Source organism: Nonomuraea sp. bgisy101 (genome assembly GCF_057708945.1).
On sequence record NZ_JBYITD010000059.1, the window covers coordinates 1 to 43,761 of the forward strand.

Consider the following 43,761-nt stretch of genomic DNA (forward strand, 5'->3'; position numbering starts at 1 on the left):
CGACGACACCCGAGGCCAGCAGCTCGCGCCGGCCGGTCTCTTCCTCGACCCTGGTGTGCCTGATCATCAGCAGGATGCTGATCAGCCCGCCGATCAGCGCGAGGGACGAACCGAGCGTCCAGGCGGTCAGACCGCCGACGCTCGCGTCGTAGACGGGGCCGCGCATGGCCAGCTGCGCGGGGTTGCTCGCCGAGGCCGCCGCGAAGGCGTCGCGGGCAGCCTGGTCGGCATACAGGTCCGTGGTGGCGGAGGCGACGCTCGCCGGCAGCAGCGCGCTGATCACGATCCACGCCGGCAGTAGCACGCGGTCCCTGCGCACGATGAGCCGGATCAACGTCCAGGTGCCGGTCATCTGGCGGCTCCCTCGTAGTGGCGCAGGAACAGCTCCTCCAGCGTCGGCGGCTGCGTGGTCAACGTGCGTACGCCCGCCCTGGCCAGCTCGGCGAGCACCGCGGTGAGCGCGTCGCCGTCCACCTGGCAGCGCAGCCGGGCGCCGTCCAAGGTCAGGTCGTGTACGCCGGGCAGGGTGGCCAGGCCGGGCGCGAGCCCGACCAGCTCGGCCGTCACCGAGGTGCGGGTGAGGTGGCGCAGGTCGGCCAGGCTGCCGGACTCGACGGTACGGCCGGCGCGGACGATGCTGACACGATCGCACAGCGTCTCGACCTCCGACAGGATGTGGCTGGACAGCAGCACGGTGCGGCCGTTGCGCTTCTCCTGCAGGACGCACTCGTTGAAGGCTGCCTCCATCAGCGGGTCCAGGCCCGAGGTCGGCTCGTCCAGCATCAGTAGTTCCACATCGGAGGCGAAGGCGGCCACCAGCGCCACCTTCTGCCGGTTGCCCTTGGAGTAGGTGCGGCATTTCTTGCGCGGGTCGAGCTCGAAGCGCTCGAGCAGTTCGGCGCGTCGCCGGGGGTCGAGGCCGCCGCGGGCCCTGCCCAGCAGGTCGATCACCTCGCCGCCGGTCAGCGAGGGCCACAGGGTGACGTCGCCGGGCACGTAGGCGAGCCTTCGGTGCAGCTCGGTGGCGTCCTGCCAGGGGTCGCCGCCGAGTAAGGCGACCCGGCCGCCGTCGGCGCGCATCTGGCCCAGCAGGATGCGGATGGTGGTGGTCTTGCCCGCGCCGTTGGGACCGAGGAAGCCGTGGACCTCGCCCGTCTCGACGGTGAGGTCGAGCCCGTCGAGGGCCCTGGCCTGGCCGAAGGTCTTGACCAGGCCGTCAGCAAGCACTGCGGCGTTCATTGTTGTCCCTCGACCTTCTCCAGGCCCGTCCGCGCCTGTTCGAACAGCTCGCGTCCGAGGAATTCCGGTCTGATCAGGTCGAGCTGTGCCTTGCCGACGCGCAGCGCACCCTGTGTGGCGTAGAGGTCGGTGCCGAGTGCACGGGAGACGTGCTCGTGCAGCACCGTGATGCCCAGCTTCATCGCGGTCAGCACGGCCGCGCGGGCGCGGTGGTCGGCCTTGGAGAGCTGGTCGTCGTTGGCGAGATGCTCCTCCGTCACGCTGACGAGTTCGTCGAACAGGGCGGCGGCCGCGGGGGAGCGGTCCACGAGCGCGCGTCCGAGGTACTTCATCAAGGGCGGCGCGGTCCGGTGGACGTTCTCGATGAATTCCGGCTTGTCCAGGTTGCGGTCAGTGATGCCTGCGTTGACCTGCTCGCGCATGTAGCTGAGGACGTACTCGTCGCAAGCCTGTCTCAGCGCTTCCTTGTTGCCGAAGTGGTGTTGCACCAGGCCGGGCGAGACTCTGGCGGCCTCGGCGATTCCGCGGATCGTGGTGGCCGTGACCCCCTGCTCGGCGAACATCGCCATCGCGGCGTCGCGGATGCGGGCGCGCGTCGTCAGGTCCTCTTCAGATATTGGTCGCACGTCCAAGAGTCTATACAGATGTATTGGCCGCCATGCAAGTGTTCAATGCATGGGCGACCAAGCTTGCTCGAAGTGCTTGGCCGGGGTCGCTGGCAGAGCTCGAAGGACGCGGAGCTCCTCACCTTGCGTCTGGTTTGTACCTTTTGCCGTGCCGGATCCGCCTGACCGATACCCGATCAGGTCCAGCAAGCCGAGCGCGGCGTCCGCGATCACGGTGCCCGGGCCGAAGATCGCAGCCGTGCCGGCCTCCTTCAGCGCCCGATGGTCCTGTGGCGGGAAGACAAGGCCTTCTCCGTCACCTTGGCATCGAACCTGCTCGCGCCGTTGAGTGCGGCGACGGGCACGTCAGGCACCTTGTCCAGCATGGTCTCCACATGGGCATAGTCGAGTACTTTGTCCAGGTTGGCGAAACCGTCATTGCGCACCTCTGGACGCCCCATGAGCATTCCCTGTCCCAAGGCTGGGCGTCGTGTCGACGGCGGGTGGGCAGACACGCCCAAGGGGTGGTGTGCTGACGCCGTACGGTCCGCCGCACTGGCCCTCGGGGATGCCGCACACGTGGCCTGTCCGCCTGGTGAGGTCGGCGGCTGGACGGGAGTGGGGCTGGAACGACGAGCCGATGACGGGGGCACGGGTGAGGCAGTCGGTTGCGGGGCAGCATGCTGGCCGGGCGGTGGGTTCGACTGCATCAGGCCGGGCCGTGGTGGTGGTCGGCGCGGGGCCGTATGGGTTGTCGCTTGCGGCTCATCTGCGCGCGGCCGGGCTCGAGGTCCGGGTGTTCGGTGAGGTCATGGACAGCTGGCGGCATGAGATGGCCACCGGCATGTTCCTCAAATCGACGCCGAAGGCGACCGACCTGTCGGCCCCGGTGCCAGGGGGCCGGCTGTCGGACTTCTGCCGAGAGACCGGCCGCCCGCCGTTGACTGAGCTGACACCGATTCCGTGCGAGGTATTCGCGCGGTACGGGATATGGTTCGCCCGCCGGTTCGCCGGTGAGGTCGAGTCAAGACGGGTGTCGAGCATCCAGCAGGCGACTGAGGGCTTCACAGTGTGCCTGGAGGACGGCGAGAGGATCGAGGCGGCGGCGGTGGTACTCGCCACCGGGCTGAGCGCGCTGTGCCACATCCCGCGCGAGTTGCTGCCGTTGGCTCCGGAGGGGCCGGGAGTCGATGCCGTGCTGTCGCATTCCAGTCAGCAGCGTGATCTGTCCCGCTATGCCGGGAGGCGCGTCGTGGTCGTCGGCGGTGGCCAGTCTGCGCTGGAGAGCGCCGCGTTGTTGCACGAGGCCGGCGCCGGGGTGAACGTGCTGGTGCGGGCTGACCGGGTGCGCTGGGGCGCGCCTGCTGTGGTGCGGCGGCCGTTGCGTCAGCGTCTGGCCCATCCCGATTCCCCGCTGGGAGCGGGCTGGGCGTTGACAGCCGTCTGTCTGGCCCCGAGCTGGGTACGCCTGCTGCCCGCCCGCAAACGGCTATGGCTGCATCGACGTGCGTTGGGCCCCTCCGGAAGCTGGTGGCTCCGTGATCGCGTTGAGAACATCGTCCCGCTTCACCTGCAGCGCCGCGTCACCCACGCCCGCCGTGACGGCGCCACCGCGCACCTGACCGTGGGGGGCGGTGAGGGGCCGGCCGAGCTGAGGGCCGACCACGTTGTGGCCGCCACCGGCTACCGCATCGACGTGGATGCCCTGCACATCCTCGCGCCCGACCTGCGCCGCACCATCGCACGCGTTCCGGGCTCCGCGGCCCCGCATCTGTCGGCCAGCTTGCAGTCGACGGTACCCGGCCTGTACTTCGCCGGAACGATGGCAGCACCCACGTTCGGGCCCATGCTGCGCTTCGTCGCCGGGACCAGGTTCGCCGCTGAACGGATCACCAGGAGTCTTCGCCACCTGGCCACGCTGCCGAGGCGCTGATCGCCGCCTTCCTTCTCAGGTGAGAAGGGCGTGCGGCAGACCGATGACGGCGCCGCCGGCGATCAGCCAGGCGTTGTTGAGCTTGGTCTTCCACAGCAGGACCAGGGCGAGCACGGCGACGGCCGCGGTGAGGGGGTCGATGATGGCGGTGCGGGCCGGCTGGGCTCACCATCCACCGCCGGCCGCCAGGGGTGTGCCGCACCCGGGTCGGTGGAGGTCAGCCGCAGGGCCGGGCCGGGCCCGGGTGCGTTCGCAGGTGACGGACTCGCCGTCGGCATGCGGGTGGTGGCGCCCCGCGTTCCACGGGCAGAGCGTGTCCTGGACCTCCAGGACCAGGTCCAGCGAGGTCGAGCAGCGGCGTACACGCGCACGGCGAGCACCAGCGTGACTGCGGCGAACAGCCGGTCTCGGGGCCGGGGCGGGAGGGTGTTCGGTTCGTTCATGGCGACTACGATTGGCGCCGAATGTGCGTGCGTTGTCCGTCGTATGTCACCGCTTCTCGACGGCGCGACCGTGACACAACCATGACACGGCGCGGACGAGGCGGGGACACGGCCGGCCGACAGTGGATGCGTTGACCGGCGAGCGAAGTACGGAGCGTGCTGTGAAACTCGGCGGTGTGTCGCGAGTGTTGTTGATCGAGGATGACCCGGCCGTACGGGAAGGTCTTGAGCTGGCCCTGACCCGGCATGGGCACCGGGTGGGCGCGGTGGAGTCCGGCGAGCAGGGGCTGGATCGGCTCCGTATGGACCTTCCCGACGTCGTCGTGCTCGACCTGATGTTGCCCGGCATGGACGGGTTCGAGGTCTGCCGCCGCATCCGGGCCGTCGGCGACGTACCGATCATCATGCTGACCGCGCGCGGCGACGACATCGACGTCGTGGCCGGGCTGGAGGCGGGCGCCGACGACTACGTGGTCAAGCCGGTGCAGCCCAGGGTGCTCGAGGCACGCATTCGCGCGGTGCTCCGGCGGATCGGCCGGGACCAGGCGGAGCTGGAGCGGCACGGGGACCTGACCATCGATCGGGCCGGGCTGGTGGTCGCCAACCGCGGCGTGCCGGTCAGCCTCACTCCGACCGAGCTGCGCCTGCTGCTCGAGCTCTCCGGCACGCCGGGCCGGGTGCACAGCCGCCAGCAACTGCTGGAGTCGGTGTGGGAGCACGGGTATTTCGGCGACTCGCGTCTTGTGGACGCGTGCGTGCAGCGGTTGCGTGCGAAGGTCGAGGACGACTCGGCGGCGCCCGTCTACGTGCAGACGGTGCGTGGGTTCGGGTACCGGTTCGGGCCGGTGTGAGCCGCTGGTGACGCCTCGGCCGAGCCTGGGGCTGCGTGCCCGGCTGTTGTTCGCGTTCGCACTGCTGTGTGTGGTCACCGCGGCGTCGGTGGCCGGCGGGAGCTACGTCCAGGCCCGCAACGCCATCCTCCAGCGGACCCAGGACGCCGCGGTGCAGGCGATGACGAACCGCCTGCAGGCGCACTACCCGTTGCCGAGTGCGGAGCCGGGCCTGGCCGAGCTCGACGAGATCGCCGGCGCCGCGACCGACCAGAACAGCATTGCGGTCGCCGTCTACCGCGAGATGCACGCGCCGCTCGCTCCCCCGCTCGCCCCGTCGCTCGCCTCGCCGCTCGCCCCGTCGCCGGGGCGCTGGAGGCCGGGCGAGAGGGTGCCGATCCTGGATCTCGGGATGATTTCACCGGAGTTGCGGCAGGTGGTGGCCAGCGGCCAGACCGCGTGGCAACGTGTGGTGTGGCAGGGCGAGCCCTTCCTGATCATCGGCACGCCGTTGCTGATCGTCGAGCGGGCCCGGACGCGGATGTCCGGCATCGAGGTCTACACCGCGCGCAGCCTGCTTCCCGAACAGCGAAGCATCGACGGGCTCGCCACATCCGCCTGGCTCACCGGCGGGGCGGCCCTGGCGTTCGCGGTCATCCTCGCGTTGCTGGCCACCCGTGGCGTGCTGCGCCCGGTGCGCGAGCTCGGTTGGGCGGCACGCCTGCTGGGCGAGGGCGAGATGCGGACCAGGATCGTGGTACGCGGCTCCGATGAGCTGGCCGACGTGGCACACACGTTCAACAACACAGCCGCGGAGCTGGAACGGCACGTCAAACAGCTTCGGGACATGGAGGCCGACGCCCGCCGGTTCGTGGCCGACGTGTCTCACGAGTTGCGCACCCCGCTGGCCGCGCTCGCCGCGGTCGCCGACATCCTCGACGAGGAGGCGGCCGCGCTGCCCGAGCCCGTCGGCAGGGCCGCCAGGCTGGTCAGCCAGGAGACGCTCAACCTCACCGGGCTGGTGAACGACCTCATCGAGATCAGCAGGTTCGACTCCGGAGTCGCGGCCCTCGCGCTGAACGAGATAGACGTGGCCGAGCTGGTGCGCGCGACCCTACGGACCCGGGGCTGGTCGGAGTCGGTGCATACCGAGCTTCCCTCCTCGGTGACGGTACGGCTGGACCCGCGCCGAGTGGACGTCATCCTCGCGAATCTGGTCGGCAACGCCCTGCGGCACGGCGAGCCACCGGTGTCGGTACGGCTTCGCGTCGACCCTGACTGGATCGCTCTCGAGGTCCTCGACCATGGACCGGGGCTGGACGAAGCGGTGCTGCCGCACGTGTTCGACCGGTTCTACAAGGCCAGCGCGGCCAGGGCCAGGTCCGAGGGCAGCGGCCTCGGCCTCGCCATCGCGCGCGAGAACGCGCGCCTGCACCGGGGCGACCTCACCGTCACCAACGCCCCGGACGGCGGCGCCAAGTTCACGCTGCGCCTGCCACGCCGGGCACACGATCCGGACGGAGACGCCGAACGATGACCGGGCTCGCCCGCCGCGCGCTCGCCGCGTGCCTCGTATCGCTCGTCGCCGTGGCCGGCTGCGGCGTACGCCCCAGCGACGTCATCCCCGCCGGCGACCCGCCGAGCGGACCCGTCGTACCGACCACGACGATCACCCTCTATCTGGTCAAGAACGGCCGGCTCAGCGCGGTAACGCGGCCTTCCGGTGGTCGGCCGCTGTTCCGAGCGGACACACTCGCGCTGCTGGCCGCCGGACCCACCGCGAGGGAACAGGCGCTCGGATTCACCACCGACGTCCCGCCCGAAGCCGGCCCGTTCTCGGTGATCGTCAAGACGGCCGGCCACGTGGTGGTGACCCTGTCCGCTCCCGCCGGCGAACTGTCCCCACTGGCCGTCGGGCAGATCGTGTGCACGGTCGCCGCCGCCACACCGCCGGAAAGCCCTGCCCACGTCACCGTCGTCGGTGCCGGGCAGGGCGTCGACCCGCGGAAGTGCCCAGGGTAACGGTCGCGGCCATCCTCTATTCGGGCAGATCGCCGTGGTCCTGGTCAGATGGAGTGAAGCGTGCGGCTGGCGGTGGTGGCGACGTCGATGACATACCCCTACCCGTTCTCCGAACGCCAGGTCGATACCGCTGTCGAATGCCCGGGCCCGTCAACGTCCTGGCTTACGTGGCCCACGCCGGGGTGGGGTCGTCGTCGTGGTGGCGTGCCGCCGCTGCCGGGGCGGTGCTCGAAGTGCCACCACTCGTTGTCGTAGATGCGGTAGAGGTCGTAGCGGGCGCCGTGTTCCTCGAGCCAGCGCGCGCCTTCGTGCGGGCGAACGTCCAGAGCGACGCCCTGGACGTGGCGGGATTCCGCCGGCGGCAGCACGAGCATGCGTGCCAAGGCCGGGGAGCCGCAGCGGCGTACCTCGTCGTCGAACATCCGTTGCTGGACAACGGGATCGCGGTATCCCGAGGTGAGGCCGATGAGCTGGCCGTAACGCCAGAGCGCCTCGGTTCGCGCCGCGGTGAACGCCGCCATGGCGCCGTCGGTGAGCCCGGTGAGGTCCTCGGCGGGGAATCGCATCCGTAACGCCCATTGGCAGGCCACTTCGCGGGCGCGGCCGGGACGGCGGGCGAGCGCCGCGGGCAGCAGGAGCACGGCGAGCACCAGCGTGACCGCGGCGAACAACCGGTCACGGGGCCGGGGTGGGAGGGTGCGTGGTTCGTCCATGACGAACCACGATTGGTGCCGAATGTGCGTGCGTTGTCTGCCGCATGTCACCGTTTCTCGACGGCGGCCACCGTCGGCGCGACCGTGACACAACCATGACACGGCGCGAACGAGGCGGGGACAGGGCCGGCCGACAGTGGATGGGGTTGACCGGCGGACGAGTTGCGGGCGAGCTACGGGGGCGTGCTGTGAATCTCGGCGGCGTGTCGCGAGTGTCGTTGATCTCCGGTAGTCAATGGGCCCCACCGGGCCTTGGTGAAGGCGCGGCAGGAGATGCCACTGCGCGAACCGGCGCTCAATTTCGGGAAGCCGGTGCCGGCACCAGCGTCATCTGGCGGGTGTCGCCATCGCCTCGCTCCTGCATTGGCTCCGGCACGCCGAATTGTCAGATCCTTCCTAGACGGCCACGGCGGGGGCCACTCGTGCGGATCCGATGCCGCGATCGGGCTTGCCGAGGCGGAAGCGTACCTTGCCCTTGAGCACGGTCCCGGACTCGGCCTGCCCGTCCGTGAGACCTTCGCCGGGGAACAGCGTGAACGTCCACCTCTGGTTGGTCTCGCAGTCGGGCAGGTCACATCCACCCTGCAGAACTCGCGCTCCCCAGAGCTGCCGGATCATCAACGTCCTGGTGTCGACACCGGCCACGGTGAACGCCTCTGACGACGCGCCCACGACCTGGTGATGGCTCCCCAGGGACGGCCCGTAGGCGCCGACGACCGTGGCCACCATGTTCCACGGCGACGCCTCACCTCGGATGCCCCGAACCCCGGCCGGCAGCCGCCGGTCGAACACATCCTCAACCGGTGCGCCCAACTGGTCCGCCCGTACGGCCGGGTCCATCGGACGTCGCGTGTCCAGCTTGTCGGGGTCCGGCACGAGCAGGATCCCGTACGTCGTCTCTTCCGCGAACCGGGCGCCGGCGAAGTGGTCGCGCAAGGCGAGCACCGCCCGCTCGGCTGCCTCCCACGCACCCTCCGAGAAGGCCGTCGCCAGGTAATCGGGCGTCACCGCCGGCAGCCCGGCCCGCGCTACCGCTTCCGCCACCGAGCCGCACTGAGCCCAGCCGGAGTCGGCCAACCTCGCGATCTGCCTTTCCATGAACGACGTCACGTGCCACACGGTAGCCGAGCACTGATCGCCAAGACCGCTATTCCATCGCGAACAGCTCGAGCGCGATGCCGTCCGGGTCACGGAACGACAGCACGGCGCCGAACGGCGAGTCGACCACGGGCGAGCACGTGACGCCGAACTGCTCGAACCTGCGCGCCCATGCGTCGAGCGCCGCGCGCGAGGGCACCGCGAACGAGAGGTGGTCGATGCCCACCCTGCGGTGGTCGAAGCCGTCCTCGCGCACATCAAGGTGCTGGGTGAAGCCGACGATCGTGAGACTGTCGTGCAGGCAGATGGTGCGCAGCCAGCGCTCGTCATCCATCGTGGCGTACTCCTTGAAGTCGAGGACCTCGGTGTACCAGCGCACGCTGGCGTCTCTGTCCTTCACCGACAGCGAGATGTGCGACACGCCCGTGAGCTCGGACATAGACCTTGCCTCCTTGACCTTGCCGGACAGAACGGTCTCTCTGGACACCGCACTTTCTCAGAGCGAGACTCAACCAAGCAAGCATTCGGTCAATGAGAGGCTCGCCACGGTCCGGGTTTTCGGCCGGCTGATGTCGCTGGGTCGCATCCAAGCCGCGGGCTCATGGCCATGCCGAGCGGTGACCGTACGGCGCGCTGAATGCGCCGACCGCATGCTCATCCACGGTGAACGTCGCCTGCGCGTGGTCCTGGATGAGTACATCGCGTCTTGCCGCGGTAAACGCCGGTCCGCACGGCTCGCTCTACGCCCTCGTCGGTATCGGCGGGCGCAGATGTCTCCGCGGCCATGACCTTCCAGGTCTGGATCAGTGGCTCAGGGAATCGTGGAAGGGGTTGAGGGCTCGATCGGCTGATCGCTACTTGCCTCGTCAGAGGAAAACGCGAGCAATGTCAAGCCACTTCTGCGCGTCCTCGCCGACTGCCGTGAGGCCGGTCTGGGCTCGGGACCTGCGTTGGGTGACTCGAAGGCAGAAGTCGAGGGCACTGCCCTGAACCCGTTGCACGGCATCTTCCGGGCCCCATGCCCAGCTTTGGCCGTCGGGACCTGTCAGCTCGACACGGAACGGCTCTGACGGAGGAGGCAATTGGGCGGCATAGAACGACAGCTCTCGCCCTACCACTCCCAATGAGGCCACATGCTGGAGCCGGCTCGTCGGACGGCGTGCGACACCCGACGCATCGAATACGTCCTGCCCGTGAGCCCACGTTTCCATCAGTCGAAGCGGCACCATGAGCGCTGCGGTCAGCTGCGAGCCGTACCACGGAAACCCATGGTCCAGTGGAACGTCACGTAGCTCCGCCGCCACCTCGGTTCGACCAGCGCGCCATTGTTCCAGCAGCACCGATCGCGGTTTGGCTGCTCCCGCGGCGGCGTCGAGATCAGCGTATTGGCTGCCTGCGGCTTCCGCCTGCTTCAGCACAGCGTCGAACGCCTCCGGGGTCCGAAGAGCGATGAGAACGTTCGCATCAGCTGAAGCAAGATGAGCGATCTGGTGGGCGATCGTCCACCCCGCTGCAGGCGTAGGCTTCGACCAGTCGGCCTGCGCTGATACCAGGGCGTCAAGCTCATCCCCTTCAGCCACCAAGTCGGACAGAGCCCGATCGAGCTCTACACCGGACATGTCAAGGCCGTAATCCAACATCGGTGTCACCTCCACGCATTGACCGCAACAGGCTTGTCCTCTTTGGAGGGGTAAAGTTGATCTGGTCTGATCAGGCTAGCTGAAGTTGATCTCGGCAAGCCGAACTGGTTCTGGTTCACGCTTCGCCGACACCGCCCCTGACAGGTTGGGAAGCGGGCAGCCGCGGTTTACGCCGCCCGCCGCCGCGACCGAGCCACGCGTTGACCTGCTACTCAACCCGGAGGGCGGGGGCGTAGTCCCTCGCGCACACGTCAGCGCCGCCATGACCGGGACCGGGTCGGACGGCCGGCCGACGAGGTGCTGGAGCGTGGGCACGCTCACCAGTTGGTGAAGGCGCCGTCGCGGGTGCGCAGGTGGGGGCGTTCGGCGGCCATGGCCTGGTATTTCCGGGCCTGGGCGCGGTCGATGTCGACACCCAGGCCGGGAAGGCCGGGGACTTCGAAACGGCCGCCGCGGACCACCGGCCGTGCGGTGAACACGTCAGGCAGCTCGGGCAGGGCCTGGTGCTCCTGCACCCCGATGTACGGCGAAGCCAGGTTCAGGTGCAGTGACGAGGCGGCGGTCACCGGGCCGAGCGGGTTGTGGGTGGCCAGTTTGACGTAGTGCGCCTCGCACATCGCGGCGATCTTCCTGGCCTCGGTGAGCCCGGCCGCCACGGCGATGTCCACCCTGGCGTAGTCGATGAGGTCCTGCTCGATGAGCCGCTGGAACTCCCATTTCGACCCGAGTTGCTCGCCCGCCGCCAGCGGCACCGCCGTACGGGATCGCAACGATCGATACACCTCGAGGCTCTCGCAGCGCAGCGGGTCCTCCACGAAGTACGGCTTGGCCGATTCGATCTCGCGGCACAACGTCACGGCCTCGGGCAGGTCGAGCCGCGTGTGCACGTCGAGGATCAACTCCACGTCGTCGCCCACGGCCTGCCGTACGGCGTGGAACAGGTCGATGCCCCAGCGCATCGAGGCCCGCTGGTCCAGCGTGCCGTCACTGTCGTGGGGTACGGCGAAGCGCAGGTGCCGCCAGCCGTCCCCGGCGAGCGCCCTGGCCCGGTCCAGGAACGCGTCGAGGTCGTGGTAGTCGTCCCCCAGGTGCGCGTAGGCGGGGACGTGATCACGGACCCGCCCCCCGAACAGCTCGTAGACCGGCACGCCCAGCGTCTTGCCCCGGATGTCCCACAACGCCACGTCGATCGCGGCGATGGCGGACGACAGGATCCGGTCGGCGGGGAAGAAGCCGCGGCGGAACATCACCTGCCACAGGTGCTCGATCCTGGCGGGATCCTCGCCGAGCAGCAGCTCGCCCAGGTGGTCGATCGCCCCCGCGACCGCCTTCTGCCGCGATCGGATGCCCACCTCGCCGATGCCGTGCACGCCCTCGTCGGTGTCGACGACGACCAGCATCATGCTGTCGCCGTGCTCGGGCAGGGTGAGCACTTCCCAACCAGTGATCTTCACAGGCGAACTCCAATGAGAACGTTACCGGGATTTTCAGCAACAAAATCATGCAACATCCCGGCGAGGTTGGCCAGAGGCGGATTTAACAGGGTGGTGATGGCGATGAAACGCTCTTGACGCTTCCGGGAACGTTTGCAACCATCCTCCGTACCGATGGCAAGGAGGGCAGCGTGGCAGTGACGATCAGGCAGGTGGCGCAGGCGGCGGGGGTGTCGGTCTCGACCGTCTCCCGCGCGTTCACCGCCCCCGATCAGGTGCAGCCGCAGACCCTGCAGCGCATCAGGGACACGGCCGCGCAGCTGGGCTACGCGCCCAATCCGGCGGCCCGCTCGCTGCGCGGTGGGAAGACCGAGTCGCTCGGGCTGATCATCCCGGACATCGCCAACCCGTTCTTCCCGCCGATCATGAAGGCGATGCAGGCCCGCGCCAGGAGGCTCGGCTACACCGTGCTGGCCGCCGACACGGACGAGCGGGAGTCCGACGAGCTGGAGACCATCGCCGCGGTCTCCAAGCGGGTCGACGGCATGATCCTGTGGGCCTCCACCCTCGCGGAGGACCGGCTCGCCGAGCTGGCCGAGACCATGCCGGTGGTCCTGGTGAACCGGCACGTGCCCGGCATCCCGGAGATCCACATCTCGCTGACCGCCGGCATCTCCCAGGCGGCCGAGCACCTGAAGGCCTACGGCCACACCAGGTGCGTCTTCGTCAACGGCTCGCGGCCCGAGCTCAGCCGCGGCAAGTCGATAAGGGAGGCGTTCGAGGCGCACGGCCTGTCCCTCGTCGAGTTCGGTCCCTACGAGCCGCGCTTCGAAACGGGCGTGCACGCCGCCACCCTGGTCACCTCCTCCGAGGCCACCGCGGTGCTCGCCCACAACGACCTGGTCGCGCTCGGCGTGCTGCACCAGCTCGCCAAGCTCGGCGTCGACGTGCCGCGCGACGTCAGCGTGATCGGCATAGACGACACGCTGCTCGCCGAGACCTCCACCCCGTCGCTGACCACCATCCGCATCTCGGCCGAGGAGCTCGCCACCCAGGCCACCGACCTGCTGCTCGACACCATCGCCGGGCGGGGTGGCGGGCGAGTCGTGGAGATCGGCTCCCGGCTCATCCCCAGATCCTCGACCGGGCCCGTGCACCGCTGACCGGAAGGTCCCGCGGTACGGCGCGCCGTACCGCTATCCCGTCATGCCATCTTTAACACCATTAATCCTGCTATGACCTGAATGCGGGAGTTCAGATGAAGAAGATCACCGCCTCCCTCGGCATCGCCGTTCTGGCCACGGCCGCCGCCGCGTGCGGCTCGTCCTCCGGTTCCGGGCAGGAGTCCGGCACCATCACCCTCAGGGTCCAGGGCATGCCCCCGGCGACCGACAAGCCGGGCCTGGCCGCGTTCGAGAAGATGGTCGCCGACTTCGAGAAGCAGAACCCCGGCATCGCCGTCGAAGGCTCATCGGCCGCCTACGACCCGCTGACGTTCTCCGCCAAGCTGGCCGGCGGCAAGGTCGAAGACGTGATCAAGGTGCCGCTCACCGAGCCGCAGGGGCTGATCGCCCGCAAGCAGGTCAAGCCGCTGACCGCGGAGCTGGCCAAGTGGCCGCACTACAAGGAGTTCAACCCGCAGGTGCTGCGGCCGCTGAGCGACACCGCCGACCAGGTGTACGGCGTGCCCCAGTCGCCCTTCGCGATGGGGCTCGTCTACAACCGGGAGCTGTTCGAGAAGGCCGGCCTCGATCCCGACCGGCCGCCGGCGACCTGGGACGAGGTCCGGGCCCACGCCAAGCGCATCGCCGAGAAGACCGGCAAGGCCGGGTTCGTGCACGAGTCCAAGAACAACCAGGGCGGCTGGCAGCTCACGAAGCTGACCTACACCTTCGGCGGCGACATGGAGAAGCAGGACGGCGGCGCCTGGGTGGCGGCCTTCAACGCCGAGCCGACCCGGCAGGCGCTGACCCTGCTCAAGGAGATGCGCTGGACCGACGACTCCATGGGCGCCAACCAGCTCAACGACCAGAACGACGTGATCAAACGGTTCGCCGCCGGCGAGATCGGCATGTACCTGGGCACGCCCGGCACCTACCGGCTGGCCAAGATGACCTACGGCATGAAGAACACCGACGCGTTCGGCATCGGCCCGCTGCCCCAGGCGGGTGGGAACGCCACGCTGACCGGCGGTGACGTCTACATGGTGCCCAAGTCGGCCTCCGCGGAGAAGACGGCCGCGGCCGTGAAGTGGCTGCTGTTCGCCTACGCCCAGCCGCAGTACGACACCGGCGCCGCCGCCGAGCGGGCCAAGGCGCTGGCGGCCGACCCGAACGCCGCCGTGGGCGTGCCGACGCTGCCGATGTTCGACGCGGCCCAGCAAGCCAAGATCGACGAGGCTGTCAAGCCCTACGTGAACGTCAAGCTCGAGCACTTCAAGCCGTGGATCGAGGGCACACCCAAGCTCCAGCTCCGCGCCGAACCCGCGGTGCAGGCCCAGGCCGTGTACGCCGTGCTCGACAGCGTGGTGCAGGCCGTACTGACCGACAAGGAGGCCGACGTCAGCGCCCTCCTCGCCGAGGCGGAAGCCGACGTGAACACCAAGCTCGCCGCGAGCCGGCAGTGACCGTCGCGACGCGCGCCAGGAGGCGGGGGAACCCCGTCATGGCGTTCCTCTTCCTCATCCCGGCCTTCGTCGCCTTCGGGGTGTTCTCCTACTGGCCGATGATCAGGGGACTGCTGATCTCCTTCCAGGAGACGAACCTGGTCGACCCCGCCACGTGGGTGGGGCTGGACAACTTCACCGCGCTCCTCCGGGACCCGCTGCTCTCCACGGCGATCGCGAACACCCTGCTGTTCGTCGGGCTCGGCCTGCTGATCGGGTTTCCTGCGCCGCTGATCCTGGCCACCGTCATGTCGACGGTGCGGAAGGGCGCGGGGATCTACCGCTTCCTCGTCTACCTCCCGGTGGTGGTCCCGCCGGTGGTGGCGATCCTGCTGTGGAAGTGGTTCTACGACCCCGGGCACGGCCTGTTCAACGAGCTGCTCGGCCTGGTCGGCCTGGGCCCCTTCCCCTGGCTGGAGTCGCCCAGGACCGCGATGCTCAGCCTGGTCATCCAGTCCACCTGGGCCTGGATGGGCAGCACGGTCCTCATCTACCTCGCCGCCCTCGTCACCATCCCCGCCGAACTCTACGAGGCGGCGCAGATGGACGGCGCGTCGATCGGGCGCAGGCTGTGGCACATCACCTTGCCCCAGCTTCGCCCCACCATCGGGCTGCTGCTGCTCCTGCAGCTGGTCAGCACCACCCAGGTGTTCACCGAGCCCTACGTGTTCACCGACGGCGGCCCGGAGAACAGCACTCTCACGATCCTCCTGCTGATCTTCAGGTACGCCTTCCGCGACGGCGACTACGGCCAGGCCGCCGCGCTCGCCTTCCTCCTGGCGATCTTCCTCGGCCTGATGTCCACGATCTACCTGCGGGCCACCCGTAGCTGGAGCTCCGCATGAGCCTGATCTCCCACGTCGAGGAGCGCCGCCCGGCGGTCAGAGCGGCAGTGCGCACGATCCAGTGGCTCACCCTGGCCGTTCTCCTGGTGATCGGCATCGGCCCGCTCTACATGACCGTCAAGGGCGCGGTCTCGCCGGCCACCGACCTGATCGCCGAGCCGCTCCAGCTCTGGCCCGGCGACCCCCGGCCGGAGAACTTCGGCACCGCATGGAACGACCTGGGCATCGGCCACTACCTGCTCAACACGCTCCAGGTCGTCGGCGGCTCCTGGGCCGTCCAGCTCCTCGTCGCGATCACCGCCGGCTACTCCCTGTCGGTACTGAAACCCAGGCTCGGCACGCTGATCTACGGCGCGATCCTGGCCACGATGTTCGTCCCCTACACGGTCTCCATGGCCAGCCTCTTCCTGACCATCATCGACCTGGGCCTCGTCGACTCCTACTGGTCGATCTGGCTGCCCGCGGGAGCCAGCGCGTTCAACGTCCTGCTGGCCAAACGCTTCTTCGACGCGCTGCCGCCTGAGCTCTTCGCCGCCGCCAGGGTCGACGGCGCCAACTCCTGGCAGCTCCTGACCAGGATCGTGCTGCCGATGAGCCGGCCGATCCTGGCCGTCATCAGCCTGATCGCGATCATGCACAGCTGGAAGGACTTCATCTGGCCGCTCGTGGCCATCACCGACCCGGACAAGCAGCCCATCAGCGTGGCCCTGGCCACGCTGGCCGACCAGGCACCGCAGGACATCCTGATCGCCAGCATGGCGATGGCCCTGGCCCCGCCGGTCCTGCTGTTCCTGGTCTTCCAGAAATACGTCGTCGCCGGACTCGGCTTCACCGGCGTCAAAGGCTGACCCAGAAGGCCAATCACGAAAGGCAGACCCCCATGCCTGAAGTCTCCCGCCGCACCCTCATCCAGGCCGCCGCGATCACCGGCGCGGCCTCCGCGCTCACCGTCACCCCCGCCCACGCGGACGCACTCTCGATCGCGGCCGACGGCATCACGCTCGTCGCCGAGGCCGACGGCTCGATCCTGGTCCGCGACGGCTCCGGGACCGATCGCCTCAGGATCGGCCACTTCATGATCAAGGACAGCGTGCTCGGGCAGCAGCGCACGTTCGGCGGCACGCCGAGCCTGACCACCGTGGACGGCCGGCCCGCACTCCAGGTCGCCTACAAGATGTCGGCGAGCGCCTCGGCGGTGACCGTGCGCGGCACGTTCACCGTGGCCGCCCGCCGGGCGAGCCTGAGATGGGAGGTGACCGGCAGCGCCACGCTGACGCCCACCGGCTACATGTTCTCCCGCACCCTGATCGGCAACACGGCGCCGGAGAAGTACGTGCCCGCCACGGTCTGGACGAAGGACGCCCGCGGCGGCGTGCCGTACGAGATCAACGCGGGCTCGCTCTACCAGGAGACGTGGGCCGGCACGAGCGCCTACTTCCGGCTGGCGGCCTCCAGGCCGTCGTTCACCAACGCCACCTGGATCCACGCGCCGGCGGACGCGGACGGGGCGACCCGGGTGGAGCTGGTACTCGGCGACATGCGGCCCGGCGCCGCCAACGCCGTGGCGACCGCCGCGCCGCTCGGCGTGGACCTGTGGAGCGACCAGCCCTTCGGCCTCTACGAGCCCGGCGCGACCCTGGCGGTCAACGCCCAGGTGGTCAACGGCGGCGCGGCCGCCAAGCCGGTCACCCTGACCTGGTGGGCCCGCGACTTCGACGGCGCCGTGCTCGGCACCGGCACGCTCAGCAGGACCGTCGAACCCGGCGGTGCGTGGCGGGAGACGTTCACCGTGCGGGGCCCCGCGCAGGGCATCGTGTTCACCGAGGTCACGGCCACCTCGGGGAACGAGGAGGCGTTCGCGCGGACGAACCTGGCCACGCTGAAGCCGTACACCTACCGGAGCGACGGCAGGTTCGGCATCGCGAACTACACCTGGCTGCTCGTCCCGGACAAGCAGCAGGTCGGCCGCCTGATGCAGAAGCTCGGCGTCAACTGGGTGCGCATCGCCTACGACGGCGCGCCGGGCATCCCACCCGCGGAGCTCGACGCGCTGGGCATCAAGCACAACGTCCAGCTCGGCGGGGTGATCTTCAACGGTACGGCGGAGCAGATCGCCGCCTGGGCCGACGACCGGGCGCGGATCGCCACGCAGTCGGGCGCCGCCTACTTCGAGGTGGCCAACGAGCTGAACCAGCCCTGGATGTCCGGGCAGAAGGCGGCAGAGTACGTGCGCGACGGCCTGAAGCCGATCCACGACCGGCTCAAGGACTCCGGCATCAAGTTGATGAACTGCGGGCTGGGCGGCATGGACCACCGCTGGACGACCAACTTCCACGCCGCCGGCGGCTGGGACCTGATCGACGCCTTCGCCTTCCATCCGGGCCGGGGCAACTTCACCGCCGACTACGCACCTCCGCCGGAGGAGTGGGAACAGGGCTCGAACGGCTCCTACTGGAACTTCCTCGGCGCGCTGCGCAAGGCCAGACAGACCCTCGACGAGTACGGCGGCGACAAGGAGCTCTGGCTGACCGAGGCGTACGCCTGCACCCGGCCCAACCACTGGTGGAACGACACCCACCGGCAGGCCGCCGAGAACACGCTGCTGCAGCTCGCGCTCTGCCTGTCGGAAGGCGTGGACGGCGTCAACTGGTACCAGCCCCATGACAGCACCATCCATCACCCGCAAGAAGCCGACCCGAACAACCCCGAATACCATTTCGGGCTGCTGAACCGCGACACCAGCGCCAAGCCCGCGCTGCTCGCGTTCGCGACGGCCACGCGCCACCTGGAGGGCGCGACCTTCAAGCGCTGGCTCACCTTCGCCGATCCCGACCTGAAGGGGCTGCTGTTCGGCACGCCTCGCGGCAAGCTGGCGATCCTGTGGAGCCGCAAGGACGGCTACATCCTGAACCGGGACCACGGCGCCGACCAGTGGTACCCGCACCCCGAGGGCTGGGTGGACCACTGGCCGACCAAGACCACCGTGTCGCTGAAGACCTCAGGGCCGACGGTCCGGGAGATCGACTGCATCGGGCAGGAGCGCACGATCACCGCCACGGGCCGCCGCGCGCAGGTCACGCTGGACGGCGCCCCACGTCTCTACTACGGGCTGGAGCTATGAGATCGGAAACCCTTTCGCACGACGTGACCGTGGTCGGCGGCGGTCTGGCCGGTGTCAGCGCCGCCGTCGCCGCCGCCCGGCTCGGCCGTACGGTCGCCCTGGTCACCAACCGGCCCGTCCTCGGCGGCAACTCCAGCAGCGAGGTGCGGGTCTGGGTGGTCGGCGCGACCGGGCACGGCAAGAACCACCACGCCCGCGAGGGCGGCATCATGGGCGAGCTCTTCCTGGAGAACCAGTACAGGAACCCGCAGGGCAATCCCTACTTCTGGGACACGACCGTGCTCGACCTCGTACGGCAGGAGCCGAACATCGCGCTCTTCCTCAATACCGACGTGCGTGAGGTGTCGTGCTCGGAGGGCCGGATCAGCTCGGTGACCGGCTGGATGATGGGTTCGGAACGGCTGATCACCTTCGCGTCGCCGATCTTCCTGGACTGCACCGGCGATGGGCTGGTCGGCCACCTGGCCGGCGCGAGCCACCGGATCGGCCGCGAGGGGCGCGCGGAGTACGGCGAGCCGTGGGCGCCCGAGGTGCCTGACGACATCACGCTCGGCAGCACGCTGCTCTTCTACACCAAGGACGCGGGCGAGCCGGTCCGCTACGTCCCGCCGAGCTTCGCCAAGGACATCACCACGACGTCGATCCCCGAGCGGCGGATCATCAGGGCGGGCGACAACGGCTGCGCCTACTGGTGGATCGAGTTCGGCGGCGAGCTGGACACCGTGCACGACAACGACCGCATCCGCGACGAGCTGTGGTCGGTCATCTACGGCATCTGGGACTACATCAAGAACTCGGGGAAGTTCGACGCGGAGACCATGACCCTGGAGTGGGTGGGGTCGCTGCCCGGCAAGCGGGAGTACCGCCGGTTCCTCGGCGACCACGTGCTCACCCAGCACGACGTGCTGGGCCAGACCCCGTTCGACGACCGGGTCGCCTTCGGCGGGTGGTCGATCGACCTGCACCCGCCGCAGGGCATGTACGCGAAGGAGGACGGCGCGAAGCAGCGCTACGCCGACGGGATCTATCACATCCCCTACCGGTGCCTCTATTCGCGGAACGTCCCCAACCTGCTCATGGCCGGGCGCAACATCTCGGCGTCGCACGTGGCGTTCGGCTCGACCAGGGTGATGGCCACCTGCGCCACGATCGGCCAGGCGGCCGGCACGGCGGCCGCCCTGTGCGTGGCCGGCGGTGTCCCGCCGAGTGAGCTGGACGTGCGCGACCTGCAGACGACGCTCCTGCGGGAGGACGGCTCGGTCATCGGCGTGCCGTACGAGGACTCCGCGGATCTCGCCCGTACGGCCGCCGCCGCCGCGTCGAGCACGTTGTCCCTGCTCGAGGTGGAGACGTCGGCCGAGACCTGGCCGCTGGCGGCGGACGCCGGGTTGATCCTGCCGGTGGACCCGGCGCTGGACGCGGTCGAGCTCATGCTCGACGCGGCCGCCGCGACCGAGCTGGTCGTGGATCTCTACGACCCGGTGCTGGGCCAGAACTACGTGCCGCGGCGCCTGATCTCCTCGCATGGCGTCGCGGTGGAGCCGGGGAAGAACCAGTGGGTCCGTGTGGAGCTGTCCTTCCAGCCGGGTCAGGCGCAGAACGCGTTCCTGCGGATCCGCGCGAACCCCGATGTCTCCCTTCACGTCGCCGACCGGCCGACCCCCGGCGTGCTCTGCCTCACCCGGGTTCCGCTGCGCCCCCAGGACGAGACGCCGCAGCTGCTGCGGGAGTGGTCCGACGCCGGTCTGCTACGCCGTACCTTCTGCTTCCGCGCCGGCCCGACCGACGCGTTCGCGCCGTCCAGGGCGCTCGACGGCTTCCAGCGCCCGCACGCCGGACCCCACATGTGGGTGTCGGACACGCTGCCCGCCACCCTCGAACTGTCCTGGCCCTCGCCGGTGCCGATCGGCCGCGTCGACCTGCTGGCCGACGACGACGTGAACGAGGACCTGATCAACCTGCACCACCACCGCACGCCGTTCGAGGTCATGCCGACGCTGATCCGCGACTACCGGCTGGAGGTACGGCAGGGCGGCGGCTGGCGGACGGTGGCCGAGGTGCGCGGCAACCGGCGGCGCCGCAACGTCCACGACATCGAGGCGGTCACCACCGACGCGCTGAGGATCGTGGTCGACTCCGGCAACGGGACACCGCACGCCCATGTCGTGGCGGTGCGCGTGTATGAGTAGACGCATGAAGCGTGTCCTGGTCACCGGTGCCGCAGGCCGTATCGGCCGGGCCGTCCTCGACCTGCTCGACCGGCAGGGGATCGCGGCCAACGCCCTCGTGCTGGACGATCCAGGTGACCTGAAGGCCGACCTGGTCGTCGAGGGCACCGCGACGGATCCGCAGGCCGTACGGCGAGCTCTCGAAGGGGCCGACGCGGTCGTCCATCTCGCGGCGATCCCCACCCCCGAGCGGCATCCGGCCGAGGTGGTCTTCGCCACCAACACGCAGGCCACCTACACCGTGCTCGAACAGGCGGGCCGGGCCGGGATCAGGCAGGTGTGCACGGCCAGCAGCACGGCGATCTCGGGGCTGCCGTTCGCCGCGCGCACCCTCCACCCGCCGTACGTTCCGGTGGACGAGGAGCAGCCGTCCCAGTCCGCGGATCCCTACGCGCTGTCGAAGCAGGTCGACGAGCTGACCGCGCAGACGATGGCGCGACGCTACGGCATGTCGGTGGTCGCGCTGCGCCTGCCGTACGTCGGCGGCTTCGACGAGCGCCTCCTCGACTTCGCGGAAAGGTGCGAGCGGGACCCCGGCCTGCACGCGGCCGGCCTGTGGGCCTACCTCGAAACCCGCGACGCGGCCCGGGCGTGCCTGCTCGGCCTCAACCCCGACGGCTTTCACGTCATCACCGTGGCCGCTCCGGAGACCCTGGTCTCCCACCCCACCGAGGAGCTGCTCCGCCGGTTTCACCCCACGACCGAGCTCCGCCGTCCGCTGCCCGGACGCACGGTCCCGCTGAACCTGACCAAGGCCACCGCCGTTCTCGGCTTCAGTGCGGAGCTTCACGTGTGACGCGAGGCACGGAACGCCATCTGATCCTCGTGCTCCGTGAGTAGCTGAACCACTGCAACGGGCATCGGCCGCACCAGTAGCTGGCAGCGGGCGTGGAGATCAAGGTGGTTCAGGAGACGCTGGGGCACACCTCCAGTGCCTCCGCCGCCGATACCTGCGCTTCGGTCTTTCCCCAGGTGGCGATGGCGGCGGCGGAGAAGACCGCAGCGCTGTTGCTGGGCGACGATCAGGAAGGACGGAGTGCACTGAGGCATCTCCGCGCCCAACCGGAGTTGGAGAACGGCCTCGTCTCGCCCGAATCGCTGCAGAATTGGGCTGTTCATCTTGACGCTGGCCCGGTGGGCGCCGCCGGTGCTGCGCCGTCAGGGGCAGTCCTCGGCATCGCCGTGGCTTCGCGGACAGCGGGGGTCCCAGTGAACGCCGTAGTGCATTAGCGAGGTGGTCAGATCGGGGTGAGCGGCGGCCCAGACGTCGTCGAAGAAGAACCACTGCCGGTAGCCGAAGACGTCATCCATATGGATCGACATCTGCGCCATGTGCTCACCCTGCCGGATGAGGGTGCGGTCCGGATCACGGCCACTGGAGGGTTCGAACCCTTCCAGCAGACGCAGAGCGGTCTCGTGCGCCTGCGGGTGAGCGCCATATGTCTCGGGTATCTCCTCTTCGAAGCTCGGCCACCGGTTGCAGCGCTCCAGGGCAGGCCTGATCTCACTCTCGTCCGGGGCCACCAGCGCACGCAGGTGAAGCAACTCACGTGGCCACTCGCCGAGCCTTACATCGGTCGCCCGCAGAGCCTCGGCAAGCTGCGGCAGCCGTACACCGGGAAACGACTTCGGCGGGCAGTATCCGATGCTGTCAATGCTCGCGTAGAAGGTCAGCACGACCGCGTAGGTCACTCCCTCGCCACCCTGCGGTGTGGATATGAGAGCCTCGACCGGCACTGGGGGGATGAACACCTGGTCGGCGGAGGCGGTGCGAAGGGTCTCGGGTAACTCCCAGCCCTCGTGCAGGAGGTAGGCCCAGCGGTCAGGCTCGGACGCCACGAGAGCATCGTCGACAAAGAAATAGGCCAGGTCGACCTCGTCATCATCGGTGAGCACCCGCACGCTGTGCTCGTCGACCCGCAGCTCCTGCTCGACATAGAGATGCTTCTCCAGCAGCTCGCGCAGCTCCCGCATGCTCTCGGGAGCGGGCAGGCCGGTCTCGAAGATCGTGTTGAGGCCGTAGACGTCTGCTCCGAGTTCACGCTCGATCCACTCGTAGGCGTCACCTGCTCCGGCGCCATCCCACACCCTGCGGAACCAATCGAGGACCCTGGCATCGGGAAAGTGCCGCACCAGCTTGCCGAGCGGCCCTTCGTAGAAGCTGCGGTAGACGAAGAAGACCATGGCGCCAACCATCTCAAGTGCCGCCGACAAAACATGCTGAGGGTCGCGGATCGCTTGCGCGCAGACCATGGTTCCTGCGCACGTCCCTGCGTGGCCGAATCGTCCCATCGTCGTTTCACCTGGCGTCCGTGGCGTCGGCCGGCCCTCTTGGCAGGGGCGCAGTGGGCTTGTCCCTACCCAAACCGCATTAGCAGCTCGGATTTTGCCCGTCCCAAGGCGTTCCATATGGATCGATGCGGTTGGGCGGTCCCCCTGGAACGAGGTGATACGGCGGGGAACTGCAACCCACTTTGATCTTTCCTCGTACGACACCTCGCCTCTTGATCATCCCGGAGTCGGAGCCCCATCGGAGAAGGCACGAAGAGGACTATGTGGGTGGCGGCCGATTGCCCCGAGAAGTCCCAAACGGCGGCATCCGGCACAATCACTGGATGTTCGACTTCGGAATCCCCGGGTACCGGGCGGAGTGGCTGAGCGGACGCTCGGCAATCGCCGCCGCTCATGGGAATAGGCTGGCCCGCCTCACCGGCCGGCGACTGACTCGAGCGCTGCTGGTGTGGGACATCGACGAGGACGAGTGGTTCGCAGACTGCCCGGTCATCCTGGACTTCGAGGGCGAACAGGTCGAGATCGAGCACCGGAAGTTCGACAAGCTCTCTATCACCTGGAACACCATCGATCCGGCGGGTTCGCCGGACTGGCCGGACTTTCCCAGTATCGCTCAGAACTGTTCGCCCCGCTGGTCGCTGGTGCCGTCAACGCCGCCGTCAGCCCTTGGCAGCATCGGGCGTGTCATGATCTACACCGTGCCTGCCGCCATGCCCTGAGACGACTGGGCACGAACCGGCCGATCTTCCAAATCAGATAGCAGTTACCGGCGATGACCGCAGCCTTGAAAGCGACTCGGTCCCAGGTCCCGCCGTGGAAGAGCTGGATGGTGTTCCCGATCAAGAGCACAACAAGGACCGCCAGAACCAGGACGTTGACCCACAGACGTTCGGACATCCGTGGCTTCGAGGGGGTGCGGTGGGGCATTTGAGAAATGTATCCAGCGCGAACGCACACTCTTCTCCCTGCCCATTCCTCCCCGCTCCCCGATAGGTGCCAAAGATCGGCGACTCGCGCGCGGGTTCTGTCAAAGGTGGCGCTCGCGCCATCGCGAGCGACTCACCCTTGGGGTTCGCGGGGGTCGATGCTGGCGGCCATGTTCGCCTGCATGTACTTCGGTGGTCTCCGCCCGGCTGCGGCCGCGGGCTCCGTAAAAAGGACTGTCACCTTCCGGCGACTGGATGGGGCCTGCTCACGCTGGAGAAGACCAAGCCGCAGAGCAATGAGCGGTTCACCGATTCGGGGGAGACCTATGACGATCGTGGCCTCAAGCACCGGAACATGAAGGAGGCCCGAGAGGTTCCGATCCCGCCGGAGCTGGTGACCATCCTCCGTGATCACATCGACAAGCACGGCATCGGCGCGGATGGCCGGCTGTTCCGGACCCGCACGGGCGGCCTGATCTCAGGGTCGGCGTACGCCAAGGTCTGGAAGGAGGCCCGGACCTATGCCTTCACTCCCGATCAGGTCGCCTCACCCCTGGCGGCCCGGCCGTACGACCTGCGGCACGCGGCGGTCTCTCTCTGGCTCAATGCCGGAGTGCACGCGCCGGAAGCGGCCGAACGGGCGGGGCGCGGTGTGGATGTGATGCTGAAGGTCTACGCCAAGTGCATCGACGGCCAACGTGATGTCGCCAACCAGCGGATTCTGGATGCTCTCGCAGTGTGAGACATCGCAAGAACACTGAGCACACGAAGGGTCTCGGATCGCACCGGGACCCTTCGCCGTGCATGGAGGCGATCATCGGTCATAGATGCGGTGATGCCACCATCCGCCGAAACGACCTGGATGGCGATGCGGTCGGGGGTCGGGGAGCGTCCGGCTGTAGAACTCTTCGTCCAACCTCGCCACGATCCGTGAAAGCTCTACTCTGGCTGAGTGTTGGAGGCGTCGTAGGGCGAATTCCAGGGTGTCCCGGGCCTCTACCGGGTCGCAGAAGGGGCAATCCCGTTGGGGCAGGTAGAGATAGCGGCCGGGCCGGCGGAGGAACTGTCGGTATGCGGCGAGGGCTCCTGCAACGGACCCGGGTCCTAAGTACTGGTGCTCGTACTCGATGCGGGCGATGGCCGCATGGGTCCGGACGGAGACGTCGGGAACCTTGGGGAGCGGGCGGTGGCTTCGGCGGTTCGCCGCCAGGTGCGCGCGCAAGGCGCTTGGCCGTCTACGCGGCATCGGCCTTTCGTGTCGTCATGGACCGCATGGTGCCATACCGCGACAGCGCGGACCACGTCGCGGTGTGCCCGAAGGACTCGGAACCGTTCCACGAACCTCCGAAATCCTCGGCTCCACCTGGGGAAATGTGTCCAAGGGCATTCCGCTTATGTTCCGTGACCGCTTGCGTGCGGCTGCATCCGACTGCCTGCGGTGTCCGCCTGTGACGCGTCCTGACGCCCCGTTCCGGGACGGACGAGCACGGACCGAGCACGGCTGACCTACCCATTCGGGATTCGACCGTGGTCGTTGGGTGTCCCGCTCGGAACCCGGGGCTCCGCGGCGGCCACGGTGGAGCCGTCGGCGACCCACTGAGCGGGCCAGATGATGCCCGCAGTGCGGAGTCGGTGGTGGGACGGGACCGATCGGATCCCATGAGCGCGGACTTTGTGATCAGCAGAGGGCGTCGGGCCGGGTGTCAAGCGCGCGCCGCATGTGGGAGATGAGAGCCCGTGCCGCAGGCGTGGCCGGCTCCTGCGACCTCCATGCGAGTACCAGCCGCCCGGTCAGCCGCGGCTGGTCGAGGGGGACGGCACGCAGGATCTCGGCGTTCTTGCGGACCATGGGCTCCGGCAGGACGGCGACGCCCAGCCCCTTCGCGGTGAGCTGGATGAGGAGGTTCACGTCGCTGGCTTCGAAGGCGATATGTGGTTTGATGCGCGCGGCGGCGAACGCCTCATTCATCGTGGTGCGCATGCCGGTGCCCTCGCGCAGGCATATCAGCGGGCGTTCGGCGATGTCCTGCAGGGTGAGGCTCGTCCGCCTGGCGAAGGGGTCGTCGTGCGCCACAGCGACGACGAGCGCGTCGGCGGCGATGGTGTGCAGGCTGATGTCCGGCGGGGTGGTACGGCCGAGGCCGAGCACCGCCAGGTCCAGCCTTCCGGCGCGCACTCTCTCGATCATGCCATCGGTCGTGTCCTCGGTCAGCGTGATCTCCACTGCCGGATGCCGCAGGTGGAAGCCGGTCAGCAACTCCGGCAGGTCGATCAGCGAGGCGAGCGAGGACGAGGTGCCGATGGCGACACGGCCGCGCACGAGCCCGGCGAACTCGTCCACGGTGCGCCGGGCGCCTTCGACGGCTGACAGCGCGGCCCGCGCGTACGGCAGGACCGCGGCTCCGACCTCGGTGAGGCTGACCGTGCGGCCGGACCGGTCGAACAGCGGCTGGCCGAGCTCGCGCTCAAGCTGACGGATCTGCGCGCTCACCCAGGGCTGCGCCACGTGGAGCCGCTCGGCTGCCCTGGTGAAGTTGGCTTCCTCGGCGACAGCTACGAAGTAGTCGAGCTGGCGCAGTTCCATAAGGATTCAGTCTAGTGATGAGACGAACCAGCTCTTGGACCTATGACCCCTCTCTTCGCGACCATGGCGTGGGCCTGAGAACCATCAAGGGGGACACATGACCAGATGGCGTGAGAATCCGTGGGCGATCCTCATCACCCTGTCGCTGGGGTACTTCATGACGCTCCTCGACCTCACCATCGTCAACATCGCCGTGCCCGACATCATGAACCGGCTGGGCGCCTCGCTCGACCAGGTGCTCTGGGTAGGCAACGCCTACATCCTCGTGCTCGCCGTGCTGCTGATATCCGCGGGCCGGCTGGGTGACCTGCTGGGTAAGAAGACGCTCTTCATCGCCGGCGTCCTGCTCTTCACCATCGCCAGCCTGGCGTGCGGGATCGCCCAGAATCCCGGGCAACTCATCGCCGCCCGCGCCGCCCAGGGCCTCGGCGCCGCCCTGCTGATACCGCAGACCATGTCGCTTCTCATCGAGACGTTTCCGCCGCAGCGCCGTGGTACCGCGCTCGGTGTGTGGGCGTCCGTGGCCGGCATCGCGACCGTGGCGGGGCCGACCCTCGGCGGCCTGCTGGTGACGGCGCTGGACTGGCGCTGGATCTTCCTGGTGAACCTGCCCGTCGGCGTCATCGTGGTGGCCATGGCGGCGGCGATCCTGCCCCGTCCGGCGCGTACGGTCACCCACAGGTTCGACGTGCTCGGCGTGCTCATCGCCTCAGCGGCGCTGTTCTGCGCGGTGTTCGCGCTCACGGAGGGGCAGAATTACGCGTGGAGCGGGTGGATCTGGGGGCTGTTCGCGGCGGCTGCCGTCCTGATGGCCGTCTTCCTCGTCCACCAGAGCGGCAAGCAGGACCGCCAGCCGCTCGTGCCGTTCGCGCTGTTCCGAGACCGCAACTTCGCGATCCTGAACGGCGTCGGCGTCGCGGTGTCGGTCGGGATGGTCGGCCTGATGCTGCCGCTGACCATCTACCTCCAGTCCGTACTCGGCTACAGCGCGCTCAAGGCCGGGCTCGTCGGGGCGCCCATGTGGGTGATGACGATGCTGGTCTCCCCGTTCGCCGGCCGGCTGTCCGACCGGCTGGGCGGCAAGACCGTACTGATCACCGGACTAGCGCTGTACGCGATCGGCGCCACCTGGATCCTGGCGATCATCGATGTCGGAACGGACTGGACCGCGTTCCTGCCCGCGTTCGTCGTGGGCGGCATCGGCGCGGGTGGGGTGTTCGCGCCGATGGCCACCGAGGCGATGCGCGGCGTGCCACCGCGCCTGGCCGGCGCGGCCTCCGGCGTCAACAACACCATCAGGCAGGTGGGTTCGGTGCTGGGCGGCGCCGCCGTCGGCGCGGTCCTGCAGAGCCGGCTGGCCGGCACCCCGGACACCGAGGCCGCCAGGCACGCGTTCGTCGAGGCCATGGGGCCGGCGCTGTCGGTACCCATCCTCGCCGTGGTGGCCGGCGCGGTCGCCTGCCTGTGGGTTGGCGGACGGCGGGGTTCCGGCCAGGCCCCCGGTGATGGCCCCGACCAGGCCGCGGCCCCGGATTCCCGGGAACCGGCCACGCGCCGAGCCGCCGCCTCATGGGCACGGGCGAAGTGACCGCCGAACCCCTCCCGCCCCGCGAACGGCCGGCACACGCCGCGGCGATCGTCCGCTGCGAGAAGAGCACGAGTGATCATTCTGCCGCGGTCGATCCCCTCCAAGACCCGAAGCGGGCGCACGCCAAGAGGAGCCCGCGAGCCGGATGACCCGTGTCGATGGCATAGCGGCAGGACGGAGTTTGCGGCAGGGCAAAGCTTCTTGACGAGCGACGAGCTCGGACCGGTCAACGCCGCCAGTTCGGTCACGGTGCCTGGGGGAAGGTCGGGTCAGGCTTCGCGTACCACCTCCCGCCACTTTCACTTTATATCGGATGAGCGCGTCTCATGAGGTGCCGGAAAGTGGTCCATACTTGCCGCCGTTGCAAACCAACTCGACGAACGAGGGAGCAACGGAATTGGGCTACGTGCTGAGTTTCGAGCAATTCGACTCGACGAATATCGCAGACGTCGGCGGAAAGGGGGCACACCTGGGCGAGCTCTCGCGAATCGATGGCATCCGTGTGCCGGACGGCTTCTGCGTCACGACGGACGCCTTCCAGCGGGTCGTGGCCGAGGCGCCGTCGATCGATGCACAGCTTGACCTGCTGTCGCGCGTGAAAGCGGACGACCGCGCGGCGATCCGCACCCTGAGCGCCGATATACGCCGCGTCATCGAAGGCGTTGCGATGCCCGGCGATCTTGTCGCAGCGATCAGCGAATCGCTCGCCCGGCTCGGGGATCAAGCCTCCTACGCGGTGCGTTCCAGCGCGACGGCCGAGGACCTGCCGACCGCATCCTTCGCCGGCCAGCAGGACTCGTACCTGAACATCGTGGGCCTGGCGGCGATCCTTCGGCACGTCCGGCGGTGTTGGGCCTCGCTGTTCACCGAGCGGGCAGTGACCTACCGGCGCCACAATGGCTTTGACCACCGGAAGGTACGGATGGCCGTGGTCGTACAGCGGATGGTGTTCCCGGACGCGGCCGGGATCCTCTTCACCGCGGACCCCGTGACCTCGAACCGGAAGGTCGCCACCGTGGAAGCCGGTTGGGGGCTCGGCGAGGCGCTTGTCTCCGGTCTGGTCGCCGGGGACGTCTACACGGTGCGCGGCGACCGGGTCGTCATCACAGAGGTCGCCACCAAGCCGCGGTCCGTCCAGGCGTCGCCGGGAGGCGGTACCCAGGAGACACCAATCGAGCCGCAGCGGCAGACGCAGCCGGCCTTGAAGGATGCACAGGTCGTGCGCCTGGTGCGGCTGGGTCGGCGAATCGAAGCGCACTTCGGCCAGCCCCAGGACATCGAATGGTGCCTGGTCGGCGACGACTTCCACATCGTCCAGAGCCGGCCGATCACCACCCTGTTCCCCATCCCCACGACCGATGACCAAGAAAATCATGTCTACCTCTCCGTCGGTCACCAGCAGATGATGACCGATGCGATGAAGCCGCTGGGGCTCTCCTTCTGGCAGCTGACGACGCCACGGCCGATGCACGAGGCGGGCGGACGGTTGTTCGTCGACGTAGCCGCCGCCCTGGCGACGCCCGCGGGTCGCGCGAGCCTCCTCGAGACGGTGGGGAGGTCCGACCCGCTGATTCGGGACGCGCTACAGACCGTCCTCGACCGCGGCTTCCTCCGCTCGCTTCCGGACGAAGATTCTGGCGGCGCCGCACCCGCCGGTGGCTCACCCGCCCCGATCGAGACCGATTCGGCCGTCGTCACCCAGCTGGTCCGACACAATCAGGCGTCCGTCGCCACCCTGCGGCGCACGATCCAGGGTCTGTCCGGGCCGGCGCTGCTCGACTTCATCCAGGCCGACATCGCAGAGCTGAGGCGCGTCCTGTTCGATCCGCGGAGCTTCCAGGTGATCATGGCGGGGACGGAGGGGACCTGGTGGCTCAATGACCACCTGGAGGCGTGGCTGGGCGAGAAGAACGCGGCCGACGCGCTCACGCAATCCGTCCCCCACAACGTCACGTCGGAGATGGGGCTGGCGCTCCTTGATGTCGCGGACACGATCCGGCCGCACGCGGACGTCGTGGCGTTCTTGCACCATGTCGTGGACGAAGGCCGGCAGGGCGACGGCTTCTTGAACGAGCTGGCCGGGCTGGCCGGCGGACGGGAAGCACGTGACGCCATCCGGGGCTACCTCGACGAGTACGGCATGCGCTGCGCGGGCGAGATCGACATCACCAGAACGCGCTGGAGCGAGCATCCCGCCACGCTCGTGCCCACCATTCTCGGCAACATCAAGAACTTCGAACCGGGTGCCGGCAAGCGACGCTTCGAACAAGGACGCCAAGAGTCACGACGGAAAGAACAGGAGCTGCTGACGCGATTGCGCGCCCTACCCGACGGGGAGCAGAAGGCCGAGGAGACCAAGCGGATGATCGACCGCGTCCGTACCTTGGCAGGATATCGGGAGTACCCCAAGTACGGCATGGTCAGCCGCTACTTCGCCTACAAGCAGGCGTTGCTGCGGGAAGCCGATCGCCTCGTCCGGTCCGGCACCCTGCGCGAGAAAGAAGACATCTTCTTCCTCCGGTTCCAGGAGTTGCAGGAAGTCGTGCGCACCAACGACGTGGACGCCGAACTCATTCTGGAAAGGCGGGAGGCGTTCCGGTCGTACGAGGCGCTCACACCGCCCCGGGTCCTCACCTCGGACGGCGAGGTCATCACTGGCCGGTATCGGCGTGACGACGCCCCGCCCGGCGCGCTGGCCGGGCTCCCGGTCTCGGCCGGGACGGTCGAGGGCCGTGCCCGTGTCGTCATGGACATGGCGCGGGCCGACCTTGAGGCGGGCGACATTCTGGTCACCGCCTACACCGACCCCAGCTGGACCCCCCTGTTCGTCACCGTCGCCGGACTGGTGACGGAGGTAGGCGGCCTGATGACGCACGGGGCGGTGATCGCGCGGGAGTACGGCCTGCCGGCCGTCGTGGGCGTGGAGCAGGCCACCCGGCTGATCCGGGACGGGCAGCGTATCCGCGTTCACGGCACCGACGGGTACGTCGAGATCCTCGACTGAACCGTCGCATCGGACCCGGGACCGCCAGACAGGGCGCGGATCGTCATCGGTGCCGGATCGGTGCGACGATCTTGCACTGGCATCGCGACCTCGTGGCGCGGAAGTGGACCTTCACCGACAGTCGGCGCCCGTGTCGGCCTTGCACCCGCCGGCCGGTCAAGGCGCTGATCGTGCGGATGACGCGGGAGAATCCGACCCGGGGCATCGGCGGATCCAGGGCGATTTGGTCCGCCTGGGCTACACGATCGCCCCCTCCACAGCGTGGGAAATCCCGCACGCCGCCGGTATGTGGGCTGGTCTTCACTGAGCACGGTACCCGGCGGCTGCGTCTGGGTGGGTGAGCGCGCAGCCGACCGCGGTGTGGACGGTGCAGCCCGTCAGCGGTATGCCGCTGACGTGATGACGTGCAGATCCTCAATCTCAGTCGACGGAAGGCCGGATCGAACGCCGCAGAGTGCTCGGTGGCGCGATCAACGAGTACCGCCGAGCCGCATGATCCAGGTGGAGTAACCCCAGCTCAAGCCGTACATGCGAGTTTGAGGCACGACAGGTCATGATCGTGTCCGACCTCTGATCGTTTCCCGTCGATCGGGGCGCTGCGAGCTCCAGGCCGACCCGACAGCGACGAGGACGACGATGCTGATCAAGGCCAGCGGCGCTTCCGCGGACTCCCGCCCGGAGAGCTCCATCGCGTTCCCCAAGATCTCGCCGGCGCCGTGGAAGGCGAAAGCGGTCGCGCCACAGCCGAAGACGAGCCCGGCGACACCGACGACAGCGGTGACGATCTTGCCGACGTTCGCCGGCAGGAACCGCGCGAAACTGGCGCACACCAAGCCGACGAGAACGACATCGGCAACGGCGGCGATCATTACGGCGACGCCGAGTACGGCATCGTGGTACCCGTATTTCTCGAACTGCTCCCACGTTCCGCCGGGATCAGGGAGTCCGGCGACGCCGAGCGCCGTCAGGACCGCAATCGCCGACATGAACACCATCGGCGCGGCAACACCAACGGGCGGCCACTTCTTCGACTGGATCGGCAGGATCTTGGTGTCGCGCCGCACGCGGACCGTGGTTGCTGGCTGCTCACTCGCTATGTCACCTGCCATGGCCAGTGCTTCGTCCACCGTCGGCCTGCGGCCCGGGTCCTTGTCCAGTAGCCGGGTGATGAGCTGCGTGAGCGGCCCGGTTCGTCGCGGCGCCGGGGCCTCCTCCAGTAGCACTGCGGCCAACGTCGCTTCCTGGGTATCGCGGCGAAACGGTGAGACGCCCTCGACGGCCTGGTAGAGCGTCACGCCGAGGGAGAACAGATCCCCGGCGGGAAGGCCGTCGCTGCCGCGCAGCCGCTCGGGCGCCGTGTACTCCGCCGAGCCGATGAACATCCCGGTGGCGGTCAGTGCGGTGTCGGTGGAGTGGATCGCGGTCCCGAAGTCGGTGAGCAGGACCTTCCCGTTCTCGTCGAGCATGACGTTGGCCGGTTTGATGTCGCGGTGCACGACACCTTCCCGGTGTGCCGCGCCGATCGCCGTCAGCAGTGCCACGGCGACTGCGATGGCCCTGCCCACCGGAAGAGGTCCGTGCTGCTTGACGTGCTCGTCCAGCGAGCAGCCGTCGACCAGTTCCATGACGATCCAGGGAAGGCCGTCGTCGATGACGACGTCGTGGATCGCGATGATGCCGTCGTGCTTGCGCAACCGGGCGGCATTGCGGGCCTCGCGCGTGGCGCGCGCCAGCCGCTCGGCTCGTCCGGTTTCCGGCATCCCCGGCGGCAGTTGCAGTTCCTTGATCGCAACGTCCACGTCGAGGGTCAGGTCGCGAGCCCGCCAGACCCGCCCGAAACCACCGGACCCCAGCTCGGCGGCCAGCCGGTAGCGACCGCCGACCACGTCACCGGCCAGCCTCGAAGTCATGCCCCGTCTCCCACCATCGCGCTTGGCACGAACAGTTGATCAGGGTACAAGCCACCATCATCGGTGCATGCTCGTTTCGCTTCACCTGGTACGCAATACGAAGGCGGCGGTCATCGCGCATTGTCTACAGGCGGTGACCCCGGCTGGTCCGCTTCACCCGACCGAGCATGCCCGGCGAGACGCCCGCATGGCGGCCATCAGCCTTTCCATCGATCAGATGGACGCCATCCGCCGCAGACTCTCCGAGCCGCCGCACCGCTGAGGATCGACGCAGCGGTCAGGCCTCATAACTCCAGGCCGCTCCGCTGTGAGCCCTTCCTGACCCGGTCGAGGACGATTTCAAGATCATCCGACGCGACCGCCTCGGCGGGCTGATCCACGAATACGCGCAGGTCGCATGGGATGGTCGAGTTCTTGGCACCCACAGGGTGCCACGTGCGTGGGGAAGCGCCATGCCCGGACGCCGTCGGGCGGCCGGAAGGCAGGATCGGCGGACCGGGCAGCGGGCTACGCGTGGCGGGTGGACTGGAGGTGGTCGATGCATCGCCCCAGCAGGGTGACGAGCGTGTCCCGCTCCTCCTGGCTGAACTCGGCGGCCAGTCCGCGCTCGACCCGCACCGCGCGGGTGTCGGCTTCGGCCAGCACCTTCTCGCCCTTCTCGGTGAGCCGGGTCTCCAGGATGTTCTTGTGCCACTCATGCGGGGAGCGCTCGATGAGGCCGCTCTCCTGGAGGTTTCTGAGCACAGTGTTCATGGTGGGGGCGGTGACCGCGCAGGCCCTCGCCAGCGCCGCGGCTGAGATGCCGGGGTTGTCGGAGAGGTGAAGGAGTGCCGCGTACTGCGGCACCGTCAGGCCGGTCCCCTTGAGTGCGGCGCTCTTGGCCGCGCTGAGCGCTTGCTCGGCGCGCTTGAGGTGGCTGCCCAGGCGCTCGGGAACCGGCATCGAGGTCATCTTCGCATGGTAGCGGCCTCATGCGCTCGCCTGTTGACGAATATTAGAGCTCTAATTATCATATGTGTTCATTCAAAGAATAGAGAGCTATCAACCTCAGGAGCGACGCATGCCTCCCCTTCGCAAGACCATCGCAGCCGCGGCCCTCGCCGCCCTGACCTGCGTGGTTCCCGCACGGGCCGACACGGCAGGCACGGTCGTGGTCGTACCCGCCCATCCCCAGGCGGTGCCCGCCCACGCCCCGGCGCACGCGCGGATCTCCCCGGCGTACGAACTGCCGGGCGAGCGGGTCTACCCCGAGGGCATCGCCGCCGACTCCCGCACCGGAGACCTCTACGCCGGCTCGTACACCGACGGAACGATCTTCAAGATGACGCCCGGCGGGCGCGCGGCCTCGGTCTTCCTGCCGGCGGGCGCGGATGGGCGCGACACCGCCAACGGCCTGAAGGTTGACCGCCTCGGGCGCCTGTGGGTGACGGACTCCACGACCGGCGTGTCCGTCTACGACACCCGCACCCGCCGGTTGCTGGCCGCCTTCGAGGTCGAGGGGCGGGACCCCCGGTTCGTCAACGACGTCGCGATCACCCCCGACGGCACCGCCTACCTGACCGACAGCGTCCGCGCCGTGGTCTATCGCGTCACGCCCGACCAGGTGGCCAAGGCGAGCGGGCGGTCCGCCCCCCTCGAGCCCCGCTACGACCTCAAGGACGCGCTGGAACCGCACGAGCCGAGCGCGTTCACGCTCAACGGGATCGTCGCCGACCCCTCCGGACGCTTCCTGCTGACCGTGGACCTGACCGGGGGCGACCTGTACCGGCTCGACCTCTCCTCGGGCGCGATCGGCAGGGTCGCCCTGCGCGGCGGCGACATGAAGTACGCCGACGGGCTGGAGTTGCGGCACGGCACGCTCTGGGTGGCCCACAACGTCACCGACACCATCACCCGGTGGCGGATCGCCGCGGACGGCACGTCGGCCCGGATGGAGCGACGCGTGACCGACGATGCACTGCAGTTCCCGACGACGCTGGTGCGCAGCAGAGGAACGCTCTATGTGGTCCGTTCCCAGTTCGACAAGGGCGGTCCGGTCGGCGAGGGGACGCCCCAGCGGCCCTTCACCATCGCCTCCGTGCGGGGCATCTGACCGGCGCACCGGAGGCCGGCGGACGGCCGACGTCCGCGTAAGAAACCGCCCAGAGCGCCGACTCAGGCCCGGAGGAACTCGGCGATTGGCTCCGCCGCTGATCATGCCTGCGACGACCGGTTTTCGGCGGATGGACCGCTGGTCGTTGAGGTCGGTCACGTCGCGGGTGGGCTGCGGTGCGGTATCCGGGGGACGTTGGTTCCAGGCTTGGTGCGGCCTGTGCCCGTTGTAGTGGATCAGGTACGCGCGGAGCATGAGGGGGTTCGCTGAGGATCAGGATCCGGTCCAACAGTTCACGGCGCGCTTCAGGAAATTGAGGTCAGTCCGATGCGAGAGTGCACCGCCTCAAGCCAGTCAGCGGCCATGTCCGTTTTCGTTATGCGGCCGATCAACGCCAGGGTCGAGCTGATGCTCTCGTCCTCTTCCACGGGGTTGCCGTCGCCACTGACCTGGAAGCGCAGCCCATCCATCAGGTGATCGAGCGCGTGCGGGTCGCTGCCGTGCTTGGAGTCGGGCCAGGTGGGCCGGAAAGAGGCGATGGTGTCCCCGTCCCGGATGTACTTGAAGCTGTCATGGCCGTTGACGTCCATGCTGAAGCTGAGGGCGTGACGGCCTCCTTCGGTCAGCGACAGCAGGAAAGCGTCGTCGGAACGTGCCGGCATGATGCCCGTCCAACCTCCGGCCTCGGCTACCCAGAGAGAACCGTCGTCGCCGTTGTGGTCGAGGATTTCGCTCAGGTGGCTCGGGGTGCGGGCGGAGAGGTCCAAGGAGAAGGCTTGGGCGAGGGTGCCGAGATCCGCTCCCTTGATCCAAAGGGCGCTGAATCCCAGCGACCACAGGTCCATGTCGTGATCGAGTTCTTCGGTGAAGAGAGTCGAGACCAGAAGGTCGTGCAGGTACGTCGGCGACCGCATGATCACCTCCCGATTGTCGGTGCGCCAGGAGGGGGCATCCCAGAGGATGCCCCCTCCTGACTGCGGAGTTATGACGGTGGCGTGCCGGTGCGGATTCTGACCCAGAAGGCGTTGGACGGCCAGTTGCCCGCGCCGCCTTCATGGGAGCTCGAGGTGAAGACGCGATAGCGGGAGTAGAAAGCCCCCAGATCGCGTCCGGCGGCCTTGTTGTGCGCCGTGTAGCACGCCGTCGGGGGCGAGTTCGCTGTTCGCCCGCCTGGTCAAGGGGGCCCAGGTGGTCCAGGCGCCGTTGAGCCGGCGGCAGTGGCGCGGGCGCGCCGGCGGACCTTCCATCCGTCGGTGAGTTTCCCGGACGGGACGAAGATGCCGGTGTAGTTGCCGGAGGCGACGGTGGTTGTGGTGGTGCCGGTCCAGATGGCTCCGGTGCCTTGGCTGGGGACGGCGGGGTCGTGTTGGACCTCGACGGTGAGTGTCATGGGCCGGTCGTCGGGGTCGGTGACCTCGGCCCGGAACTCGGGGGTGAGTGTGGTGGTCGCGTCTGCGGTGTTGGTCGGCCGTACGTATTCGCTGGCCACCGTCGGTGAGTTCGGCGGCGGTGGGAGCTCCTTCGTGGCGAACGAGCAGGTGTGCAACGCCATCACGTTGCCCGCGTCATCCTTGGCGCCGGTCACCTCAACCGTGTATTCGGTGCGCTCGGCCAGTGGCTGAGCGGGCGTGATGGACAGGACGGTCGTGGAGTCAGCCCCTGGCGCAGGTTGAAAGGCCCCGGCGACGTGCTCCATCGGCAACGGCAGCATCGCCTCGTCCGGGTTGGCGACGCAGCAGGGAACGGTCCGCCTCGCCCTGGCCCGCTCATCCGTGCAACCGAAAGGACGTCTTCCGTGTCAAGCTGAGAGCTTTGCGGTACACGGAAGATGGTCTAGGTGAGGGCGGCAGAGCCGAATCAGCGCTTAGACAGCAGTACGTTGAACCGCGTGAACAGTTTGTCCGTGCCAGCACCGATGCTAGCCAGGAACGTCCACGCGTCCCCGGTTCTTTGCGAGCACTCGCGGGCCGGGGTGACGCACTGAATCAAAATCCGTTATCGCGGAAGGAGTGCTCCATCAAGTGCCAGAACGACCGGAAGCGGGTGGCATCGAGCTCGTACAAGGAGTCAAAGTACCACGCTTCCCATTCATCGTTCGAGGTGACAATGTGCGGATTGAGCAGATAAACACTACCCTCGACGTTCTCGGAAATGCACAACGTGTGCGACAGAAAGTCTCCGACCTCAAAGAAATCCCGATCCTGAGGCGCGTCGTAGTCGAAGAAATAGTCGGCGGGCAATTTCGGGATCGGGGAGTCAGGCGAGGGACCCCATGTGTTCGCGAGGTGCGGATCCACGTCGCGCGTCCACCCGACCTCGGCGATGGGGAGAAGGTGAACACTGGTAAAGGAGTTCACGTCCCAGCCGTTGCTTACCTGGAGGAACTCTCGGTAGCTCGGTGGCAAGCGGCGGCCGAGGCGCTCTTCCTGACGGAGGAGCTCGGCTTCACTGACGGGAGTTGCTCCCAGCCATCCGGTTGGGTGCGGCGAAGATCCCCTACCGTTGTGGAGATCGTGGTCTGTGCCGCTCACGGCCTGGAGGCGTTCGGCCCATGCGTAGCGGGGAGTGTTGGGGCCGTTCATAGAGCGCATTCTACGGCAGGCTGTGAATAGATGCTGCCGCAAGTGGCCGAAAGGGTGAGGGAGGGCCACAGGGCCCTCCCTCGGATGGATCGAACTGGCTACACGATTGGGGCTGGATCCACACCCAGGATTCGTTGTCGCCGCCGACCCGGTAGTGTGAGTAGAAGGATCGCAGCGCATGACCCTGGTCGATATTCTGCTGGTGATTCACAGCGGGTACCGAGAAATGCCCCTTCGCGTGCAAGGCGCCTTGGATGGTACTGGCGAACGGATATTCGTCGCAGGAATTGGTTGGGCCTCGAGGCGGGCCGCCGTTGTAATATGGCGGTCCGCATTTCTCCGGCATGTAGTACTTGCAGTAGAGGTCCCGGCTCTCCCGGATGAGGGCCGGCCGATCCCGTAGTCAGCCCTCCTCCCTCCGCACCTGGTCCGGCCGCTTGTCCGGGCGCAGGCCGCGCCAGCTCGGATGCCGCAGGCGGCCGTCCGCCGTCCATTCCGTGTACTGAACTTCACCCACCAGGACGGGATCGACCCAGCGCGCGTCGCGCGCGTGCGGAAGCGGCACCTTGTCTTCGAACGGGCTGTCCGGCCGCTCGTACGGTGCCAACCGGGCTGCGAGATCCCGCAGCGTCTCGTCCGTGAAACCGGTGCCGACGTGCCCCACGTAGACCAGCCGTCCTGCGTCGTCGTACACGCCGAGGAGCAGCGATCCGATCATGTCGGCACGCCTGCCCTCTCCCGGCCTCCACCCGCCGATGATCACCTCCTGGGTGCGGAAGTTCTTCACCTTCACCCAGTCGCGGCTGCGCCGGCCCGGCTGGTACGCCGAGGCCAGCCGCTTGGCGACCACGCCTTCTAGGAGCCGTTCGCGGCTCCTCCGGAACGCCGTGGCCCCGTGGCCGACGCTGTGGGGCGGCACGCTCCATCTTTCTCCGGCCGCCACGGTCCTCGAGAGCAGGTCTCTGCGCTCCAAATACGGCAGGTCGATGGTGGAGGTGACGTTCACGTGTAGGACATCGAAGATCAGGTAGGAGACCGGCGTTGAGCGCGCCAGCGCCGCTACCCTGTCCGGATCCCGCTGGTGTATGCGCGGTTGCAGCGCGGCGAAGCTCGGCCTGCCCTGTTCGTCGAACGCGACGATCTCGCCGTCGAGCACGGCGTTGCCTCGTACGGCGCCTGGGAGCCGTCCGAGCTCCGGGTAGGCGGCCGTGACGTCGAGGCCGTTGCGCGAGACCAGCCGGAGCGCGGCGCCGTCCACGTAGCCGAGCGCCCGTGCACCGTCCCACTTCATCTCGTAGCCGAACAGCCGGTCCTCGGCCGACGGCGGCAGCTGCCCGAGCCGCGCCAGCATCGGTGAGTACTCCGGAAGGTCCCCCATGAGGAGGTCGTACCCAAGTGCGGAACGCGCTCTGTGACATCGTGGTTCAGATGAGGGCTCCCTGGGAGTGCCCCGGACGACGGCTCCTCTCCTGGCGGCGGTTGTCGACCTCGGTCGTACCGGGGGTCGTGGTGGGCGTGGCCGTCGGGATCGCGGGTGCCGCCCAGTTGTCCGTACCGGTCTCTTGGATCGTCGCCCAGAGCGTCGTCTTGACCTGGGTGTGGCGCATCGGCTCGCGGCAGGATCACGAGGACACCAAGCGCATCGCTGAGGAGGAGGGCCGTACGCACTCCGCGGACACGGGGGTCCTGATCCGCGAATCCTCGTGCATCGACTGTGGGAACGGGTGCCCGGCCATGGGAGCGGCAGGAGGCACGCGAACAGGTGGCGCTGTTCAACCTCACCACCGGTCACGGTGGCCATCGGCACGTTCACCCTCTACGCGGCCGAGTTCGCGATTGCGCGCCGGGATTGGCTCGTCGATGGCGGAGTTGATCGCGGCGTACTCCCCACCGATGCCCATCCCGGTCAGGAAGCGCATGAGGAACAGGTGCCAGGGCTGGACGGCGAAGGCGGTGGCCACAGTGGCGGCCATGTAAAGCCCGAGCGTGACCATGAACATCTTCTTGCGCCCGAGCCGCTCCGTGAGCTGCCCGAACAGCAGGGCGCCCCCTGACCGCGTCCGCCGCGCACGCGCGCGGCCGGCTCGACGGCGACCGCGAGGCGCTGGCCCGGGCCGCCTGGCGCTCCGACGACGTGTGGGGGCAGGCCTCCGCCACGGAGGACCTCGGCGTCCTGCTGGCCGCCGACGGGCGACACGACGACGCGGCGGGAAGCCTCGACCGCGCGCTCGCGATCTACCACGAGATCGGATCTGTTCGGGATTCGGCCCGCGTCCGCAAGCGGCTGCGCGGCATGGGCGTGCGCTACCGCCACTGGAGCTACGCCGACCAGCCCGTCTGCGGCTGGGACAGCCTCACCGAGACCGAGCTCAACGTCTCGCTCCTGGTCGCCGACGGATGGTCCAACCGGAAGGGGGCGGAGCAGATGTTCATCAGCGCCCACACGGTCGCCTTCCACGCAAGCTGCAGATCAACTCCCGCGTCGAGCTGACCCGCCTCGTGGCGGTCCGGGAGGGCGACGAGTCCGGCGGCTGACGCGTGAGCGCCAGGACTACATGTATGGGGGATGTGAAGCGGCAGCTCCCGCGAAAGCCTCGAAACGGTGTGCATCACATCGAGGAGGTCACCATGGCGCTGTTGGGGCGCCGCAGGGGCGGTGACGTTTACCCCGCCCGCGAGTTCGAAGACGTACGACCGGCCGGGGTAGAGGAACGCGGCCCTGGGAGAGATGAGCGAGGACGGAGGCGCGGGCGCCTGGGGTGTCCCCGACGGCTCGACCGTGACAGTGGACGTCGACCACGGCGAGCTGAGCGTCACCTTCCCGGACCGGGCAGCTGACATGACGTCCACCATCGCCTGCCCGAACTGCGGCAAACGGAACAGGGTGCCTGCCGCGGCCGACGGCGTCCCCCAGTGCGGGAGCTGCCATCAGCCCCTGCTGCCTTGGATCGCCGAGGCGGGCGACGACACGTTCGCCGAGGTCGCCGAGCGATCGGCGCTACCGGTCACCGTCGACTTCTGGGCGGACTGGTTCAGGCCGTGCCGGATGGTCACGCCCGCGCTCGAACAGGTCTCCCAGGACCGGGCCGGCCGCGTCAAACTCGTCGACGTGGACCGGTTGCCACGCCTGTCCGAGCGCCTCGCGATCAAGCACATCCCGACGCTCATGATGATGGTCCGCGGCGAGGTCGTCGCCCAGCGGGTGGGCGGCGCGCCCACCCACGAGCTGCGCAGATGGGTCGAGGACGCGGTCAAGGCGCGCGCATGACGCCGGTACCCGAGACGCCGGACTTGTACGGCGCCTATCCCCGGCTGAGCGAGGCGCAGCTCGCCGAGCTCTCCCCCCGCGGCGAGCGCCGGGCCGTGTCGGGAGGCGACGTCCTGTTCCGTGAGGGGGAGCCCACCGCGGAGTTCATCGTCGTGCTGACCGGCAAGGTCGCCATGGTCGAGGGGCGCGGCCCGGACGAGCGGACGATCGCCGTCCACGGCCCGGGCCGGTTCCTCGGCGAGCTCAGCCTGCTCACCGGCCAGGCGGGATTCCTGACCGCCGTCGTCCAGGAGCCAGGCGAGGTGCTGGCCGTGCCGGCCGACGAGGTGCGCGCGCTGGTGGCGCGGGACCAGGCACTCGGCGACCTCATCCTGCGGGCCTACCTGGCCCGGCGGTCCCTACTGATCGGGCTGGGCACCGGCTTCCGCATCATCGGCTCCCGCTATTCGGCGGACTGCCGGCGGCTGCGCGAGTTCGCTGCCCGCAACAGGGTGCCGCACAGGTGGATCGACCTGGAGGAGGACGAGGAGGCGGACGCGCTGCTGCGCGAGCTGCGCATCCCGCCCGAGGACACCCCGGTCGTGATCTGGCGCGGCGACAAGGTCCTGCGCAACCCGACCGTCGCCCAGCTGGCGAAGGCGATCGGCCTGCCCGTCCCGGTGCCCGGCACCGGGGTCAGCGACCTGGTCGTCGTGGGCGCGGGCCCCGCGGGCCTGGCCGCCGCCGTGTACGGGGCCTCGGAAGGGCTGACGACCATCGTGCTCGACGCAGTGGCCGCGGGCGGCCAAGCCGGCACCTCCTCCCGCATCGAGAACTACCTCGGCTTCCCCTCCGGCATCTCGGGCGCCGAGCTGGCCGAGCGCGCCATCATCCAGGCGCGGAAGTTCGGCGCGGTGCTGACCGTCCCGGCCGAGGTGACCGGTCTGCAGCCGGACGACGGCTTCTACGGCGTCGTCGTCGAGGACGGCAACACCGTCAAGGGCCACGCCGTGATCATCGCCACCGGCGCCCGCTACCGGCGGCTGCAGGTCCCCGAGCTGGAGAAGTACGAGGGATCGGGTGTCTACTACGCGGCCACCCCGTTCGAGCTGCGCATGTGCAGCCGCTCGCCGGTGGTCATCGTCGGCGGCGGCAACTCCGCCGGTCAGGCGGCCCTCTACCTGGCCACGAACGCGTCGTCGGTGCGCATGATCGTACGCGGTGACGACGTGCGCGCCAGCATGTCCCACTACCTCGCCGACGAGCTCGACCGCACGCCCGGCATCGAGATCATGCACGACACCGAGGTATGCGACCTCATCGGCGACGGCACCCTGAAAAGTGTCCGCGTCCGCAACAAGCGCACAGGGAAGTCCCTGGAGATCGCGACCAGGGCGATGTTCGTCTTCATCGGCGCCGATCCGCACACCAAGTGGCTGGAGGGCGCCGTGCCGCTCGACGACCGCGGCTTCATCGTCACGGGACAATCCACCACCTGGAATGCACTGCTTCCCCTGGAGACCGACCACCTGGGCGTCTTCGCCGCGGGCGACGTCCGCAGCGGATCGGTCAAGCGGGTCGCCTCCGCGGTGGGGGAGGGCGCCATGGCCGTGCGCCTGGTGCACGAGAGGTTCACCACCACAGGAAATCGACAGAGAAGACGGTGATCGACATGCCGGTGATGGCACACGCCAGATTCGAGCGCTTCTTCCGCGCCGCCGCGGGACTCGACGTGGACAAGAACGACCTCAAGCGCTTCAACGACTTCGTCAACCAGAAGCTGTACGACATGCTCGTCGTCGCCGAGGCCGCGGCCAAGGAGAACAGGCGCGACATCATCCAGCCATGGGACCTGCCCATTACCAAGGGACTACAGGAGAACATGCACGACTTCCGCGACCTGGACGAGGAGCTGGAGCTATCGCCGATCCTGGAGCAGCTCACCGCGCTGCCGCCGCTCGACCTGTCGCTCAGCGTAGACGCCGAGGCCCGGCTGCCGGCCGTGGCCGGCGGGCTGTCCATGGTGCTCGCCCGCGCGCTCAAGATCGTCGAACCCGACCTCAAGAACCCTTCCAGCGAGCATTGGCAGCGCATGTCCCGGCTGTTGGGCCTGCTCCTGTGACCATGACGCGGAGCGGCGAGCGGCGGACACCCTCCGGAGAGGCGCGTGCTGTCGTGCCAGCTCGCCGGTGTCGCGGTCGCTGACGGCTGGCCTTATCGGCCCGGCTTGGAGGCAACCCGCAGATCGACGGTGAAGACATCATCAAAGACGGGGTGACCGAGTTCGCGGCCGAATTCGTCCAGGACGCGGACATAGTCGAGCTCGCGAGCAAGAATTTCGTCCTCGGAAAGCAGGCCGTGGCGCTCAGCGAAGGAAAATCACCCTTTACCTAGATCTATTTCACGCCGCTCATCTCGAGATGCTCGTGCACCTGTCTGATCGCCATGGCGCTCTCACCGACCGCGGAGGCCATCCGTTTGATCGACCCGCTTCGCAGGTCGCTCTTCCTGAGGTCGGAGGACCGGACCAGCAGGCGTACCCGGGCGGCATGCTGGGCGAGGTACGCCGCGGCCTGCCCGGCCGAGTTGCCGCCGCCCACGACCGCGACCGGATCGTGGCGGCACAGACGAGCTTCGACCGCGGTCGCCGCGTAGTAGACGCTGGTGGCCTCGAATTCCGCCAGGCGGGGCACGTCGAGCCGGCGATACCTGGTGGATCCG

At 68.5% G+C, this 43,761-nt stretch carries 42 protein-coding genes and 1 pseudogene; 21 read left to right on the forward strand and 22 right to left on the reverse strand.

Translation table 11 applies throughout. The features are described from left to right. The 4 genes and pseudogenes from AC3EO4_RS52430 to AC3EO4_RS52445 all read right to left on the reverse strand — a co-directional run. Positions 1–352: pseudogene (locus AC3EO4_RS52430) on the reverse strand (ABC transporter permease); the annotation flags it as partial. Beyond that, on the reverse strand, positions 349–1,239 hold the full coding sequence (locus tag AC3EO4_RS52435; protein ID WP_379569265.1) for an ABC transporter ATP-binding protein: 891 nt from the start codon (positions 1,237–1,239) through the stop codon (positions 349–351). The pseudogene AC3EO4_RS52430 and the gene AC3EO4_RS52435, both read right to left, overlap by 4 nt. Next, positions 1,236–1,865 (reverse strand): TetR/AcrR family transcriptional regulator, encoded by a 630-nt coding sequence (locus AC3EO4_RS52440; RefSeq protein WP_431903818.1) that lies wholly within the window; start codon positions 1,863–1,865, stop codon positions 1,236–1,238. Before AC3EO4_RS52440 ends, AC3EO4_RS52435 begins: the two co-directional genes overlap by 4 nt. Before the next feature lie 251 nt (positions 1,866–2,116). Further along, positions 2,117–2,305 (reverse strand): hypothetical protein, encoded by a 189-nt coding sequence (locus tag AC3EO4_RS52445; protein WP_431903820.1) that lies wholly within the window; start codon positions 2,303–2,305, stop codon positions 2,117–2,119. Positions 2,306–2,565: 260 nt separating this feature from the next. On the opposite strand from AC3EO4_RS52445, the gene AC3EO4_RS52450 reads away from it, so the two are divergent. Then, positions 2,566–3,777 (forward strand): FAD-dependent oxidoreductase, encoded by a 1,212-nt coding sequence (locus tag AC3EO4_RS52450; RefSeq protein WP_431903822.1) that lies wholly within the window; start codon positions 2,566–2,568, stop codon positions 3,775–3,777. Between the two features lie 165 nt (positions 3,778–3,942). Here the strand turns inward: AC3EO4_RS52450 and AC3EO4_RS52455 are convergent, their stop codons facing one another. Next, complete coding sequence (locus tag AC3EO4_RS52455; RefSeq protein WP_431903893.1) at positions 3,943–4,119, reverse strand: sterol carrier protein domain-containing protein; 177 nt, start codon at positions 4,117–4,119, stop codon at positions 3,943–3,945. 277 nt (positions 4,120–4,396) lie between these two features. Between AC3EO4_RS52455 and AC3EO4_RS52460 the strand changes: the two genes are divergently transcribed. The 3 genes from AC3EO4_RS52460 to AC3EO4_RS52470 are packed head-to-tail and all read left to right on the forward strand — an operon-like array spanning position 4,397 to position 7,072. After that, positions 4,397–5,071 carry a response regulator gene (locus AC3EO4_RS52460; RefSeq protein WP_431903825.1) on the forward strand — a complete coding sequence of 225 codons (675 nt, stop codon included), beginning with the start codon at positions 4,397–4,399 and terminating at the stop codon, positions 5,069–5,071. Between the two features lie 7 nt (positions 5,072–5,078). Continuing rightward, complete coding sequence (locus AC3EO4_RS52465) at positions 5,079–6,587, forward strand: ATP-binding protein (RefSeq protein WP_431903828.1); 1,509 nt, start codon at positions 5,079–5,081, stop codon at positions 6,585–6,587. After that, entirely contained in the window at positions 6,584–7,072 is a 489-nt protein-coding gene (locus AC3EO4_RS52470; protein ID WP_379569253.1) for a hypothetical protein, read from the forward strand. Before AC3EO4_RS52465 ends, AC3EO4_RS52470 begins: the two co-directional genes overlap by 4 nt. A gap of 98 nt (positions 7,073–7,170) precedes the next feature. On the opposite strand, the gene vanY-N is transcribed toward AC3EO4_RS52470, so the two are convergent. From vanY-N to AC3EO4_RS52495, 5 genes are all read right to left on the reverse strand, one after another. Then, positions 7,171–7,785: a D,D-peptidase/D,D-carboxypeptidase VanY-N gene (vanY-N, locus tag AC3EO4_RS52475; RefSeq protein WP_431903832.1), complete on the reverse strand. Its 615-nt coding sequence runs from the start codon at positions 7,783–7,785 to the stop codon at positions 7,171–7,173. A gap of 396 nt (positions 7,786–8,181) precedes the next feature. Further along, positions 8,182–8,895, reverse strand: a complete 714-nt coding sequence (locus tag AC3EO4_RS52480; RefSeq protein ID WP_431903835.1) for a hypothetical protein — start codon at positions 8,893–8,895, stop codon at positions 8,182–8,184. 37 nt (positions 8,896–8,932) lie between these two features. After that, complete coding sequence (locus tag AC3EO4_RS52485; protein ID WP_379569248.1) at positions 8,933–9,322, reverse strand: VOC family protein; 390 nt, start codon at positions 9,320–9,322, stop codon at positions 8,933–8,935. A gap of 427 nt (positions 9,323–9,749) precedes the next feature. Beyond that, a complete protein-coding gene (locus AC3EO4_RS52490; RefSeq protein WP_431903838.1) occupies positions 9,750–10,523 on the reverse strand; it encodes a TIGR03084 family metal-binding protein in 774 nt (257 codons plus the stop codon). A gap of 317 nt (positions 10,524–10,840) precedes the next feature. After that, the gene (locus AC3EO4_RS52495) at positions 10,841–11,977 is read right to left on the reverse strand and encodes a mandelate racemase/muconate lactonizing enzyme family protein (RefSeq protein ID WP_431903840.1); all 1,137 of its coding nucleotides are present in this window, start codon (positions 11,975–11,977) and stop codon (positions 10,841–10,843) included. Positions 11,978–12,147: 170 nt separating this feature from the next. Here AC3EO4_RS52495 and AC3EO4_RS52500 point away from each other — a divergent pair, with 170 nt between their 5' ends. From AC3EO4_RS52500 to AC3EO4_RS52530, 7 genes are all read left to right on the forward strand, one after another. Continuing rightward, positions 12,148–13,119 (forward strand): LacI family DNA-binding transcriptional regulator, encoded by a 972-nt coding sequence (locus AC3EO4_RS52500; RefSeq protein WP_379569242.1) that lies wholly within the window; start codon positions 12,148–12,150, stop codon positions 13,117–13,119. A gap of 95 nt (positions 13,120–13,214) precedes the next feature. Further along, positions 13,215–14,582: an ABC transporter substrate-binding protein gene (locus AC3EO4_RS52505; RefSeq protein ID WP_379569240.1), complete on the forward strand. Its 1,368-nt coding sequence runs from the start codon at positions 13,215–13,217 to the stop codon at positions 14,580–14,582. A 38-nt stretch (positions 14,583–14,620) separates the two neighbouring features. Then, on the forward strand, positions 14,621–15,466 hold the full coding sequence (locus tag AC3EO4_RS52510; protein WP_431903843.1) for a carbohydrate ABC transporter permease: 846 nt from the start codon (positions 14,621–14,623) through the stop codon (positions 15,464–15,466). Further along, the gene (locus AC3EO4_RS52515) at positions 15,463–16,314 is read left to right on the forward strand and encodes a carbohydrate ABC transporter permease (protein WP_379569236.1); all 852 of its coding nucleotides are present in this window, start codon (positions 15,463–15,465) and stop codon (positions 16,312–16,314) included. Before AC3EO4_RS52510 ends, AC3EO4_RS52515 begins: the two co-directional genes overlap by 4 nt. 32 nt (positions 16,315–16,346) lie before the next feature. Next, positions 16,347–18,587 (forward strand): hypothetical protein, encoded by a 2,241-nt coding sequence (locus AC3EO4_RS52520; RefSeq protein WP_431903845.1) that lies wholly within the window; start codon positions 16,347–16,349, stop codon positions 18,585–18,587. Beyond that, a complete protein-coding gene (locus AC3EO4_RS52525; RefSeq protein WP_431903848.1) occupies positions 18,584–20,776 on the forward strand; it encodes an FAD-dependent oxidoreductase in 2,193 nt (730 codons plus the stop codon). Before AC3EO4_RS52520 ends, AC3EO4_RS52525 begins: the two co-directional genes overlap by 4 nt. 4 nt (positions 20,777–20,780) lie before the next feature. Further along, positions 20,781–21,611: an NAD-dependent epimerase/dehydratase family protein gene (locus AC3EO4_RS52530; protein WP_431903850.1), complete on the forward strand. Its 831-nt coding sequence runs from the start codon at positions 20,781–20,783 to the stop codon at positions 21,609–21,611. A gap of 362 nt (positions 21,612–21,973) precedes the next feature. Here AC3EO4_RS52530 and AC3EO4_RS52535 read toward each other — a convergent pair whose 3' ends face one another. Beyond that, positions 21,974–23,107 carry a hypothetical protein gene (locus AC3EO4_RS52535; RefSeq protein ID WP_431903852.1) on the reverse strand — a complete coding sequence of 378 codons (1,134 nt, stop codon included), beginning with the start codon at positions 23,105–23,107 and terminating at the stop codon, positions 21,974–21,976. A 323-nt stretch (positions 23,108–23,430) separates the two neighbouring features. Here AC3EO4_RS52535 and AC3EO4_RS52540 point away from each other — a divergent pair, with 323 nt between their 5' ends. Together AC3EO4_RS52540 and AC3EO4_RS52545 are read left to right on the forward strand one after the other, a co-directional pair. Next, complete coding sequence (locus AC3EO4_RS52540; RefSeq protein WP_431903854.1) at positions 23,431–23,826, forward strand: hypothetical protein; 396 nt, start codon at positions 23,431–23,433, stop codon at positions 23,824–23,826. Between the two features lie 274 nt (positions 23,827–24,100). Beyond that, positions 24,101–24,775: a hypothetical protein gene (locus tag AC3EO4_RS52545; protein ID WP_431903856.1), complete on the forward strand. Its 675-nt coding sequence runs from the start codon at positions 24,101–24,103 to the stop codon at positions 24,773–24,775. Positions 24,776–25,711: 936 nt separating this feature from the next. On the opposite strand, the gene AC3EO4_RS52550 is transcribed toward AC3EO4_RS52545, so the two are convergent. Continuing rightward, positions 25,712–26,617 (reverse strand): LysR family transcriptional regulator, encoded by a 906-nt coding sequence (locus AC3EO4_RS52550; RefSeq protein WP_431903859.1) that lies wholly within the window; start codon positions 26,615–26,617, stop codon positions 25,712–25,714. A 97-nt stretch (positions 26,618–26,714) separates the two neighbouring features. Here AC3EO4_RS52550 and AC3EO4_RS52555 point away from each other — a divergent pair, with 97 nt between their 5' ends. Beyond that, complete coding sequence (locus AC3EO4_RS52555) at positions 26,715–28,205, forward strand: DHA2 family efflux MFS transporter permease subunit (RefSeq protein ID WP_431903861.1); 1,491 nt, start codon at positions 26,715–26,717, stop codon at positions 28,203–28,205. Between the two features lie 406 nt (positions 28,206–28,611). Next, positions 28,612–31,209, forward strand: coding sequence for a rifamycin-inactivating phosphotransferase (gene rph / locus AC3EO4_RS52560; RefSeq protein ID WP_431903895.1), 2,598 nt, complete (start codon positions 28,612–28,614; stop codon positions 31,207–31,209). Positions 31,210–31,760: 551 nt separating this feature from the next. Here the strand turns inward: rph and AC3EO4_RS52565 are convergent. Further along, complete coding sequence (locus AC3EO4_RS52565) at positions 31,761–33,119, reverse strand: serine/threonine-protein kinase (RefSeq protein WP_431903864.1); 1,359 nt, start codon at positions 33,117–33,119, stop codon at positions 31,761–31,763. Between the two features lie 67 nt (positions 33,120–33,186). Here AC3EO4_RS52565 and AC3EO4_RS52570 point away from each other — a divergent pair, with 67 nt between their 5' ends. Beyond that, positions 33,187–33,381 (forward strand): hypothetical protein, encoded by a 195-nt coding sequence (locus AC3EO4_RS52570; protein ID WP_431903866.1) that lies wholly within the window; start codon positions 33,187–33,189, stop codon positions 33,379–33,381. Positions 33,382–33,626: 245 nt separating this feature from the next. Here AC3EO4_RS52570 and AC3EO4_RS52575 read toward each other — a convergent pair whose 3' ends face one another. Next, positions 33,627–34,070: a MarR family winged helix-turn-helix transcriptional regulator gene (locus AC3EO4_RS52575; protein WP_431903869.1), complete on the reverse strand. Its 444-nt coding sequence runs from the start codon at positions 34,068–34,070 to the stop codon at positions 33,627–33,629. A 109-nt stretch (positions 34,071–34,179) separates the two neighbouring features. On the opposite strand from AC3EO4_RS52575, the gene AC3EO4_RS52580 reads away from it, so the two are divergent. Then, positions 34,180–35,211 carry an SMP-30/gluconolactonase/LRE family protein gene (locus tag AC3EO4_RS52580; RefSeq protein WP_431903872.1) on the forward strand — a complete coding sequence of 344 codons (1,032 nt, stop codon included), beginning with the start codon at positions 34,180–34,182 and terminating at the stop codon, positions 35,209–35,211. Positions 35,212–35,516: 305 nt separating this feature from the next. On the opposite strand, the gene AC3EO4_RS52585 is transcribed toward AC3EO4_RS52580, so the two are convergent. The 7 genes from AC3EO4_RS52585 to AC3EO4_RS52615 form a co-directional block, all read right to left on the reverse strand. After that, positions 35,517–36,125 (reverse strand): DUF6461 domain-containing protein, encoded by a 609-nt coding sequence (locus AC3EO4_RS52585; protein WP_431903897.1) that lies wholly within the window; start codon positions 36,123–36,125, stop codon positions 35,517–35,519. A 260-nt stretch (positions 36,126–36,385) separates the two neighbouring features. After that, the gene (locus tag AC3EO4_RS52590; protein ID WP_431903874.1) at positions 36,386–36,922 is read right to left on the reverse strand and encodes an Ig-like domain-containing protein; all 537 of its coding nucleotides are present in this window, start codon (positions 36,920–36,922) and stop codon (positions 36,386–36,388) included. A gap of 274 nt (positions 36,923–37,196) precedes the next feature. Continuing rightward, positions 37,197–37,793 (reverse strand): SMI1/KNR4 family protein, encoded by a 597-nt coding sequence (locus tag AC3EO4_RS52595; RefSeq protein WP_379573361.1) that lies wholly within the window; start codon positions 37,791–37,793, stop codon positions 37,197–37,199. A gap of 10 nt (positions 37,794–37,803) precedes the next feature. Then, positions 37,804–38,139 carry a NucA/NucB deoxyribonuclease domain-containing protein gene (locus tag AC3EO4_RS52600; protein WP_431903877.1) on the reverse strand — a complete coding sequence of 112 codons (336 nt, stop codon included), beginning with the start codon at positions 38,137–38,139 and terminating at the stop codon, positions 37,804–37,806. 57 nt (positions 38,140–38,196) lie between these two features. Continuing rightward, a complete protein-coding gene (ligD, locus tag AC3EO4_RS52605) occupies positions 38,197–39,171 on the reverse strand; it encodes a non-homologous end-joining DNA ligase (RefSeq protein ID WP_431903878.1) in 975 nt (324 codons plus the stop codon). A gap of 46 nt (positions 39,172–39,217) precedes the next feature. After that, positions 39,218–39,400 (reverse strand): hypothetical protein, encoded by a 183-nt coding sequence (locus tag AC3EO4_RS52610; protein ID WP_431903879.1) that lies wholly within the window; start codon positions 39,398–39,400, stop codon positions 39,218–39,220. Between the two features lie 171 nt (positions 39,401–39,571). After that, positions 39,572–39,787 (reverse strand): MFS transporter, encoded by a 216-nt coding sequence (locus tag AC3EO4_RS52615; protein ID WP_431903882.1) that lies wholly within the window; start codon positions 39,785–39,787, stop codon positions 39,572–39,574. Between the two features lie 140 nt (positions 39,788–39,927). Between AC3EO4_RS52615 and AC3EO4_RS52620 the strand changes: the two genes are divergently transcribed. From AC3EO4_RS52620 to AC3EO4_RS52635, 4 genes are all read left to right on the forward strand, one after another. Further along, positions 39,928–40,284 carry a LuxR C-terminal-related transcriptional regulator gene (locus AC3EO4_RS52620; protein ID WP_431903885.1) on the forward strand — a complete coding sequence of 119 codons (357 nt, stop codon included), beginning with the start codon at positions 39,928–39,930 and terminating at the stop codon, positions 40,282–40,284. A 237-nt stretch (positions 40,285–40,521) separates the two neighbouring features. Next, positions 40,522–41,061, forward strand: a complete 540-nt coding sequence (locus tag AC3EO4_RS52625; RefSeq protein ID WP_431903887.1) for a thioredoxin family protein — start codon at positions 40,522–40,524, stop codon at positions 41,059–41,061. Further along, positions 41,058–42,707 carry an FAD-dependent oxidoreductase gene (locus AC3EO4_RS52630; RefSeq protein WP_431903888.1) on the forward strand — a complete coding sequence of 550 codons (1,650 nt, stop codon included), beginning with the start codon at positions 41,058–41,060 and terminating at the stop codon, positions 42,705–42,707. The genes AC3EO4_RS52625 and AC3EO4_RS52630 overlap by 4 nt, the downstream gene beginning before the upstream one ends. Before the next feature lie 5 nt (positions 42,708–42,712). Next, complete coding sequence (locus AC3EO4_RS52635; RefSeq protein ID WP_379573367.1) at positions 42,713–43,162, forward strand: DUF1931 family protein; 450 nt, start codon at positions 42,713–42,715, stop codon at positions 43,160–43,162. 274 nt (positions 43,163–43,436) lie between these two features. On the opposite strand, the gene AC3EO4_RS52640 is transcribed toward AC3EO4_RS52635, so the two are convergent. Then, the coding region (locus AC3EO4_RS52640) for an NAD(P)-binding domain-containing protein (protein WP_431903890.1) at positions 43,437–43,761 on the reverse strand (325 nt) is incomplete at its 5' end.

Coding starts and splice junctions, on each gene's coding strand:
- AC3EO4_RS52435 (WP_379569265.1), bottom strand. CDS start 1,239: ATGAACGCCGCAGTGCTTGCTGACGGCCTGGTCAAGACCTTCGGCCAG.
- AC3EO4_RS52470 (WP_379569253.1), top strand. CDS start 6,584: ATGACCGGGCTCGCCCGCCGCGCGCTCGCCGCGTGCCTCGTATCGCTC.
- AC3EO4_RS52575 (WP_431903869.1), bottom strand. CDS start 34,070: ATGACCTCGATGCCGGTTCCCGAGCGCCTGGGCAGCCACCTCAAGCGC.
- AC3EO4_RS52590 (WP_431903874.1), bottom strand. CDS start 36,922: ATGCTGCCGTTGCCGATGGAGCACGTCGCCGGGGCCTTTCAACCTGCG.
- AC3EO4_RS52485 (WP_379569248.1), bottom strand. CDS start 9,322: ATGTCCGAGCTCACGGGCGTGTCGCACATCTCGCTGTCGGTGAAGGAC.
- ligD (WP_431903878.1), bottom strand. CDS start 39,171: ATGGGGGACCTTCCGGAGTACTCACCGATGCTGGCGCGGCTCGGGCAG.
- AC3EO4_RS52610 (WP_431903879.1), bottom strand. CDS start 39,400: ATGCGCCACACCCAGGTCAAGACGACGCTCTGGGCGACGATCCAAGAG.
- AC3EO4_RS52490 (WP_431903838.1), bottom strand. CDS start 10,523: ATGTTGGATTACGGCCTTGACATGTCCGGTGTAGAGCTCGATCGGGCT.
- AC3EO4_RS52540 (WP_431903854.1), top strand. CDS start 23,431: ATGTTCGACTTCGGAATCCCCGGGTACCGGGCGGAGTGGCTGAGCGGA.
- AC3EO4_RS52565 (WP_431903864.1), bottom strand. CDS start 33,119: ATGACTTCGAGGCTGGCCGGTGACGTGGTCGGCGGTCGCTACCGGCTG.
- AC3EO4_RS52585 (WP_431903897.1), bottom strand. CDS start 36,125: ATGCGGTCGCCGACGTACCTGCACGACCTTCTGGTCTCGACTCTCTTC.
- AC3EO4_RS52525 (WP_431903848.1), top strand. CDS start 18,584: ATGAGATCGGAAACCCTTTCGCACGACGTGACCGTGGTCGGCGGCGGT.
- AC3EO4_RS52635 (WP_379573367.1), top strand. CDS start 42,713: ATGCCGGTGATGGCACACGCCAGATTCGAGCGCTTCTTCCGCGCCGCC.
- AC3EO4_RS52510 (WP_431903843.1), top strand. CDS start 14,621: ATGGCGTTCCTCTTCCTCATCCCGGCCTTCGTCGCCTTCGGGGTGTTC.
- AC3EO4_RS52595 (WP_379573361.1), bottom strand. CDS start 37,793: ATGAACGGCCCCAACACTCCCCGCTACGCATGGGCCGAACGCCTCCAG.
- AC3EO4_RS52600 (WP_431903877.1), bottom strand. CDS start 38,139: ATGCCGGAGAAATGCGGACCGCCATATTACAACGGCGGCCCGCCTCGA.
- AC3EO4_RS52555 (WP_431903861.1), top strand. CDS start 26,715: ATGACCAGATGGCGTGAGAATCCGTGGGCGATCCTCATCACCCTGTCG.
- AC3EO4_RS52625 (WP_431903887.1), top strand. CDS start 40,522: ATGAGCGAGGACGGAGGCGCGGGCGCCTGGGGTGTCCCCGACGGCTCG.
- AC3EO4_RS52445 (WP_431903820.1), bottom strand. CDS start 2,305: ATGGGGCGTCCAGAGGTGCGCAATGACGGTTTCGCCAACCTGGACAAA.
- AC3EO4_RS52535 (WP_431903852.1), bottom strand. CDS start 23,107: ATGGGACGATTCGGCCACGCAGGGACGTGCGCAGGAACCATGGTCTGC.
- AC3EO4_RS52515 (WP_379569236.1), top strand. CDS start 15,463: ATGAGCCTGATCTCCCACGTCGAGGAGCGCCGCCCGGCGGTCAGAGCG.
- AC3EO4_RS52520 (WP_431903845.1), top strand. CDS start 16,347: ATGCCTGAAGTCTCCCGCCGCACCCTCATCCAGGCCGCCGCGATCACC.
- AC3EO4_RS52550 (WP_431903859.1), bottom strand. CDS start 26,617: ATGGAACTGCGCCAGCTCGACTACTTCGTAGCTGTCGCCGAGGAAGCC.
- AC3EO4_RS52580 (WP_431903872.1), top strand. CDS start 34,180: ATGCCTCCCCTTCGCAAGACCATCGCAGCCGCGGCCCTCGCCGCCCTG.
- AC3EO4_RS52570 (WP_431903866.1), top strand. CDS start 33,187: ATGCTCGTTTCGCTTCACCTGGTACGCAATACGAAGGCGGCGGTCATC.
- AC3EO4_RS52530 (WP_431903850.1), top strand. CDS start 20,781: ATGAAGCGTGTCCTGGTCACCGGTGCCGCAGGCCGTATCGGCCGGGCC.
- vanY-N (WP_431903832.1), bottom strand. CDS start 7,785: ATGGACGAACCACGCACCCTCCCACCCCGGCCCCGTGACCGGTTGTTC.
- AC3EO4_RS52615 (WP_431903882.1), bottom strand. CDS start 39,787: ATGGTCACGCTCGGGCTTTACATGGCCGCCACTGTGGCCACCGCCTTC.
- AC3EO4_RS52505 (WP_379569240.1), top strand. CDS start 13,215: ATGAAGAAGATCACCGCCTCCCTCGGCATCGCCGTTCTGGCCACGGCC.
- AC3EO4_RS52630 (WP_431903888.1), top strand. CDS start 41,058: ATGACGCCGGTACCCGAGACGCCGGACTTGTACGGCGCCTATCCCCGG.